This is a genomic window from Dactylosporangium sp. NPDC051484, assembly GCF_040689395.1.
Lineage (GTDB): Bacteria > Actinomycetota > Actinomycetes > Mycobacteriales > Micromonosporaceae > Dactylosporangium.
The window spans coordinates 1-57,671 of record NZ_JBFAZX010000029.1; the positions used below are offsets into that span (position 1 = coordinate 1).

Genomic DNA, 57,671 nt, shown 5'->3' on the forward strand with positions numbered 1-57,671 from the left:
CCGGTGGCGTCACGGAGCTGTTCAAGCTTGTCCGCAACCTGGGCGGGTGAGCCGACGAACTGCGCCGCGCCACCGCACGCCGGCGACCGCGCGGATTAGAGGGACACCGCGGCGCGGCGGAGCCAGAGCTCCAGGCTCACCAGGCTGAAGAGGATCTTATGGTGGTCGTGGCGGCCGGCGCGGTGCTCGTCGACGAGCTCGCGGACCTTGTCCGGGCGCAGCAGCTGGTACAGCTGGGCGCCGGGGTTCAGCAGGGCGCCGGTGATCATGCCGGACGGGGACTCGCGGTACCAGTGGTCGACGACGTCGCTGGCGAAGGCGCGCTTGCGCCGGTGCACGATCTGCGGGGGCAGGTACGCCCGGCAGACCTGCTTGTGCAGCCACTTCCGCGTCCCGAGGCGGATCTTGTACGACGCCGGCAGGCGGCCCGCGTACTCGATGATCTCGTGGTCGAGGTACGGCGTGCGCAGCTCCAGCGAGTGCCACATGGACAGCTTGTCGGCGGTGAGCAGGAGTTCGTCGGGCAGGGAGTGCCGGACCTCGAGGTACTGGAAGCCGGCCAGCTCGCCGGCGCCCGCCAGGCGCGGAAGCTGATCGGCCCAGCAGGACAGGATCGTGTCCCCGGCGCCGGGCGGCAGCACGTCGTCGCGGAACAGCGCGTCGACCGACTCGCCGGGCAGCAGCGAGAACGCGCGCTGGTAGCGGCGGGTCCGGTCGGTCTCGCCGAGGGAGTACAGGCCGCGGCGCACGGTCGCGGCCCGCGGCAGCCGGCGCAGCAGCGAGCCGGAGGCGGCCCGCACAGGGCCGGGCACGGCGCGCCACGCGGCGCCGTAGCGCAGGCCGAGATGGCGGGCGTACCCGCCGAACAGCTCGTCGGGGCCCTGGCCAATGAAGGCGACCTTGACGTCCTCGGCGGCGCGGCGGCACACGTGGTACAGCGCGACGGTCGACGCGGTGGCGATCGGCTCCTCGAGCGCGTCGACCACGGTGGCGAGGTCGGCCTCGAAGCCGGTGCGGTCCAGGCGCACGTGCGTGTGGCGGGCGCCGAAGCGACGGGCGGTGCGCCCCGCCTCGGCGACTTCGTCGTTGGGGTAGCTCTCGCCGTAACCGACGGTGAACGTGCGCCACCGCTCGCCGTGCTCGGCCATCAGCGCCAGCAGCAGCGCCGAGTCCACGCCGCCGGACAGCAGCAGGCCCACGGGCACGTCCGCCATCAGCTGCCGGCGCACGGCGGCGCGATACCGTGCGAGCAGCTGCTCCCGCGCCTCGGCCATGCGCGGCGGCCGGTCGAACGGCACCGGCTCGTAGTCCCAGTAGTCCTGCACGCTGACCCGTCCCGCCTCGGTGAGGTCGGCGACGAGCTTGGTGCCGGCGGCGAGCCGGCGGACCCCGGCGTGCACGGTCAGCGGCGAGGGCGTGTAACGGTAGCGCAGGAAGAGGTTGACGGCCGCCGGGTCGAGGCTCGCCCGGCCGCCCCCGGCGGCGTGCACGGCACGCAGCTCCGAGCCGAACACCAGCTCGTCGCCGTCGAGGCGGTAGTACAGCAGCTTCACGCCGGCCCTGTCGCGGGCCAGCAGCAGCCGCTGCCGCTCGCCGTCCCACACGGCGAGCGCGAAGATGCCGTTGAGGCGGGCGAGCACGTCGTCGCCCCATTCGCGATACCCGTGCAGCACCACCTCGGTGTCGACCTCGGTGTGGAAGCGGTGCCCGAGCCGTTCGAGCTCGCGCCGCACCTCGCGGTGGTTGTAGATCTCGCCGACGACGACGGCGGCGGTGCGCCCGTCGCCGGAGATCAGCGGCTGGTGCCCGCCGCCGAGGTCGACGATCGCGAGCCGGCGGAAACCGAACCCGATCGGCCCGTCGGTGTGGAAGCCCTCATCGTCGGGGCCCCGATGGGCGATGCTGCCCGCCATCGACAGCAGCCGTCCCGGGTCCACCAGTCCGCCACGCAACTTGAGTACGCCAGCGATTCCGCACATCAGTCAGGCCCCCGCCCTGATAGCCGATCATGCCCCACAGCCGCCGCCGCTGCTCACCCCGCAGGTATGCCACGGCGTCGCGGTCCAGCGCCGGCTCCGTGCCCCGCGCGGCGGCGGCGACGTATCCGGCAAGCATCAGCGCGCCGCTGAGCAGGTACGGCGGCTGCACGACGGCCCGGTAGGCGCTCACGGCGAGCTGGAACACCGGGTCGTAGCGCAGGCCGCGGTTGGCCTGCCCGCGCACGAACCACGCCCGCAGCGCGCCCTTGTTCCGCGACAGCACCCGGCCCTGGTGGCGCACGGGCAGCTCGAAGCGGGTCGACACCTCCCAGCCACGCATCCGGGCCATGATCTCGGCGACCGAGTCCTCCCCGCCGAGCCGCACCGGCCGCAGGCCGCCGATGGCCTCGAAGACCTCCCGGCGGAACATCTGCGTCGCGCCGGAGACGCTGTCGGCGCTGATCCGCTGCCGGACGCCGCGCCCGTCGTACTCCTCGACGAGCTGGCCGCCGGCGATGCCGAGCCGTGGCGCACCCGCGAACACGCCCAGGAGCCGCTCGAAGTAGTCGGCGTCGACGGCGATGTCGGCGTCGAGCGTGCCGACGAAGTCGTACTCCAGCCCCTCCAGCCGCGCCAGCCCATCGCGCACGGCGAACACCTTCGAGGCGAAGTCGGCCGGCCGGCTCGCGGTCCGCCGCACGAGGGTGATCCAGTCGGCACCCTCGATGTGGCGGCGCACCACGCCGGCGGTGTCGTCGGCCGAGCCGTCGTCGACGATGACCCAGTGAAGCGGCGGCCACGTCTGGGCGCGCACGCCGGCGATGGTGCGCACGAGCCGCTCGCCCTCGTCGCGCGCCGCGGTGACCAACACGTATCGGGGACGGGAACCGGGGTAGGCAAGCGTGCGCTGCTCAGCCATGCCGCTCCAACGCAAGCACACCCGATCCAAGGTCGCCGAAGGATTTACTCCTGTCGTGGCAGTCTACGAAGCAGACATTGACGGCCACAACTCACCGTTCGGCCCTGTCTTTCCAGCGCGTCGACCAATACCGCCGGGACTAGCACTTCGGCGGCGGGTTGGCCGCCGCGGTGGTCACCGTCGTGGTGGAGGGTTGCGGGGACGACTCCGGGGAGGCCGCCGCGGAGGACTCCACGGTGGACGGTGACGGCGACGCAGCGCCGTAGAGCGGTGTCTGGGTCTGCTGGAAGTCCTTCTGACCCAGCGCCAGGTCGGACACGAGCGCCTGGTGGCCGTACCCGTCGGAGATCCGCAGCGTCACCGGGACACTCAGCGCGCCCGACGGGCCCGTCCACGTGTTGTCCTCGCCGTGGCGCAGGGCGGTGAAGCCCGACGGCGTCTGCAGCTCCACAGTGGACAGCGAGTTGCCGTGGTTGTCCACCACCACGCTCAGCGACGAGCGGGCGGTGCCGCCGCTGAGCTTCACCCGCAGCGGCCCGACCTGGGGGTCGCGGACGGTGGCGTACGTGATGGGGATGATGCCGGCGCTCAGCGCGCCGATGCGGGCGAACGCGCCCTTGCCGAGGTCGACCTTACCGGCCGGGCAGCTCGGGCACATGTCCACGACCTGCACGCGGGTGGTGCCGTTGGGCCCGGTCACGTCGAGGTAGGTGCCGCACGCGCTCCCGCCGGCGTACTCGGCGCGCCCGACCGCCGCGTACGCGCCCTCCGCGGGCGTGCCGAGGTTGCACATGCCGTTGCGACCCGCGGTGTAGTACGACGCGGAGCCGCCGGCCGCGCACGCCGCGTTGCCGCCGACCTGGGTCACGAGCACGACGGCCACCACGGTGGCGACGACGGCGGTGGCGGCGGGCAGGATCCAGCGAAGGTGACGGCGATGCACGTCCGGGATTGTACGGTCTGGTGATCCACACGCCTGGAGTTCCCGTCGCCGTGGCCGGCAACGACGCCGGTGTGATCCACACCACGCGATCGAAGGTCGAATGTTCGGCCCCGAAGTACCGCCCGATGGTCCCCGTGCTGCGCGAACTCGCCGGCCGCCGGACCAGCCCCTGTCCCGCCTCGGGAAGCTGGAGATCTTCCGCCGGCTCGACCTCGCCGAGGAGCGGTTCGCGGCCATGCTTGACGGCCGGTACATATGCGAAGGTATGCATCGTGACGATGGTGGAACTCGCGGTCGGCTGGCTGGCGTCGCACCTGTGGAGCCGCGGCCGGGCCGAGCCGGCCGAGCCGGGGGTCGAGGAGCAGCTGCGCGGGCTGGCCGGGCTGGTCCACGCGAAGCTGGACGACGATCCCGCGCTGCGCAGCCTGGAGCTCGAGGCCGTGGAGTCGCCCACACCGAGCGCCGGCACCCGTCGCCGTGTGGTCCGCGCCCTGGAGGACGCGGTGTGGACCGACCCGCACTTCGGCGAGGCCCTGGCCGCCACGGTGCAGCGCCTGGGCCCGGTCATGCCCCGGCCCGCCGACTGACCGGCGCTCGGCCCCGGCCCTTCCGGGCGCGGACCAGGCGCGCGACGCGGCCCGTCAGGCGGCCGGGCCGATCTCGTGGGACCCCGCGATCGGGCCGGTGCTGACCCGCGTGCCGCCCCGCGCTGGAATGTGGCCGGTCTGCGGTCAGGCGGCTTTGCGGGCGACCCGGGCGCGGAGGCGGTCACGGGTCGCCGGCCAATCGGCGGCGACGATCGAGAACATCGCCGAGTCGCGCAGGCGGCCGTCCTCGCCGGGGGCCCGGGACTGCGACCAGTTGCGAAGGACGCCCTCGAACACGGCGCCGGTCGCGGCGATCGCCGCGCGGGAGCGCTCGTTGCGGGCGTCGGTCTTCAGGTCCACCCACGCGACCTGCCACCGCTGGAAGGCGTGGGTGAACAGCAGCAGCTTCGCCTCGGCGTTGAGGCCCGTGCCCTGCGCGGCGCCGGCCAGCCAGGTGAACCCCACCTCGACCGCGCTCAGCCGCTCGGTGCCCGGCCAGAAGCGCGGATCCCAGTAGGCGGTCGCCCCGACCGCGCGCCCCGTGGCGAGGTCGATCTGCGCATACGGCCACAGGCGTCCGGTCTCCTGCCGCTGGCGCATCCCGGCGAGATAGGCGGGAATCTCGTCGGGCCGGGGCACCCACGTGAAGCCGTACGTCGTGCGATCGCCGGACACGGCCTCGGTCAGGTCGGCCGCGTGGCCGGGCGAGAGTGGCTCCAGCCGCACCAGGGTGCCCTCAAGCACCGGACCCTCAAGACGGAACGTCACGCCAGCACCATACGTGGCGGGCGCGTCCGTTTCCGCCCCGGCGACACCGGCCCGGGGTCAGGTCGTCCCAGCGGCCAGCAGTTCGGCGTTCAGGTCCGCCGGGCATTCCCAGAGGGCGCGGGTGAGGCGGGCGTTGCTGCCGCTCCAGATCATCCGCAGGCGGCAAACACCGTCGCGGGTCTCGACCGCGACCATGGGTTTGGCCTGCTGGTTCAGTCCCTTCAGGCCGAACAGCGCGATCGGTTCGCCCGCCGGGCGCCGCGCCGAGCGCCGCTCGTCCTGCCAGACCCGGTACGCGGCGGCCAGCCGCCACGGTGCGCAGTCGCGCAGCTGCTCGTACAGCGTCTTGACCCAGGTGTCGGTGTACTGCGCGTGCCGGTAGCTGATCGGATAGCCCGCGAGCAGCGCGGCGAGCTCGGCGTCGACGTCGACGCCGCACAGCGTGAGCGCGTCGGCCAGCGCGTGCCGGTCCAGCAGCGCGACGACGGGCCGCGCGTGTTCGGCGTCCGGCACCTGCCACCGCCGCGCCGCGACGGCGTCGCGATGGGCCGTGCTCCACAGCCACGGCAGCCGGTCCCACCGATGGTCCTGGTTCGCGCCGATCAACGCCTCGACGCTGACGGCCAGCTCGTCGCCGTCGGCCCGCACGGCGAGCCACGGCCCGCGCTTGCTCAGGCCGGCCTCGTACCCGGCGAGCGCGACGACGGCATTGCCGACGTAGCGGCCGGAGCGGTCGCGGGGGAAGTGGAAGCAGAGCTGGGCGTGGTCGAGCTCGGCCAGGTGCGCGGCGAGGACCGGGCGCTGGTGCGGCGGCACGGCGGAGTCGTCCACGGCGAGGCGCACCCGGGCGGCGGCCGCCGCCGAATGCCGGGCGCCGACCTGGCGGGCGAGCACGGCCCGCCTGCGGTCCGCGTCGGCGGCGGGCGGGGTGCTGCGCAGCGTGTCCCGATAGCCGTGCCACAGGCGGATCGCGTCGACCACCGCCTCCTCGACCCGGATGAGCAGGCGCGGCGCCCAGACGGCCGGCGGATCGCCAGGGCCGTCGCCCGGCCCCTCCAGCGTCGTGACCTCGAAGACGACGTCGCCGGCGAGGTCGTACTCGAGGTCCACGTCGCGCACCCACGTGTGGCGGTCGGCGGACAGCCCGCCCTCGCCGGGCGGCACGGTCCGGCGCGCGGCCACGGCGGTGACCTGCATCCGGCCGGCGCCGGTCGGCTCGTGCACGACCAGGCCCGTCAGGCCGCCGGGCGCCGAGCCGTAGAGGTCGTAGTACGGCACGAGCGTGTCGAACACGGCCTCGATGCCGACCTCGCGCAGGCGGGCCGAGATGCCGGCCAGCAGTTGCTCGCGAAGCGAGCGGTGCCGGTCGAAGGGCTGGAACATGCGCGCGATCCTGCCACAGCGCCCGTCGCGGTGCTCGCCCCAAGCCGCTACTGCCGCTCGGCGCAGGCCGGCGCGTGCTCGCTCAACCACTGCATCGCCGACGGCAGCGCTTCGGCGTCCTCGTCGGCGCCGCATCCGGAGCACCGTTTCGTGAGGTATCCGGACAGGTTCATCTCGATCCAGGCCTGTGCCCCGCCGGCGGTCGTGAGGACGTCCGACACGATCTCCCGGTACTCTTCCATGCCGCGATCCTCCCGCCGGACCGCGGTCGTTCCCGGCGCCGAAGTGCCGCCATATCCCCACCGGGCGGCACAACCACCCGCACAATCGCCCACATCGGGTGACGTCACCATCCGGTGCGCCCGGCACGCCCGGTGCGCCCGTTCGGACGGGTTGACAGGGGCAATCGCGTCCTTCAAATTATCAGGAAACTTTACAGTTTACCTGGAGGACGTCGTGCATCGTCCCACCCGCCACGCCCTGTTAGCAGGCGCGATGGCCCTGACCACCGCCGCCCTCGGTCTCATATGGGCCGCCACCGCCTCGCCGGCCGGTGCCGCCGTCGTGAACCTCCAGGACGTGGTGCCCGTACCCGTGTCGGTCCAGCCGGCCGCCGGCGTCACCTACACCCTGCCGTCCACAGCCACGATCCAGACCGCGTCCGGTTCCGGGCCCGCCACCGACGCCGGGAACTACCTGGCCGGCGTTCTGCGGCCGTCGACCGGCTACGCGCTGCCCGTCGTCGCGGCGAGCGGCACGCCGACGAGCGGCATCGCGCTGCTACTGTCGGGCGCCGACGCGAGCGTGGGCACCGAGGGATACCAGATCGACGTCACCGCCGCGTCCGTCATCGTCCGGGCGCAGACCCCGGCCGGGCTCTTCCACGGCGTGCAGACGCTGCGTCAGCTGCTCCCGCCGCAGATCGAGGCGAGGACCGTCCAGAGTGGACCGTGGACGCTCGCGGGCGGGCGTATCGTCGACTACCCGCGCTACGGCTACCGCGGCGCGATGCTCGACGTGTCGCGGCACTTCTTCGGCGTGGACGTCGTCAAGCGATACCTCGACGAGATCGCGCAGTACAAGATCAATACCTTGCACCTCCACCTCTCCGACGACCAGGGCTGGCGCATCGTCGTCGACGCGTGGCCGCGGCTGGCGACCGTCGGCGGCAGCACCCAGGTCGGCGGCGGCGCGGGCGGCTACTACACCAAGGCGCAGTACTCCGACATCGTCGCGTACGCGACGGCCCGGCACATCACGATCGTGCCTGAGATCGACATGCCCGGGCACGTCAACGCGGCGCAAGCCTCCTACGCCGAGCTCAACTGCAACAACACGGCCCCGGCGCTGTACACCGGCATCAACGTCGGGTTCAGCTCACTGTGCGTGAACAAGGAGGTCACGTACACGTTCGTGCAGCAGGTGCTCAGCGAGCTGGCCGCCATCACCCCCGGCCCCTACCTGCACATCGGCGGCGACGAGGCGCAGAGCACGACGGCGGCGGACTACCGCACCTTCATCAACCGCATCCAGCCCTACGTCGGCAACGCGGGCAAGACCGTGATGGGCTGGCACCAGATCGGGCAGACCGACCACACCGCGAACCGGGTCGCGCAGTACTGGGGCACCGGCACCTCCGACGCGGACCTCAGCGCGGCCGTGAGCAAGGGCGACAAGATCCTGCTGTCGCCGGCGAACAAGACGTACATCGACATGAAGTACAACAACCAGACCACGCTCGGCCTGAGCTGGGCCGGCCTCATCGAGGTGCAGACCGCCTACGGCTGGGACCCGGGCGCCTACCTGTCCGGCGTGCCGGCGAGCGCGATCATCGGCGTCGAGGCTCCAATGTGGTCGGAGACGCTCACGAAGCTCGCCGACATCGAGTACATGGCGTTCCCGCGGCTGCCCGCCATCGCCGAGCTGGCGTGGTCACCGCAGGCCGCGCGCAACTGGGACACCTTCAAGGTGCGGCTGGGCGCGCAGGGCCCCCGGTGGACGCTGCAGGGCATCAACTTCTACCGCTCCACCCAGGTTCCGTGGGGGACGCTGCCGTCCAACCCCCCGTCGGCGTCGCCCTCAGCCTCGGCATCAGCGTCGCCCTCGGCATCGGCATCGCGCTCGCCCTCGGCGTCGCCGTCCGCCTCCAGCTCCGCCCCGGCCGGTGCCCTCGCCAACGGCGGCTTCGAGAGCGGATCCCTGTCACCGTGGACCGGCGCCAGGTGCTCCGTCGTGGCCAGCCCGGTCCGCTCGGGTACGAAGGCACTCGCCGGATCGGTGACCGCGAGCGACACGGCGCAGTGTGAGCAGACGGTGACGGTCCAGCCGAACCGGACGTACAAACTCAACGCCTACGTGCAGGGCAGCTACGTGTACATCGGGGCGACCGGCACCGGCGTGAACGTGAGCACCTGGACGCCGGGCACCGGCAGCGCGTACGCCCCGCTGAGCGTCACGTTCACCACCGGCGCCTCGACGACGTCCGTCACCGTGTTCGTCCACGGCTGGTACGGACAGCCGTCCTACTACGCCGACGACTTCACGCTGACGGCCAGCTGAGCGACGCCCGCGGACACCGATCGTCGCCGGCGTGCCACCCGATGCGGGAGGCGCGCCGGCGACGCGCCGTCAGCGGGCGATGACCAGGTTGGCCATGTCGACCACCGGCCGGTAGCCCGATTTTCCGCCCGTCGATGGGCACCGACCCGGACGGGCACACGGACTCAGGTCCCGCAGAAGTTGCCGACATCGACCGGCAGCGTGAAGGTACCGCTGCCCCCGCCCGTGGAGATCAGGCCGTTCGGGCCGGCGAGTTCCGAGCCCGCACCCGTCAGTTTGATCTCCATCCAGGCGGTCTGGCCGGCGTCGTGCACCTTCACCGTCCCGTTGAACGGCGCGGAACTGTTCAGCGCGCCGAAGCCCGTGATCGTGCTCGACGTGCCCTTGAGCACCCCGGAGATCGGACCGGTACCGTCGGCCTTGACGTCGGCCTTGGCGCTGCCCGTGTACGTCCATCCGGCCTCTCGAGAGCCGGCCTTGCCAGCCAGCTTGATGTTCCAGATGCCGGCCGGGCCGTCGCACACCGTGCCGGTGAACGTGATTCCGCTGATCGTGGTGTCGATCCGGTAGTCACCGCCATAGTCGGTCACCGGGAAGGCCTTGCCGAACTCGTACCAGCCACCGCGCTCCAGCGCGCTCAGCGCCAGCTTGATGGCGCCAGCCGCCCAGCCGGCCGGGCCGCCGACCACGACGGTCGCGACGATGCCCAGCGCCTCGAACAGGTCTTCCCAGTAGTCGTCCGGCTTGCTGTTGTAGGTACCCGCGAGGTAGAAGGTCTTCTCCACCTTCTTGGCCGTGTCCGGCACCTGTTTGGGCTGCCGGTGGCCGATCACGGTCGCCGCGGCCTGCCCCTTGTCGTTCGTCTTCTCGTAGGCCACCCCGACCGGCGTCGCCTGGTCGATCTTGACCAGGGGCAGCCCGTTGGACGCCGCGCTGAACCCGTCCCCCGGCTTCCACACGACCTCGGCGTTCTTCACCACTCCGCTGCCCTTGAACGAGAAGTCCAGACCGATCACGGAGAGGATGCTCCGGAAGCAGTTGGCGACCTCCCAGCCCTCGGTGTCGAACTTGAGGGTCACCTTCACCACGGCCTTCGCCCCGTCCTGGCTGGCGCTGCGGGTGCGCTCCAGCTTCTCCGGTGACATCTCCATCGTCGGCTTGAAGAACGCGCCGGCGACGATGAGCTTCGCGAAGCCCAGCACGGTCGAGACGACCAGGCCCAACGCCTCCGCGCCGAACTTGGCCAGCCCGGCCTTCGCCGCGGCCTTCGCCGCGGCGTTCACCCCCGCCGCCGATCCCAGATCACCCAGCCGGTCGTAGATGAAGTCGTCGACGCCCTCGGACGGGGTGACGGCGCAGTCGAGCGCCGATTCCCCGGCCAGCCGGTAGCCCCCCTTGCCCGCGGCGTGCCCGGCCGGCTTCGCCGTCGCGCCGCCGCGCGGCGCGGCCTTCACCACGTCCTTCGGGAACGCCGCCTGGATACTGGTGGTCAGGCGCAGCAGCAACAGCGTGGTGGCCACCGGGCTGAGCCGTACCGCTGCCGGGTCGGCGACGTCCTTCGTGAGATCCCGCGGCGTGGCGCCGCGCTTCTCCAGCTCGATGACGAAGGTCGCGATGAAGGCATCGGTCGCGTTCTTGCCGGCCATCGCGGTGCGCAGGTCCGTGAGCAGGCCGTTCATGATCGCCTTCTCGTCGAGCTGCGCCCGCGGGTCCAGCGCACCGATCGCCGCGGCCAGCATCGGGGCCATCAGCAGCCGGCTGTCGCCCCGGACCTGCGCCGAGGCGAGCAGGCCGATCTCACCGGCCTGCAGCGTCTGGCCGATGGCCGGGTTCGCCGGGCCTCGGAAGACCTTGCCGTTGGCGCCGGTGATCGTGATCCCGGCGAGGTTGACCGCGGTGGCCAACGCGGCGGTTCCCCCGGGGCCGCCCTTCATCACCAGGTCGGCGAGGGTGGCGGCGGCGGCAGTGTCGCCGGCGTTGACGGACACCGGTGCGCCGATCCGCTCGGTGTCGATGCCCGTGGTCGCGAATCGTTGGTTGCCGTCGCGCTTCGGCTCGGATGACGGCTTGGCGCCACAGCCGGCCAGGATCATCCCGGCCGTGACGAGCAGCGCCACCGCACGTGTCGCGGGCCGCCACGAAGCCGCCCGGACGGTGGAAACACTTGTCGATGTCATGTCGCTTCTCGCGCCCGGGATGCTCAGCGACCGACCGCGATCTTGCCGACCGTGACGGAACGGTCCTTGTCGAAGGAGAGCGGTGCCACGTTCGCGATGACCAGCACATGCAAGAAGTACGGCTTGCCCTCCGGCAGCACCAGCAGTCCGACTTTGTCAGCCCAGACCGCGTCCTTGCCGACCCCGCTCACGGGGGTGCCGTTGTAGGACTTCTTGGTGCTGTCCCACTCTCTGGCCGGGCGGGCGGTGATGTTGACGCTCGCGCCGTCCGTTCTGGTGTAGGTGCAGCCGCCCAGCAGGGAGCCTTCGGCCTTCTGCGGCGTCGGCTCCAGCCCCGGCTTGCCGAGCACGGTGGCGGCGTCGGCCGGCGTGAACAGGGCGCAGGTGTCCACCGGTGCGGCCGCGGCCGGGCCGCCCCCCGCCTGGGCGGCCGTCGGGGCTGCTGGCGGGGCACTGACCGCTGGTTCGTCCGATCCGCCGCAGCCGGCCAGCGCGAGCGCGCCGACGAGTCCGGCCGTGGACGCGAACGTTCGCACCGTTTTACGCATTGCGTTCTCTTTCCTTCCTGATCGCCCGTAGTCACCCGGCACGGACGCTCAGCGCGGCCGACCCGGTCACGTGGCGGGCCTGCGCGTACGTGACAAACCACACCAGCCAACCGCGGACAGGCACCCGGCGAACAGCGGGAAATCCCCTGTCCCCGCCGGCGGCAGGCTGGCCATAGTTGATCTTCACAACTATGGTCGGCCGATGATGTACGGTCGCGAGCGCGAGTTGGCCCGGCTCGAAGGGGTGGTCCGGGCCGCCCGGACGGGGCGGGCCGAGGTGCTGGTGCTCGCCGGGGAGCCGGGGATCGGCAAGACCGCGCTGCTGGACGTGGTGGCCCGGGAGGCCACCGGGATGCGGGTCCTGCGCACCACCGGCATGCCGACCGACACGCGCATCGGGTTCGTCGGCCTGGCCGATCTGCTGACGCCGATCATCGCTCACCGGGAACAGCTGCCCGCCACCCAGCGCACCGCGATCGAACGTGCCCTCGCCCTGGACCAGGCCGTGCCCGCGGAACCCGTTTCGGACGGCCGGCTCGCCCTTCGGGTCGCCACGCTGGCGCTGCTCGCCGCCGCCGCGGAGCAGCAGCCGACCCTCGTGGTGGTCGACGACGCCCAATGGATGGACCAGGAGACCATCGACGTTCTGGGCTTCGCGGCCCGCCGGCTCGCCGCCGATCCGATCGGCCTGCTGTTCGCCGTGCGCACGACGCTGGACGAACCACCGGCCTCGGGGCTGGCCGGCTTCCCGGTGCTTCACCTGGCCGGGCTCGACCCCCAGGCGAGTACCGAGCTGCTCGCCGCCACCGCACCGCAGCTGAGCGAACCGCTCATCCGGGAGGCGGTACTGAGCACCGCCGCCGGCAACCCGCTGGCGCTGCGGGAGATACCCCAGCTGCTCGGCCCGGACACGCTGAGCGGCGCGGTGCTCGACCGGCCGCTCCCGGTCGGCGAGGCGATCCGGCAGTCGGCGGGTCGGGTGCTCGCCGGGCTGACCGAACGCAGCCGGATGGCCCTCGTCGTCGCCTCGGCCTCGCAGGACGCGCATTGGGCCGATGTCGGCGCCGCGCTGTCGGAACTCGGATTGTCCCGCCACGACCTGGAGCCGGCCGAACACTGCGGCCTGATCCACCTCGACGCCGAGCCGGGGTTTCGCCATCCGCTGGTACGGGCAGCGGTCTACCACGAGGCACCGCCGGCGACCCGCCGCAGCGCGCACCGGGCGCTGGCCGCCGCGGCCGGGCCCCAGGCCGTCGAGACGCGCGCCGGCCACCTGGCCTCCGCCGCCATCGGGCCCGACCCACAGGTGGCCGCGGCGCTGGCGGACGCCGGTTGTGTCGCGCGTACCCGCGGAGCGTGGCAGTCCGCCACGATCGCCTTCCGGCGGGCGGCGCACTTCGCCACCGACCCGGACCTGCGCATCGCCCATCTGCTGGCCGCCGCGCAGACCGCGCTGCTCATCGCGGCGCCGACGGCGGCCCAGCTCGCCACCGAGGTGGCCGCCTCGGCACGGGACCCCCTGACCCGGGCCCGGGCCCAGCGGATTCTGGGCGCCCTGTGGAACATCAGCGGCGACGCCCGCCGCGCGACGACGCTCTTCACGGCCATCGCGGACCGCATCGCCCACCTCGACGCGGAGTTCAGCATGCTGCTGCGCCTGGACGCGAGTGCCTCCGCGCTGCACTGCGGCGACTACGAGCTGGCCGACGCCGTGACCCGCGACGCCGTCGAACGGTCCGGGTCCACCAGCGCTGAGCTGGTGCTGGCCGCCCGCATCGCCCGCGGATGGGCACGGTTCTGCCGGGCCGAGGCCGACCCGGATGAGCCCTTCGGCGTGCCGTTGCCACAGGTACTCGCCCGCATCCCCGACGGCCCGGGAGTGTTGCCGTTCGCCGCGCTCACGTTGCCCTGGCTGGAGTACTACGACCAGGCGCGGGACGTGCTGGAGCGCATCGAGCGCGAGTACGGCGACAGCGTCCCACCCGACCGGATGGCCTTCTCCCGGATCGTCGACGCCGACCTCTGCTTCCGTACCGGCCAGTGGACCACCGGGTTCGCCACGGCCGCGGAGGCCGTCCGGCTGGCGGGCGACCTGGGGCACCGCAACATCCAGGCACGGGCGCTGACGCTGCAGGCACTGTACGAGGCGGCCACCGGACGCGCCGGCGACTGCCGTCAGCACGTGGCGGAGGCGGTCGAGATCGCCCAGTCCGCCCAGCTGCTGCCCGTCGAGGTCTACGGCGCCGCGGCCCTGGGCCTGCTGGCGTCGGGCAGCCGGGACTACGAGAGCGCGCAAGTGCAGTTCGGCTTCGTTCGCGCCGGTCTGGAATCGTGCGGCGCCCGGCACCCCGGCATCATCCCCTGGGCCGCCGACCTGACCGAGGCGCTGTACCGGACCGGCGCCACCGCGTCGGCGGCGCGGTTGCTGGCCGAATACGAGCAGCGGGTCGCCCGTACCCGCTACCGCACCGGAGAGATCGAGATCGCCCGCTGCCGGCTGGTACTCGGCCAGATCGACGACGACCTCGAACACCGCGTCGACAGGCTCGCCTACGGCAGTGCGGTCCCGGCGCCCTTCGAGCAGGCCCGGCTGCTCCTCGCGTACGGCGAGCACCTGCGGCTCAACGGCCGGCGCAGCGCGGCCCGCCGACCGCTGCGCGACGCGGGAATGATCTTCGCTCGGCTCGGCGCCGTACGGTGGGCGGACCGGTCCACCGCCGAGCTGCGTGCCGCCGGCGGCCGCGCCGCACCGCCGAGCAGCTCGCCGATCGGGCGGCTCAGCCCGCAGGAGCTCCAGGTGGCGCGGGAGATCGCGCGCGGCCTGCGCAACCGGGAGGCCGCGACCGCGCTGTTCCTGAGTCCCAAGACGGTCGAGGGCCACCTGAGCAGCATCTACCGCAAACTGGGAATCCGCTCCCGGGCCGAGCTGATCGCCCAGATGGCCGGCGCGGCCCGGGACTGACCGCCCCGGCCGGACGATCAGCGGGGTAGTGGGCTGGTGCCGAGTCCCTTGACGCTGGCGCGGAGGGTGTCGTGCGCACCGGACGGGTCCGGTGCTTCGGTGACGACGCACAGCCCGTTCTCGCGGGACAGCGAACCGGCGCGCAGGTCGGCGCGTTGCTGGAGGTCGGGCAGGCCGAGGTACTTGGCGGCTGCCTGCTGGCAGGCGGAATCCAGGTCGTCGCCGGGCGGCACGACGCCGACGAACTCGGCGGCGTGACTTTCCGTGCATTCGCCGTACAGGAAGTACCCATCCTTGTCGCTGACGAGGCAGGTGACGGCCAGCCGCCGGTCGCCGCGCATGCCGTCCTTCAAGCTGCCGACGCTGCCGACCGTGCGCCCGTCGGTGCCGGCGGTCTCCGCGAGTGCGCAGAGCAGCTCGCCGCTGCTTTGGTCGGTGTTGCGCAGGAGTGCGTAGACGGTGCGGGACTGCTCCCACGGCCCGCCGAGGAACGACTCGGCCTCCTGCCGGCAACGCTGCTCGCCGCCGGCGGTCGTGAGGATGGAGATCGCCTCGAACTCGTGCGGTTGGTCGCAGCCGACCGGCTGCACCCCGCCAGCATCGGGCAGAGCGTCCGCCTTGACGAACGCCGTGTAGCAGCCGAGGGTGCCGGCGGTGGACGTCTCCCGCCACCACAGGAACACCGCGCCGACGACGGCCAGCACCAGGACCGCCACGAGAATCTTCGTCCGCACGGTGCAGGACACTAGCGGCCGGAGCTGTGACGATCAACCGTATTCGATCTCGGTACCGGCGGTAAGCATGCCCGGCCGACGCCACCGTCAACCAGCGGCTGACGGTGGCGGTTCACGGCCTCGTAGCCGGTCACCAGATGCTGCGGGTTGTCGTCGTCTTACTCGAAGCGGGTCGTCGAGATCTCGGTGTTCTTACGCGCCGTGCGGAACGTGCCGGCCACTGCGGCGGCGGCGAGCAGGAGGCTCACGGCGAGGGCGAGGAAGTAGGATCGGTCCGGCCAGCCGACGGTACGGCGTCCCTGGGTGAGGCCGGCGACGACGCACCAGGCGACCAGGAACCCGAGCCCGACGCAGAGGGCGAAGACCGTGGCGAGGGGAAGCGCGGCCTCGGCGAGGATGACGCGCCGTACGGTCGACACGGGCATGCCCATGAGCCGCAGCAGGCCGAGCATCCGCTTGCGGTCGAGAACGGCGGCGGTGGTCGAGACCGCCAGCGAGACCGCGGAGATGACGGTGGCCACCAGGATGCCCAGACCCGCGAGGCCGGCGTAGCGGTTCGCCGTCGTCTCCAGCGCCGATGCCGCCAGCTCGGTTCGCGTCGCCGGCGGCAGCACCGTTCGCAGTCCGCTGCGCAAAACCGCGGTGCGGGCGCGTTCAGTCGAACTCGCCGTGCCGTCGGTGGCGACCAGAAGGATCGCCGGTGTGGTGCCGGGTGGCGCTGCCGCTGAGACGATCGGCGGGCCGCCCTCGAAGTAGTCGCTGGCGACTCGCACATGGCCGGCTCCGGCGGGGACGGGCAGCCCGAGCCACGCGGCGTCAGACGCGGCGAAGACGTATCCCTCCTCGGGGTGGGAGTAGCCGATCACCGCGACCGTGACTCCCGGGGTGCGGGCGACCCGGGACGCTCGCGTCATCGCCGCGTCCGCTTCAGTGGGCCGGATGCCGAGACGGGCGACCACTGTGGATGTTGGGAGCCGGTCGGCGCCGTCGGCACGCGCGGATTCGCCGGTGACGGTGGTGACGGCCGCCGCGAACACCGACACCATGAACACGGCCGCGACCAGGCCGCTGACCGCGCGGAACGTGGCCCGCGGGTGCCGGCGGATCCGGTTCATGGCGATGACCCCGGCCGTGCCCCGGACCCCGCGGGCCGCGAGGTGGGCCACCCAGAACGTCAGCACCGGTCCGGAGGTCACCAGCCCGAGCGAGACCAGCAGAAAGCCCAGGACGAGGAGCACTGCCGTGCCGTGGATCGGCGAGTCGAGCAGGGACTTGAGCGTGACGCCCAGCATCAGCGCCGCACCGGCGACCAGCGGCGCGACGGCAAGGGCTGCGGGACGTCGTTCGGAGCGCTCGCGGCTGACGCCGAGTGGCCCGATCCCGGCATGGGCGGTGCGCCACCACGCGACGGCGGTGGAGACGGCGACGACGCCCGCGACGACGGCGACCACGGTGAAGGGCGCCACGGTCAGGTCCGTACGGAAGAACCGGCCGTCACCCACCTCGATCCTGGCGGCGACCGGGATGAGTAACCAGGCCAGGACGGCGCCGGCGAGGGCGCCGGCGAGGCTGGTCACGCCGGTCTCGACGGCGGCGATGTCAGCGACCCGTCGGGGTGTGGCGCCGATGAGGCGCAGCGCGGCGAAGCGCTCGGCGCGCTGGGCCGCACCGAGGCGCGTGACGATCCCGACCAGTATCAGGACCGGCAGCAGGATGGCGATCGCGCCGATGATCGCGACCGTACGGTAGGCGACGCTCGGATACGCGGCACCACGGAACCCAGCGATGGACCAGACGCCGAATTGGGAATCACCCGACACGCTGCCGCCTCGCGACGGATCCAGGTCGCCGGCCGCCGTCCCCGCCACGACGACCAGCGAGTCGGGGCCCGCCAGCCCCGCGTCGCCGATGATGCCGGCCCTCGTGCCGTAGCGGGCGCCGAGCTCGTCGGCCGGGTGGGCGTCGATGAGGGCGGCCAGCGCCGGAGAGGCGTAATACGTGCCGGCCCGCGGAGCGCGCCCGACCCCGGGTACGGCCACGGTCGAGGCCGGCGACGCGGCGACGTCGACCCGGGTGATCGTCCGTCCCATGAAGTAGTCCGACACGGTCTGCGCCAGCACCGTGTCGTCGCCCGGTGCGGCCGCTGCGGGGTCGCCGACCTCCCGGGCCGACACCCCGGAGCTCAGCGTGGTCCAGGTCGAGCGTTCGGTGCGGGACGCGAGGCCGTCAGACGCGCCCCACAGCAACAGCAGCAGCATGACGCCGACCGCGACACCCCCGGCCATGCCGGCCAGCCTGCTCCGCGCGCCCCGGCCGCCGGCCGTGACCAGCCTCGCCAGCGAGAAGAGGCTCATCCGGCCGGCCCTGCGAACGTGACCCGTCCGTCGCGGACGATCATTTCCCGGTCGGCGTACGCGGCCGTGCGCGGGTCGTGGGTGATAAGCACGACCGTGGTGCCGGTCGCCCGCGCCGCCTCGGTGAGGGCGAGCATCACGTGCTCGGCGGCGAGTGAGTCCAGCGATCCGGTCGGCTCGTCGGCGAACAGGACGGCCGGCTCGGTGACCAGCGCCCGGGCCACAGCGACACGCTGCGCCTGGCCGCCGGACAATTGCGTCGGCAGCTTGCCGGAGTGCTCGGCCAGCCCGAGTCGCTCGAGCCACGCACCGGCCATTCGCAACGCCTCGCGACGCCTGGTGCCCGCCAGCAGCAGGGGAATCGTCACGTTGTCCACAGCGGACAGGTCGGGCAGGAGCTGGCCGTGCTGGAACACGAACCCGAACTCGCCCAGCCGCAACCGCGAGCGGCCCGCCTCGTCAAGGGCGGTCAGGCGGACCTGCTTGTAGTCGACGGTGCCGTGATCGGGGACCAGAACACCGGCGAGCACGTGCAGGAGCGTGGACTTGCCCGAGCCGGACGGCCCGGTGATCGCCACGACCTCCCCGGCGTGCACATCCACGTCGATGCCGCGCAGGGCCTCGGTCAGCCCGAACCTCAGCCACAGCCCGCGCGCACGCAGCAGCGGAACCGGTCCTCCTCCGGCCGCCCGCGACGGCGCGCCCATCACCTCGACCTCGCTCACCTCGCCATCTCCGCCCGCAGCTGAGAGAGGCGCGACGCCGTCAGGTCGATCCAGCGCAGGTCCGCCTCGATGTGGAACAGCGCGTGGTCGCACGCCAGCACGATCGCCAGGCGTGCACCCCGCTTCTCCTTGGTCAGCTCACGCATCCGGGCCATGTGCCGGGCGCGTTGCAGGTCCAGCAGGCGGCCGGCGTCGTCGCCGAGCAGCAGCGCGATGATCGTCTTTGCGAAGAGGTCGCTCTGGAGGGTCTCGGACGGCACCTCGGGAGTGAACATCCACTCCTGGACGCGGCCGCGTCCCGCCGGGGTGATCCCGTACCGCTTGCGGTCCGGCCCGGCCCCCGCCTCCTCGCCGACCATCTCGATCCAGCCGTTGCGGATCATCCGTGTCAGGGTCGAATACACCTGCCCGAACGCCAGCGGCTTCTTCATGCCGAACCAGCGGTCGTAGCTGTTCTTCAGGTCGTAGCCATAGCTCGCACCCGTTCCCAGCAGCCCGAGCAACACAGTGGTGTTGTCCACGGTCCGTGACTATACACGTCATATCTACATGCGATATCTACAGCGGTGCGAAAGAGGCGCCGGAAGGCTGGTCCGACGCCTCGCTGTTATGGGCGGGGTTCGAACCCGCGAGCCACGCATCGGCTCGAGGCGCAAGTGCACTGACCAGCGCCAATGTCGCTCACAGAAACTGCGCGGACCTGGAAGAGCGGTTCGGCGCCGGGATCAGGTGGTGGTGCCCAGCAGCGAGCGGGTGACCGCTTCGGCCTGGGACAGCATCTCGTCCAGCGCCTGGTCGAGGTCCGCGTCGGCGGGGGCGTGTCCGGCGTCGGCGGCGATCAGCACCGCGCGGCGCAGGAGTTCCTTGGCGAACGACGCCGTGACGCCGTCGGTCCGGTCCGCGGCGCCCTCCAGCGCCGCCACGGTGAACGGCAGGTCCCGGGCGTAGAGCCGCATGAGGCGACGGCGGGCGTCGGCGTCGGGCAGCGGGATCTCCACCGCCAGGTCGACGCGGCCAGGGCGCTGGGCGAGTGCCGGTTCCAGCACGTTGATCCGGTTGGTGGTGAGCAGGAACGCGACGTCGGCGTCGTCGCCGAGGCCGTCCAGCGTCTCCAGCACGGTGAAGAGCAGCGGCTGGGGGCCGGCGTGCCGGTCGCGGCTGTCGGCCACCAGGTCGCAGTCCTCCAGCACGACGAGGGCGGGTTGCAGCGCCCGGGCCATCCGGGCGGCCTCCGCGACGTACGCGATCGCCGGGCCGGCCAGCAGCAGCACGGTGAGCTCCGGCAGCGCGCCGAGCAGGTAGCGCACCGTGTGGGTCTTGCCGGTGCCGGGCGGGCCGTAGAGCAGCATCCCGCGCTTGAGGTGCTGGCCGGCCGCGCGCAGCAGCTCACGGTGCTCGGCGATGCCGGCGACGTGGCGGCGGACCCGGTCCAGCACACCGGCCGGGAGGATGATCTCGTCCTGGCCCACCGCCGGTCTGCGGTGGAAGGTGATCTCGCCGACGCCCCGCTCGTAGGAGGACCCGCCCAGCGACAGCACCTGCCCGCGCAGCACCGACCGGTGCAGCATGAGCGCGCGAACGGTCGCGATCAGGCCCGCCGCCACGCCCTCCGCCGGGGTCAGGATCTCCATCCGCGCGGTGAGCTGGCCGAACCTCGGCTCCGCCGAGCGTTGCAGCACCGCGACCGCAGCCCCGTCGTGGGCGAACAGGCGCAGCCCGAAGGTGACCGCCTGGCGGGCGGTGTCCGGGCCGGTGGCGATGCTCGTGTAGTCGACCGCGGCCACGGGGAACTGGCCGTAGCGCCCGGCATGGTCGAGGATCTCGCTCAGCGACTGGTGGCGGCGCTGCTCCCCGCCACCGACCCCGACCAGCCGGTGATGCTCCGCGCGCTGCTGCACCTCGCTCAACGCGATGTCGAGATCGACGAACAGCTGCGCCGGGACGTCCTCGGTGATCACAGGCAGCCGCCGCGGATCGGCGCCCAGGTGCTCGCGCAGCACCGGAAGCAGCGCCTCGCCGTCGTCGTCCCGGCTCTGCCGATGCTCCTGCACGACCTCGTCCAGGAACGCCTGGAAGGCCGCCACGAAGTCCGTCGTACGCTCGTCCACCGAATCCCCCGAAGTCCGTCACGCATCCATCTGTCTATATGCACGGTCCGTATCGTGACGGACCGGCGCCACGGCGGCAGCCGATATCAGTCGCCGAGGCGGGCATGCAGCTTGCGCAGGTGGGCCTCGACCTGGGCGCGGTCGTACCCGCGCAGGACCGGGACCAGGTCGGCGTGCTCCAGGTCGGCCCGGACCTGCGCGCGCTGGGCCGGGTCGCCGCTGAGCAGGGCGTCGGTGGCACGGCGCAGCAGGTTGTCGACGTGGCCCTGGTCGTAGCCGCGCAGCACGAAGGAGAAGTCGGCGCGGTCGCCGCGACGGGCGATGCGGTTGTCGAAGCGGCCGCCGGCGTAGCGCTGCAGGGCCTCGGCGATCTCGTCCTGGCTCTGGCGGACGTCGTCGAGCTTGAGCACGACCCGGTCGCCGGGCTGCAGGACCAGGTGCGGGCCCGAGGTGGCCGGCGGGGTCGGCTCGTCGAGGACGACCTGCTCGATGGCCGCCCACTCGACGAGGCCGTCGCGCGTCGTCACGCCCTGCTCGGAGATCGCGAACTGGAAGGGCCGCAGCTCGTCGCGCACGAGCACGGCGCCCAGGGCCAGGGCCAGGGCGGCGCACACGGCGTAGAACACGGTGGACCCGACGTTGGCGGCTCCCCACGCGCAGACCAGGCCGACCAGGCCGAACACGACGATGAGGAGGGCGAGCCCGAGGGACCGCCGCCTGCGCTGCAGCTCCATGTGTCAATACCTTAGCCGGGTGTACCGGGTGCGGCTACTCGGTGCGCAGCGCCCGGGCGGTGCTGGTACGGGCCGCCCAGCCGGCCGGCAGCAGCGCGCCGGCGAGGGCGATCACCAGGCCGCCGAGGGCGAGCGGGACGAGCAGCGCCACGTCGTACACCCGCAGGATGTGCGGCGGGAACCGCGTCCCGGCCGCGTGGCCCATCCGCGGCAGGACCCAGTCGTGCAGGACGATCCCGGCCGGCACCCCGACCAGGCCGGCCAGCAGGCCGATGCCCGCGACGGAGGTCAGCACCATCGCGACGGTCTGCCGCGGTGCCATGCCCAGCGCCTTGAACACGCCGAGTTCGTGCACGCGTTCGCGGGTGTCGAGCACGACGGTGTTGAGCACGCCGAGGCCGGCGACCGCCACCAGCAGCAGTGTGAGGGTGCCGGCAAGGGTGTCGATCGCCACCACGGTGCCGCTGATCTCGCCGGCGTTGACCTCCGCGTGGCCGCCCTTGTCCTCGATGATCGCGTTGAGGGCGGAGGTGTAGGCCTTGAGGTCGGTGCCGTCGGCGAGGTCGACGTGGTACACGCCGCCGCCCCTGGTGTCCGTGAGGTTCAGGCCCGCCACGGAGCGCACGTCGGTGATGACCCGCCGCCCGTCGGAGCTGAGGTCGAGGACCTCGCCGACGATCCGGACGGTCGCGGTGCGCCCCTCGCTGCGCAGCGTGAGCGTGTCGCCGATCTTCACGCCGGCCGCGTCGAGGAAGGCGCTGGGCACGACCGCCTCGCCCGGCCCGGCGAACCAGCGGCCCGCGATGATCTCGTACGTGCCCCAGGAGGCGTCGCCGTCGAACGTGACGACCTCTGTCATGCCGGTGATGCCGGCGACGGTTACCTCGCCGACGCGGCTGACGAAGTACCGCGCGGTGCCGGGCTGGGCCTTGACCGCCGCCTCGACCGCGGCCGGGTCCGGCGTCGGCGGGGCCGGCGCGCCCGGCCGGCTGATGCGCGCCTCCTGAACGCCTGCTAGGTAGATCATGACGTCGCCGGCGTCGCGGCGGTTCAGCGCGCTCTGCACGCCGCCGACCGACAGGGCCAGGCCGGTGCCGAACGTGACGCCGAGCGCGCCGAGCGCCACCGCGGCCGCGATGGTCGCCGAGCGGCCGGGCCGGGTGAACGGGTTGGCCAGGCCCAGGCTCATCGGGCGGGGCAGCGGCAGCCGGCCGAGCAGGTGCCGCGCGGCGCCGGCCCGCGACGCACCATGGCCGGCGGACGGGGTGCGGCCGACGGCGAGCGCGGCGACGGTGCGCAGCCGGCCGGCCCGCAGCGCGGGGACGAACGCGGTGGCCGCGACGGCGGCGAGCGCGGCGAGGGGCACGACGGCCGACACCCACCAGTCGAGGGTGGCGGCGCCGGTGCCGAACGCGTCGCCCTCCTCCCGCAGGACCGGGATCGCGGCCAGGTTGCCCAGCGGGATGCCGATCAGGGCACCGATCGTGGCCGGGATGAGGGCCTGGCCGACATAGGCGCGGGCGACCTGCGCCGGGGTGTACCCGAGCGCCTTGAGGATGCCGATGCGCCGGGTGGCGGAGCTGACCGCGCCGCTGACCACGATGCCGATGATGAGCACCGACATGGCCAGGCCGAGCGCGCCGAAGGCGACGACGAACGGCGCGAACGTGGCCGCGACGTGCTCGGCGTCGGTCTTGACCCGCAGGTAGGACGCGGCGCCCAGCAGGGCGCCCGGCGGTATCGCCGCCTCGATGACGGCCCGGCCGGCGTTGACGTCGGCGTCGGTGGCGGCGTTGGTGAAGCGGTACAGCATCTGGAAGCCGCCGCCGCCCGGCGCGGTGAGCGCCGCGACGGTGGCCGGGGACGCCCAGATCTGGCCGGTACGGCCGACGGAGCGGGCGTGGCCGACGACCTTCAGCTTCGGCGCGCCCGGCGCGCCGGGAAACGCGAACTCGTCGCCGATCTCGAAGGGGAAGTCGTCGGCGGCCCAGACCATCTCCCCCGGCCCGGTGGCCCACCGCCCGGCGGTCAGCTCCAGCCGGTCGACGTCGCCGCCCGGGCCGGGCCGCCCGACGATCGTCACCGGCGGCAGGTCGATGCCGGCCGGCGGGCCGGACGGGTGGGCGGTGGCGGTGCGCGGGCGCAGGTCGACGGTCGGGAACGGCCCGGCGGCGGCGGTCACCCCGGCGGCGTGCGCGGTGGCGGACAGCTGTTCGGCGGTCACCTTGCCTGCGTCGAACTGCGCGGCCAGGTGCGCGCCGTGCTGACGGGAGAACGCCCGCGCGAACGGCTCCGAGGAGGCGACGAGCAGCCCGACGGCGAGGACGGACGCGGTCACGGCGAGCAGGGTGGTCAGGGTCATCACGACGGTCTGCACCCGGCGCCGCCCGACGCCCGAGCGGACCACCCGCCCCAGACCCCCCGTCACGCGGACACCGCCGTGCTCGGCGCGAGGCGACCGTCGACCAGGCAGATGGTGCGGGTCGCGCACGCCTCGGCCAGGGCCAGGTCGTGGGTCACCAGCAGCAGCGTCTGGCCGTCGCGGTTGAGGTCGGTGAGCAGCCTGCGGACCTCCTGCCCGGACGCGGTGTCCAGCGCCCCGGTGGGCTCGTCGGCCAGCAGCAGCGGCGGCCGGTTCATCAGCGCCCGGGCGACCGCGACCCGCTGCCGCTCGCCGCCGGAGAGCCGGCCGGGCAACGCCTTGCCGTGGCGCGCGACCCCGAGGTACGACAGCAGCTCGTCGGCCCGTCGCAGGGCGTTGCGCCGCGGTACCCCGCACAGCTGCGCCGGCAGCAGCACGTTGTCGAGCACCGTGAGGTCGTCGAGCAGGTTGAAGAACTGGAAGACCATGCCGATGCGGCGGCGCCGGTACCGGGCGCAGGCCGCCTCGCCGAGCCGGTCGACCCGCACCCCGTCGACGGTCACGGTGCCGCTGGTCGGCCGGTCCAGCCCGGCGACGAGGTTGAGCAGCGTCGACTTGCCGCTGCCGGACGGGCCGAGGACGGCCAGCGCCTCACCGGCGCGCACCCGCAGGGTGAGGCCGTCCAGCGCCGCGGTCCCGCCGTCGTAGCGCTTGGTCACGTCGTCGAATTCGATCAGTACGCCTGTTTCTGTCATGGTTGTGGACGCTAGGCGCGCGGCGCGGCGCGGGACGTCGGCCGCGGTGGCGGTTTCGCGTCGCCCGCGCTGCGGAGGCCCGGCGGCGTCATCATTGCGATGTACGCACCGATCGGGACGCGCCGCCGCGGGCCCGTCGGCCAGACTGTGCGGGTGAGGGTTCGGGAGGCGATCGCGCGTGGCTGGCGGGCCGCGGTGGCCTGGCTGCGGGTGGAGACGCCGAGCCAGCCCCGGCTGACCGCGTGGGCGTGGGCGGCGGACATCATCCTGGCGCTGCTGCTGGCGGCGGGCGCGATCAACGCCACGACCGAGCCGCACTACGCGGGCGGCGACGTGCCACTGCGCATCCAGTTCAGCGTGCAACGCCCCGAACCGCCGATCCAGGGGGCTCCCCCGGCGCCGGTCCCGTTCGACCCGTACGACCCGGCGGACCCGTACGGATTCCAGCGGCTCGCGCCGCGTGACGACGAGCAGGGCCCGGCCCGCCCGCTGCTCGTCGTCGCCGCGCTCACCGCGCTGCCGCTGGCCACCCGCCGCCGGTACCCCCTGGCGTCGTTCCTGGTCATCGCGGTGTGCGCGATGCGGATCTACCGCCTCGACACCGATCCGACCTGGACCGTGGTCGCCTCCGTCGTGGCCGCCTACAGCGCGCCGATGTACAGCCGGTACCGCAACCTGGCCCTCGCCAGCGTCGTCCTCGCCGCCGCGCTCGTGGTCGGCTTCAACCGCGACAACCTGCCCGGCCTGCCGTCCGGCCTGGTGACGTTCCTGCTGCTGTCGTCGGTCGGCCTGGCCGCCAACGCGATCCACACCTGGCGGCAGCGGGCCCGCACCCTGCAGCGGGAGCAGGAGGCCGCGACCCGCCTGGCGGTGGACCGCGAGCGGGCCCGGCTGGCCCGCGAGCTGCACGACGTGGTCACGCACAACGTGAGCGTGATGGTCGTGCAGGCCGGCGCGGCCCGCAAGGTGATGGACACCTCGCCGGACATGGCGAAGGAGGCCCTGCTGGCGGTGGAGGCCGGCGGCCGGGCCGCGATGACCGAGCTGCGGCAGGCGATCGGCCTGCTCACGCTCGACAACGACGGCACCGACCTGGCGCCGCAGCCGGGCCTGGACCAGCTGCCGGACCTCGTCGCGCGGGTGCGCGAGACCGGTGTACCCGTCGAGCTGACGGTGCCGCCCGGCCGCTCGGCGGGGACGGTGCCGCCGGGTGTGGGCCTGGCCGCCTACCGGGTGGTGCAGGAGGCGCTGACCAACGCGGTGAAGCACGCCGCCGGGTCGAGCGTGCGGGTCACCGTGTCGGCCGCCGGTGGCGTGCTGCGGGTCGAGGTCCTCGACGACGGCGGCGCCACGGCGGGCGGGCACGGCAGCGGGCGCGGGTTGATCGGGCTGCGGGAGCGGCTCGCGGTGTACGGCGGCACGCTCACCGCCGGCCCGCGCCCGACGGGTGGCTTCCGCGTGGTCGCGCAGATCCCGCTGACCGAGAACACCGAGAGGGATGACACGTGACCGCACTGCTGCGGGTCGTGATCGCCGATGACCAGACGCTGGTGCGCACCGGGTTCCGGATGATCCTCACCGCCGACGGGATCGAGGTCGTCGCCGAGGCCGCCAACGGCGTCGAGGCCGTCGAGGCGGTGCGGCGCACGCTGCCCGACGTCGTGCTCATGGACGTGCGCATGCCGGAGATGGACGGCCTCGAGGCGACCCGCCGCATCCTGACCGGCCCCGCCGACGCCGCCGGCACCGCGCCACGGGTCGTCATCCTCACGACCTTCGACCTGGACCGGTACGTGTACGCGGCGCTGTCGGCCGGGGCCAGCGGCTTCCTGCTCAAGGACGTCAGCCCCGAGCAGCTCGTGGCGGCCGTGCGGCTGGTGCGGGCCGGCGACGCGCTGCTGGCGCCGGCGATCACGCGGCGGCTCATCGAGCGGTACGCCTCCCGGGACGCCCGGACGGCCACGCTGCACCGGGACCTCTCGACGCTGACGCCGCGGGAGGTGGAGGTGCTGACGTTGCTCGCGCGCGGCCTGAGCAACGCCGAACTGGCCGAGAGCCTGCACCTCAGTGACGCGACGGTGAAGACCCACGTGGCGCGGATCCTCTCCAAGCTGCGGCTGCGCGACCGGGCGCAGGCGATCGTCGTGGCCTACGAAACGGGCCTGGTCACGCCGGGCTCGGCGGGCCCGTAGCGCCGCGGCGGGCCAGGGGGCCCGGCCGTCCCGCTCGGCGGCGGCCGGCGGCGCGAGCAGCCGGCGGCCGCAGGGCAGGTGGCGCCCGGCTACTGCGCCGCGATCTGGATGAGGTTGCCGCAGGTGTCGTCGAAGACGGCGGTGGTGACCGGCCCCATCGCGGTCGGCGGCTGGGTGAACACGACGCCGGCCGCGACGAGCCGCTCGTACTCCTTGTGCACGTCGTCGACCGCGAACGACGTCCACGGGATGCCGTCGGCGACGAGCGCCTCCCTGAACGGCCTCACGGCCGGATGGCCGGCCGGCTCGAACACGAGCTCGACCCCGTCGGGCTGCTCGGGCGACACGACGGTCAGCCAGCTCACGCCCGCACCGAGCGGGATGTCGGTCTTCTTCACGAACCCGAGCACCTCCGTGTAGAAGCGCAGGGCCTTGGCCTGGTCGTCGACGAACACACTCGCCAAGTTGATCTTCATCGGGGCTCCTTCGGGCGCCAGCGGTCGACGATGGCCTCCAGCGGGCCGGCGTCGATGTGGTGGAACTTGTATCGCCCCTCGCGCCGGGTCCGCAGCAGACCGGCCGCCTCAAGGATCTCCAGGTGCTGTGAGATCGCCTGCCGGGACGAGGTGATCGCGTGCTTCATGGCCAGCCGGCCGCACAGCTCGAACAACGTCTGACCGTCACGCTCGGTCAGCTCGTCGAGGATCGTGCGCCGGGTCGCGTCGGCGAGCGCCCGGAAGACGTCACCGTCCGCCACGCGGTACAGCATATGCAAGTAATGGCTTGCCTATCAAGCCCGGCCACCGCCGGCGTCAGCGTTGCGCCGGCGCCTGGCGCGGAAGGGCCGGCTGCTCGCCGGCCCGGATCGGGATGGTGGCGAGCAGGGACGTGCCGCCGTCCGGCGGGCTCGTCACGACCATGTGCCCGCCCAGGGTCTCGACGCGGTCCCAGAGACCGGTGAGTCCGCAACCCCGGGCCGGGTCGGCGCCGCCGACGCCGTCGTCGCGGATGGCGAGCCGGAACGTGTCGGGCCGCATGGTGACCTCGACCCGCACCACCGACGCGCCCGAGTGCCTGGCCGCGTTCGTCAGCGATTCCGACACGACGTAGTACGCGGCGATCTCGACCGGCGCCGGCGGGCGGCCGGCGGAACCGTCGACGTGCAGTTCGACCGGAATCGCGGATCGGCGGGCGAGCATCTTAATCGCCGGCACCAGGCCACCGGTGCCGAGGACCGCCGGATGGATGCCCCGCGCCAGTTCCCGCAGGTCCGTGGCGACCTCGGTGAGGCTCGTCGCCGCGCGCGCCATCTGCGCCCGCAGCTGCTCGGGCGGCATCTCGGTCTCCTCGGCCGCGCGCAGTTCCAGGCTGATCGCGATGAGGTGCTGCTGCGCGCCGTCGTGCAGGTCACGTTCGATGCGCTGGCGTGTCTCGTCGGCGGCGGTGGCGATGCGGGCGCGGGACGCGATGAGCTGGGTACGGTTGTCGGCGTTGGCGATGGCGGTGGCGGTGAGGTCGGTGAAGTCCGTGATGCGCGCCTCCGCGTCCTGCGGCAGGGGTTCGGGCCGGGCGGAGGTGACGATGATGGTGCCCCACAGCCGGCCCTCGACGAGGATCGGCACCGCGACCGCCGAGTCGATGCCCAGCGCGCGCCTGCGCGTGCTGCCGGGGTCGGCGCCGCAGCGCGAGTCGGCCCGCACGGCGCGGCCCGTGCGCCGCACGAGCTCGGCGACGCTGCCGGTCTCGAGCTTGCCGTTCTCGTACGGCGCCGTGGCCGGCCCGCGGCTGCCGGCGAGCGCCATCAGGCCGGGCTGGTTGGTCGAGACGATCGTGACCGTGTCGTCGGCCTCGTAGTGCAGCAAGGTCGTGTGGCGGTCGTCCAGGAGCCGGCTGACTTCCGCGGTGACCGCGTGGAAGACCTCGGCCGGGCTGACGGCACGCGCGACGAGGGTCGCCACCCGCCGCAGTGCGGCCTGCTGGGTCGCGAGCGCCTGGAGTTCCTCCCCTCGCGCGGCGAGCGTGCTGAGCATCGCGGCGCGCTCGCGTGCGGCGTACAGCAGCGATGCCAGCGGCGGGACCACGCGCTGCCGCAGGCGGTCCACCTGCCGGTGCGGCAGACCGGCGGGCACGCGCAGCTCTCCCAGCAGGGTGCTGTCGTGCTCGAGGGGAAACACGGTCTGCCCGGCATCCGCGTGAGCGGCCTGGCCGGCGCCGCCCCCGCCGGGGACCACCGGCTTGGCCTCGATCGCCGCCATGGGCAGGTCGAACGCGCTGCTGATCTGCTGGGCCACCGCGGGCAGGACCGAGTCGACGTCGTTGTTGTCGTCGAGCAGCAGGCGGGCCATGTCGGCGGTGAGATCGGACTCCTGCAGCCGTGCGGCCCGCATGCGGGACTGGTCCGCCAGCGCCCCGGCCACCGCCGCCACGGCGATGAAGACCACGATCGACGTCACGTCCCGCACGTCGGAGTCGACGAGGTTGCCGATGGGATGGACGTAGAAGAGGACGAACATGCCGACGCTCGCCAGCGCCGTGGCCACCCCGAGCCACCACCCCCAGACGATCGAGACCACCACGACGCCGAGAAGGTAGATCACGCTCGGCGTGGTCTCCTTCGTGAACGCGTGCAACGGGTAGCTGAGCAGAGTCTCCAGCGCCAGGAACAGCAGAGCGACCGAGATCCCCAACCATTTGGACGGGGGCGTCGGCCGCACCAGGATCGATAACGGACTCACGCGCATGTCGCCACTTTAGTCCGGTTATGTACCACCCCGGGCCACACCGCCGTCACCCATCGGCGACGGCCGACTCCTACGTGCGCCCATCCTCCAGGGCGCCTTGGATCGTCTGCGCCGACAGCTCCGCCTTGTCCACGAAGGCGACGGCGGGACTGTCCTGGAGCAGATCCATCATCTCGTCCTTGTCGTGGCTGGAGATCAGGATGACCTGGACCGCCCACCGGCGGGCCTGGACGCTCGCCTCGATGCGTTCGGCCAGCGCGAACCCGCTCTCCGCACCCAGGTAGACGTCCACGAGGACGACATCCGGCCGGAGGGAGTCCACCCCGGCCATGGCCTGGGCGCCGTCCTGCGCCACTCCCACGACGATGATCCCTTGACTGGTCAAAGCGCGCTCGGCCGCCGCGAGAAACGCGGTCGAGTCGTCCACTATGAGACACCGGATGCCCATCGAACCCAGCCTCCCGGCCGAACCGGCAAGAGGCTCCCGCAAACACCAGACGAAACCTCCGGCCAACCGTAACGCGTGCGCAACGACGGACGCATTCCCGCCCGGCGGCGCAGCACGCCACCCACCGCCGGCGCTTGGTGTCACATCTGGGTGGGGCCGCCTGACGCTGGGTCGGCCGCCTTGGTCAGATGTCGCTCGTCGAGCCCGGCAATGCCATGTTTCCCGCGCCGGGCGGTCCTAATCCGCGTCATCGGGCGAGGCCCGCGGTGGACCGGCGGTCGCGATAGGCTGGCGCGATAAAGTGGGCAGGGGCGTCGTGTCTTGACGCGAGGTGGATGGGCGGTCGCTGATGCGGGCGCGCCTGATGGCGCTGATCCTGAGCCCGAAGCCGCCACCGTTTGCGCTCGGGCTGCTGGTCGCCGCGGTGCTCATCACCGTGGAGACGGTGCTGCTGTTCGCCCTGCGGCCGGGGACGCCGGAGGGCGCCCGAAGCGTGGTGTACCTGTGCGGGGTGCTGATCATCTCCAGCCTGTGGGGCCCCGGCCTCGGCATCCTCACCTCCGTGCTCAGCGCCCTCGCCTTCAACTACTTCCACATTCGCCCCTACTGGACGTTCGAGCTCGTTCCGCGGCGGGATCTGCTCAGCGTCACGGTCTTCATCGGGGCCGGGCTGCTGACCAGCTTCCTCGCGGACCTGGCCCGGGCCCGCGCCGCGGAGGCGACACAGCGGCAGCAGGAGGCCGACCTCGCCGCCGAGCTGGCCCGCTTGATGCTGCGCGCCGGTGACCTGCGCTCGGTCCTGGCTCCGGCGGCCCGGCGCATCGCGGAGGTGTTCGCGCTGCGGTCCGCGGCTATCGAGCTCGGGGCGGTCACCGAGGACGACGGGCGGGCCGCGTTGCCGCTGTGGGATCACCAGACCCGGCTGGGCACCCTGCTGGTCCCGGCCGCGCTCCCCGAAGGCACACTCGAGCGCCTGCGGCAACGGCTGGTTCCGTCGCTGGAGTCGCTGCTGCGCGCGGCAGTCGACCGTGAGGCGATCACCGACTCGCTGCGGGCCAGCCGTGAGGAGGCCACCTCGCTGATGGAGGAACAGTCGGCGTTGCGCCGGGTGGCCACCCTGGTCGCGCAGGGTTCCCCGCCGACCGAGGTGTTCGGTGCGGTGGCCGAGGAACTGCGTCAGATCTGCGGCCTGCGCAACACCGCGCTCATCCGGTACGAACAGGACGGCACGGGCACGCTCGTCTCGGGCCGCTACGAGCCCGGCGCCATCGAGATACCGCCCGGGACACGCCTCCTGCTCGACGGGGACTGTCTCTCGGGGATCATCAAGCGCACCGGAAGCTCGGCCCGCGTGAGCTACGTCAACGCCGCAGGCCCCACCGCCGCGATGGTCCGCGAGATGGGCATCCGTTCCGGGATCGCCGCCCCGGTCATGGTCGAGGGTCGCCTCTGGGGCGCCAGCCTCGTCACGACCAGGTCGCCCGCGCCGATATCGCAGGACGCCATGGCGCGCCTGGTCGACTTCACCAAGCTGCTCGCGACGGCGATCGCCAACGCCGACAGCCGGGCCCAGCTGACCGCCTCCCGCGCCCGCATCGTCGCCGCCGCGGACAACACCCGCCGCCAGCTCGAGCGTGACCTGCACGACGGCACGCAGCAACGGCTCATCTCGCTCGCCCTCCACCTGCGCTGGGTGGAGGCGTCGGTGGTGCCACCCGGCCACGACACGATCAGGAGGGAGCTGGCACTCGCCGCGAACGGCCTGACCGACGCCTGCAACGACCTGCGGGAGATCTCCCGGGGCCTGCATCCGGCGATCCTGTCCAAGGGCGGGCTGGGCCCGGCGCTGAAGGCGCTCGCCCGCCGCAGCCCGATTCCGGTCGAGCTCACCGTGCACATCGACCAGCGGCTGCCCGAGCGGGTCGAGGTCACCACGTACTACATCGTGTCCGAGGCGCTCACGAACGCCGCCAAGCACGCCCAGGCGACGATGGTGCGCGTCGACGCCGAGGCCCGGGACGCGGTCCTCGGGCTGCGCATCCACGACGACGGCGTCGGGGGAGCCGACACCGGCAGCGGTACCGGACTGATCGGCCTGCAGGACCGCACCGAGGCGCTCGGCGGCAGGCTGGAGGTCGTGAGCCCGATCGGCGACGGCACGACGCTCAGGGTCAGGATTCCGATCGACGCGATGGACCCGGGCGACGCGGCCTGAGCGACCACCCGGTTTCGCCGGGCGCTTCGCGGGGTATGCCGCCCTGACCCGGCCGCGGGCGCGGCGCCTGCCGCGCTGACGCCCGTCCCCGGCTCGCGCCGGCCCGGCGGACGTCAGCGCTGCGGTGATGGGGTCGAGTCACTCAGCGTGGCCAGCGCGGCCGGGATGGCATCGGCGACCCGGTCGAGGTCCGGCACGGCGCGATGGTCGGCGTGCAGTCCGATGTGGACGGAATCCCGGTACGTCGAAACCGCGATGGCGAGCTCCTGTCCGTGGGCCAGCGGCGCGATGGGGTACACGTGCTGCAGCGGGCCCCCGGCGAGCGCCATCGGTCGTGAGGGGATCGGCACGCTGGTGATCGTCGTGTCGAACAGCAACGGGCCGGCACGGCGCAGCAGCGGGATGGTGAGGTGCTGCGCCACGGCCGGAAGCCGGTCGGCCAGCACCGGAAACGCTCCTGGGCCGCGGGCGAATCCGGCGGCCTTGTTGCGGTCCATCGCCGCGCGGATGTCGTGCAGGACGCTGAGCGGGCCATCGCGGTGGACCGGCAGGTCACACAGGTATCCGGACAGGACGTTGCGCCGGCGCGGCTCCGCGTGGCGGCTGCGCTGGCTGACGGGAATGAACGCCCGGACGTTCAGGGCCTGCGGCGAGCGGCCGTTGGCCAGCGCCCAGCGTTGCAGGGCGCCGGTGATGACGGCGAGCAGGACGTCGTGCTCGGTGCCGCCGTGCCGTTTGCGTACCTGCCTGACGTCATGGGCGTCGAGCCGGGCGATGACGAGCCGGCGCGCCGTGGCCGGCTGGTCCGTCGGCGCCGCGGGGTCGCGGGGCCGGCCGTCGCCCTTGGTGAGCAGCGACGGCAGTGCGCCCAGGCGCGTGTGGGACAGCACCGAGGCGGCGATGCTCACGCTGTTGGATGCCAGTCCGAGCGCGCGGGGAAGGTGCATGGCGTCCTGCGCCAGCCCGGTGAGGGCGCGCGCCGTCCGGGTCGCCCGCTCGGCGGCCGGCAGCGCGATCGGCGGGATGAACGGCACCAGGAAGGACGGGACCGCCTGGTCCTGCTCGGGCTGGCCGGGCTGGCGGTCGGCGAACCCGTCGAGAAGACGAAGACCGAGCTCGACCGTACGAAGGCCGTCGGCCATGGCGTGATGCAGCTTGATCAACACGGCGAACCGGCCGTCGGGCAGCCCGGTCAGCAGGTGCAGTTGCCACAGGGGCCGGTTCAGGTCGAGGGGCTCGGCCATCAGCTCGCCGGCCAGCGCCGTCATCGCGTCCGGGTCCGGATCGCGCTCGTCCGGGTGCAGCTCGTGCAGGTGCAGATGCCGGGCCAGGTCGAACCCCTTGTCGGGGGTCCACGCCGCACCGCCGGGCGGCAGCCACGTGGTGCGGATGCGCTGGCGCAGCGCCGGTATCCGCATGAGGCGCTCGGCGAGCACCGCGACGAGTTCGGCGGCCGCGATCGGTTCCCGTGGAGCGAACACCGCGAGTGCGCCCAGATGCATCGGCGCGCCCGGCGATTCCAGGCGCAGGAATGCCGTATCAAGGCAGGTCAAACGCTCGTCATGCACCGACAGCCTCTCTCCTGACGATGTTGGCCGCGGCGCCCCCGCGTCTCGCAGGCATGACGCACGCGGTACCAATGTCGCAACTCGTCGCGTCCCGTCCGGCGCGGGCGCCCGAACCTCACCCGGCACCGGCCTCGAATCACCCAGGGCGAACGATGACAACACCGAGCCGCCGGCCGGGCCACGCCCGCCGTCCGTACCCTCGTGCCGCCCTCGTATCCGTGCCCGGCGTGGGTAGTGGCGTGAACACTGTCCGCCGCGACCGTCGAAGTGTGTTCGCCCGATTACGCCCTGTTCGCGGGTTATGTCACATCTTCCCGCCGGTCGCCGCACGGCCCCAGAACGGCGCGGGTAGGGTCGCTGGCGGCGATCGGCTCGCGGAGGGAGTGGCGGAATGTGGCGGACGGCGGCGCGACGCATCGGTGGGACGGTGCTCACTCCCGGTGCGCCCGACTCGTCACACGTGTCCCAGGCACGGGTGCGTCCCGAATTCCGCAAGACCATGGTCTTCGTGGCGATCGCGCTGGCCGCGCTGATCACCGGCCACGAGATCGGCGGCGTGCACGCCCCCTCGACCCGGGTCCGGCTCATCGCCTACGGCTGCGCGGCACTCGTCGCCGCCTTCGGCGTGGCCGCGAGTCGTACGACCGCGCGGGAGGTGCAACGCATCGCGGTGGCGCGGGCCGGTGACGTCGCCGGCACACCGCTGCGGCTGGTGGTGCTGCTCGGCGGATACCTGATCACCGCGATCACGGTGTGCGACCTGGTCGGCCTCCAGCTCAGGCAGCTGCTGGTCGGCGGCGCGATCACCGGCATCATCCTCGGCCTGGCCGCCCAGCCGGTGCTGAGCAACCTGTTCGCCGGGCTCGTGCTGCTGTTCGCCCGGCCGTATGTGCCGGGCCAGCAGGTCCGCGTGATGTCCGGCGCGATCAACGGTCCGCACGTCGGCGTCATCGTCTCGGCCGGCCTGCTATACACCAAGCTGGAAACCGCCGACGGGCCGCTGAACATCCCGAATGCGTCCCTGCTCGCCGCGGCGGTCGGCCCGTCGCTCACCCAGCCGGAGCCGGCCGAGCAGGACACCTTCGCGGCGGCGCCCTCCGAGGACGGCGCCGCCCTGGCCACGGTCATCGCGGCCGCCGAGTCCGGCTTGAACGCCGGCGAGCAGAACGGCCGCGTCGGCGAGCGCAAGTAGACCGCCGGCGGCCGGGGACGAGGCGAGGGACCGGCAGATGATCAGTGGTCCTGCGGCTGGGCACGAGGTGCTGCCGCACACGGCCGACCTGATGCTCACGGCGTGGGCGCCGACGGCCGAGGAGTGCATCGAGGAGGCGGTACGCGCGCTCGTCGCCTGCTTCGCCGACGTGCGCGCGGCCTGCCCCTCCCGGCCGGTCGGATTCGCCTGCGCCCCGGCGCCCGGGGACGAGCTGCTGGTGCGGGTGCTGGAGGAGGTCGTCTACCTGCTCGACACCCAGGACGTGGTGCCGGTCCGCGTGGCCCTGGCCCGGACGGCGCAGGGTGGCCTGGTCGGTGACTTCGACGTCGCCGCACGCGAGGACGTCTCGCTGGCAGGCCCGCTGCCGAAGGCCGTCACCCGGCACGCGCTGCACTTCGCGCGGCACGGCACGCTGTGGCGCTGCCGGGTCGTCATCGACGTGTGACCCGCAGGCCGCCATAACCCGCGACCGGCTCAGCCTTTCACGACGCCGACCGGCACGAGCCGGGCCACCGGGTCGGCGAGCCGGGCCTGCCGGCAGGTGCGGACCACCTCGTCCACGTCCTTGTACGCCTCGGGTGCCTCCTCGGCCAGCCCCCGGTCGCTGGCGCCGCGGACCAGGACACCGGCGGCGGCCAGCTCGCGACGGACCGCCTCGACGGGGGCCTGCCGGACCGCGGCGTGGCGGCTGAGGGTGCGCCCCGCGCCGTGGCACGCGGAGTGCAACGCCTGCCCGTCGGCAACGCCGACGAGCACGTACGAGGCGGTGCCCATCGAGCCGGGCACCAGCACCGGCTGCCCGACCGGCCGGATCGGGCCGGACAGGTCGGGGTGCCCGGGCGGGAAGGCCCGGGTGGCGCCCTTGCGGTGCACGCACAGGCGGCGGGCCACCCCGTCGACGGTGTGCGTCTCCAGCTTGGCGAGGTTGTGCGACACGTCGTACAGCAGCCGCAGTTCGCCCAGGCCGGCGTCGCGGAAGCAGCGCCGGGCGGCGTGGGTGAGCAGTTGCCGGTTGGCCCGGCCGTAGTTGGCGGCGGCGGCCATCGCGGCCAGGTAGGCCGTGCCCTCCGGCGACGTCACCGGTGCGCAGGCCAGCTGCGGGTCCGGCACGTGGATGCCGTACCGGCCCATCGCGGTCAGCATGACGCGCACGTGGTCGGAGCAGATCTGGTGGCCCAGGCCCCGTGATCCACAGTGGATCATCAGGCAGAGCAGACCCGGCCGCAGCCCGAGCGCGCCGGCCACCCGCTCGTCGAAGACGCTGTCGACGGCCTGGACCTCCAGGAAATGGTTGCCCGAGCCGAGGCTGCCCAGCTGGCCGCGGCCCCGCTCCAGCGCACGCGCGCTCACCGCGCCGGGGTCGGCGTCGCTGACCGCACCACCGTCCTCGCAGAAGGTCAGATCCTCGGGGACTCCGAATCCTCGCTCGACCGCGTAGGCCGAGCCGCCGAGCAGGATCGCGTCGAGCTCGGCCGGTTGGGCGGCGGGCAGCACGCCGCCGCGGCCCATGCCCCGCGGTGTCGCGGCCCCGAGCAGGTCCATCAGCCGTCCCGCGTGCGGTGCCGCCTCGGCACGGGTCACGGTCGAGGTGAGCAGCCGCACGCCGCACGAGATGTCGAAGCCCACGCCGCCCGGGGAGATCACCCCGCCCAGCGCCGGGTCGGTGGCCGCCACGCCACCGATCGGGAACCCGTATCCCCAGTGGACGTCCGGCATGGCGTATGACGCCTCGACGATGCCGGGCAGGGTCGCCACGTCCGCCACCTGCCGCAGAGCCTGATCCCCCGGCGCGTCCGGCAGCAGGCCCGCGGTGGCGAAGACCACCCCGGGCACCCGCATCGCCCCGGCCGGCTCGATGCGCCAGCGGCAGACCCCGTCCGCCACGACAGTGACCATGAGGCGCTCCTCGACACTTCCCCGCCCCGCGTACCCTCGCTACCCCGGCCACCGCCGGCAAAACCCCGGGCCTACCCGAATCGGGTGTCGCCGCCGTGCGCCTCGTCGTCGAACATGCCGTGGGCACCGCGGTCCGTGTCGGCGTCCCGCATCGCCTCGTTCTACGACAACGGTTCGGCGAACACCACGCTGTGGCTGTGGCAGGGCACCGGCAGCGGGTTCACCGCACCGGCGGCGGCGTGGACGTCGGTGACCAACGGCTACGACTCGACGAAGACGAAGCCGGTGGCCGGAGACTTCAACGGTGACGGCCGGGCCGACATCGCCTCGTTCTACGACGACCCCGACCGCACCGCCAGCCTGTGGACCTGGCAAGGCGCCGCACCCACCGGGTTCGCCGCGCCGGCCTCGGTCTGGCAGTCCGCACCCGACAACTGGAAGCTGAACCTCGCCAGTCCGCTCTAGCCGATCGCGTTCCGTGGCCCTGCAGTGGCGCGCCCACTGCAGGGCCACGGGCGTGGCGACACCTGGCACACCGCGGGCCGTAGCCTGCTCACCACCGGCCCGACGAAGCGGAAGCGTACCCCGGTGACGTGGTCGATCTCGCTACAGTGAAACCCGCCCGCCGTACCACGACGGCGCGCCCACCCGACCGCAACCCTGGAGCCAGCCCGTGACCTCGCCAGATGCGCCCGACCAGACCAGCGCCGGCGCGCGCATCGACGCCGACCCGTCACCCACCACCCCCACCACGCCGGCCGGCCCCCGCCAGGGCCGCCGTGACCGCGAACGCCACCCGGACCCGGCCTGGGCCCGGCTGTGCATCGCCGTCGGCGTCGTCCTGACCCTCCTCGCCGGCGCCGCTCTCGTCGGCAAGGAGGCGCTGTTCTCCTACGCCACCCGCAGCGTCACGCAGGAGAACCTGCTCGGCGGCTCCGGCAAGCAGGCCCAGCAGCGCGGCCACGTCGACATCACCGGCGCCAAGAACATCCTCCTGATCGGCATCGACGCCCGGCCCGACCAGGACCCGGCCGAACTCGTCCGCGCCGACTCGATCCTCATCCTGCACATCCCGGCCGCGCACAACGCCGCGTTCCTCATCTCCATCCCCCGCGACACCTGGGTGAAAATCCCGCCGTACGACAACGGTGCCAAGCGCTACCGCGGCGGCCACGACAAGATCAACGGCGCCTACGCGTTCGGCGGCGACGGGCTCACCGGCGCCGCCCAGCGCAGCCACGCCGTGCAACTGCTCGCCACGACCATCAAGAACCTGTGGGGCCTCACCTTCGACAGCGCCGCCATCGTCGACTTCACCGGCTTCCAGCAGGTCGTCGAGGTCCTCGGCGGCGTCGACATGTACGTCGATCAGGAGACCATCTCCGTCCACGTCGGCCACGACGCCAACGGCGAGACGAAAGTCCCCTACCGGCAGTACACCCGCTCCGACGGCGGCCAGGGCCTCTCCCCGATCCCCGGCGTCACCCCGGTCGTCTACCACGTCGGCTACCAGCATCTCGAACCCTGGCAGGCCCTCGACTTCGTCCGCCAGCGGGAGCTGCTGCCCAACAGCGACTACGACCGGCAACGCCACCAGCAGCAGTTCCTCAAAGCCCTGTTCAAGAAGATGCTCAGCCGCGACGTGCTCACCAACCCCGTGCAGCTCAACCAGGTCCTGCAGGTCGTAGGTAAGGCCATGACCATCGACAGCGGCGGCATCGACCTGGACGACTGGCTGTATGCCATGCGCGGCATCAGCGACAACGATCTGTTCAGCATCAAGTCCAACAACGGCACCTTCAACCAGGCCCCCGAGAACCGCAACGCCGAAGCCCTCGACCAGAGCACCGTCGACCTGCTCGACGCCGTGCGTACCGAGCAGGTCCCCGCCTTCGTCGCCGCCCACCCGCATCTCATCGCCGCCGGCTGACCGGAACCCGCCCAGGGGTCATTCCGGGTGGTTGACGGTGCCTGACCCGATCAGGAACGGGCTGGTGACCCCGGCGTAGCCGAGGTGCAGGATCATTCCGCTGGCGGCGTGTTCGAGGTTGTGGCAGTGATCCATCCACACGCCGGGATTGTCGGCCCGAAACGCCACCCGATACGTCTCGCCGGGGCCGACGTCGAGGGTGTCGGCCCACCACGGGCTGCCGCTGGTGGCCCGGCCGTCGCGGGACAGCACCAGCATGTGGTGGCCGTGCAGATGCATCGGGTGGTGCTGGCCGGTGCGGTTGACGTAGGTCACCTCGACCAGGTCGCCCTCGGACACCATGAGCATCGGCACGTCCGGGAACGTGGCGTCGTTCAAGGTGTACCGCACCGACGGGCGGCCGTCGTAGAAGCCGAGCCGCTCGTCGAGGCGCAGGGTGAAGCGCCGGTCGAATCGGCTGCCCGTCCCGAACGGGGTCCCGGCCGGGCTGCCGTAGCGGGCCGGGTCCAGCACCGCCGGCACGGCGGTGCCGCGGTCCGGGCCCGCGTCACCGTGCGGGCTGTAGACGATGCCCGGCCCGTCCGCGCGCAGGGTCACCGGCCCGTCGGGCATGGTGAACACGAGGTCGTAGCGGCTGCCGCCACCGACGAGGATCCGCACCCCGGGCAGCACGCCCGGTTCGTGCACGTCGGCGCCGTCGATCGCCGCGACGCGCACCGGGGCGCCGGTCAGGGTGAACGTGGCCGGGTCGCCGTCGGTGTTGACCAGCCGTAGCCGCACCTGCCGCCCGGCCGGCACCGGCCGGCGCTGCACACCGGAGGCCAGCCCGAGCGTCGCCACGCCGTCCTCGCCGCCCCAGGTGTGGCGCAGCGCCGTCTCGTCGAGCGTGTCGTCGTGCGACGGCGCGTCCCCCGGCATGACGACCAGGGCGCCGAACAGGCCGCGGCGGACCTGGACCGAGGACATCTCATGCGAGTGGTACCAGTACGTGCCCGCCCGCAGGGCACGGAACCGGTACACGAAGCTGGCCCCCGGCGCGACCGCGTCCTGGGTCACCCCCGCCACCCCGTCCATGGCGTTGGGCACGTCGACCCCGTGCCAGTGCACCGTCACCCCAACCCCGGGCAGCCGGTTGACCAGCGTCACCTCCACCAGCTCGCCCTGCCGGACCACCAGTTGCGGGCCGGGCGTATCGCCGTTGAACGTCCACGCCGTCACCGGCATGCCGGAGTCCAGCAGCAACGTGGTCTCCTGCGCCGTCAGCGTGAACCGGCGCACCGGCCCGTCCCCGCCATTCGCGGTACCTGTGGGGTCTGTGCCGGTCAGGTCGGTCACGCTGATCCCGCCATGGTGCTGATGCCCCGCCGCGCTGCCGCCGCCGGTGTCCACCGCACCCAAGGCACCGCCGGTCATGCTGCTGCGCGCAGGCAGCACGCTCGCCACGGACAGGCCCACCGCCACCGCGGCGACCAGCGCCACACCAACCGCTGCGCGCGCCGCGCCGCGCCACCGTCCGGCACGCGCGTCCGCCTGATCGTGCCGGAGCCTCCGGTACACCCATCCCAGCGCCGGCACCCCGAGGACGGCGAGGCCGGCCACAACGGCGGTGCCCGCACCCGCCAGCAGCGCCACGGCCGTGACGAACACGACACCGACCGCGCCGGCCACCGCGGCCACGCGTGCCGGGCGACCACGATCCCGCACCGGCGCCTCGCCCGGCGGCTTGCGGGCCGGGCGCAACCACACCAGGTACACCGTGGCCGCCACCACCAGCGCCGGGACCACGAACACCAGACGGGGCCCGGCGAACTCCCATCCCCACGCCAGCAGTAGCACCCCGGCGACCAGCCGCAGCGCCGCCCCGCCGAGCAGCAGCATGAACGCCACCACCGACGTGCGCGACGGCCGCGCCGCCGGGTCCTGCGGGCCGCACCCGGTCCACCACGCCGCCACTGCCACGGGCAGCTGCAGCAGCGCGGTCACCATGTCGGTGTAGTGCACCCACATAAACACGCCATCGCCTCCCACGGAGCATGATGCCGTGGAAGGCGACCGTGCGTCGAGGCAGCGTGGAAACGTGCTGCTCGGACGGCGGTTCCCGCCGGGCCTTGCTCGTCCGGCGGGAACCGCGGCCTTACGTAGGCGATGCTCAGGCGTTGGACTTCGGCAGGCCGGGCGGGTTCACCAGCGAGGTGTCCACCGCTTCGGTGTCGAGGTTGTACGCGGCCAGCCAAGCCTTGTACTGACCGTTCTTGATCAGGTAGTTGATCGCTTCCGCCAGCGCCTTGACCAGGCCGTTGTCCTTCTTCGTGGTGGCCGCGATCAAGCCCTGCAAGGACTCGCCGGCGCCGGAGTAGACACCGGCGTTGCGCACGGCGTCGGGGGTGCCCTGCGTCTGGCTGGTCTGGTAGGCGTTACCGGGGTTCGGACCGAAGTACGCGTCGATCTGCCCCGAGACGATGGCCTTGAAGGTGGTGGGTGTGTCGGCGAAGTACTTGATCTCCAGGGTCTTGCCCTCGGCCTTCAGCTTCTCCTGCCACGCGACCAGGATCTTCTCCTGGTTGGTGCCGGCGCTGACGGCGACCTTGAGACCGGCCAGGTTCTTGTAGTTCTTGTCGAAGTTCCAGTTGTTGCCGGCCTTCACCGCGAAGCCCAGGTTGTCCTGGCGGTAGGTCGCGAAGTCGTACTTCTCCTTGCGCTGTTCGGTGTCGGTGATGTTCGAGAAGCCGACCTCGTTCTTGCCGGAGTCGATGCCGACGAACAGGTTCTCCCAGGTGTTGTTGGTGAACTCGGGCTTGAGGCCGAGCACCGCGGCGACGAGGCGGGCGAGGTCGGGCTCCGCACCGGTGATGGTCTTGTCGTCGTCGCCGACGAAGGCCAGCGGCGGGAAGCCGGTCGGCAACGCGCCGATCCCGATGGTCAGCTTGCCGTCGGCCTTGATCGCGTCAGGAACCAGATCGGCGATGCTCTGCTGCTTCTCGACCTTCAGTTCGGTCGGCTTGGCGATGCCCTTGGCCTGCTGGCCGACGGTCACCGTGCCGACGCTGGCATCGGCCTCCGCCTTGGTCTCGTCGCTGCCCCCGCAGGCGGCGAGCCCTCCGGCGAGCACCACGGCGAGTGCTGCGGTCGCGAATGTTCGGCCAGTTGGTCTGACGGTGATCACGTTTCTCCTTCGGTAGTGGCCCGAGCGGCGTGCGGCCTTCGGGGTGGAGCGCGGGGACGCCTCAGAGCACCTTCGAGAGGAACTCCCGGGTGCGGGGCTGCTGCGGGTTGTCGAGCACCTGGGACGGAGGTCCCTGTTCGACGATCACGCCGCCGTCGATGAACACGGCGGTGTCGGCGACCTCGCGGGCGAAGCCGATCTCATGGGTGACGATCACCAGGGTCGTGCCGCTGTCGGCGAGTTGCCGGATCACCGAGAGCACCTCCCCGACCAGTTCGGGGTCGAGCGCGGAGGTCGGCTCGTCGAACAACACCAGGCTGGGGTCCAGGGCCAGGGCGCGGGCGATCGCGACGCGCTGCTGCTGGCCGCCGGAGAGCTGGCGAGGGTAGGCGTCGCCGCGGTCGCCGAGGCCGACCTTGGCCAGCAGTTCGATCGCCCGGGCGTGCGCGGCCGGCTTGCCGAGCCGCTTGTGGGCGATCAGCGGCTCGGCGACGTTGTCCCGGGCGGTGAGGTTGGGGAACAGGTTGAAGCTCTGCGCGACGAAGCCGATGCGGGTTCGCTGACGCCTGACCGCCCGCTGGGACAGCTCGTGCAGCCGGCTGCCGCGGACCTCGACGCCGATGAGTTCGCCGTGCACGGCGACGTAACCGAGGTCGGGCCGCTCCAGGTGGTTGATGGTGCGCAACAGCGTCGACTTGCCCGAACCCGACGGGCCGAGGATCGCGACGACCTCGCCGGGCAGGACGGTCAGGTCGATGCCCTTGAGCACCTCCCGCAGGCCGAAGGACTTGTGCGCGTTGCGGATCTCCAGCGCCACCGTCGTGTCGAGGGTCGTCGTCATCAGAAACCCCTCCGGGTCAGGCGTACGCCGACGAAACGGCCCCACGAGTCGACGGTGAAGCGCCGCAGCCGCTGGACCGGGGTGAGTGGCAGGGCGTGGACACTGCCGCGGGCGAAGTAGCGCTCGACGTAGAACTGCACGACCGACAGCACCGCGGTGAGCAGCAGATACCAGGCCGCGCCGACGATCAGGATCGGCACCAGCGACTCAGGGTGGCGCGCCTCCAGCACGAACACCGCGCCGAACAGGTCGAGCAGCGAGACGTAGTAGACCAGCGAGCTGGCCTTGATCAGGCCGATGAGCTGGTTGCCGTACGCCGGGACGATCGAGCGCAGCGCTTGTGGCAGTACGACACGGCGCAGTTGCCGGGCCTTGGACAGCCCGAGCGCGTTCGCGGCCTCGATCTGGCCGTGCTCGACCGACAGGATGCCGCCGCGGATCACCTCGGCCGCGTAGGCGGCCTCGTTCAGGCTCAGCGCGATGACGCCGATGGCCAGCGGCGTGAGGGTGCTGAGCCTGACTTCGGCGAAGACCGGTCCCCAGGGGACGCCGACGCCGAGGCGCGGGTAGAAGTACGAGAAGTTGAAGGTGATGATCAGCAGCAGCGGCAGCGGCAGCGCGCGGAAGAACCACACGTATGCCCACGCCAGGCCGGCGATCAGCGGGTTGGTCGACAACCGCCCGAGCGCGACGATCACTCCGAGGACGAGCCCGAACACCGCGCTCAGGCCGACGACCTGCAGCGTGACCACGACGCCGTCGAGGATCGACTGACGGGTGAAGAACGGCCAGAACTTGTGCCACTCGTAGTGGGTGTTGGTGAAGATGCCGGAGATGAACTGGGCGAGCACGACCAGCACGACCGCGCTGACGATCCAGCGCCACGGGCGCAGCCGCGGCGTGACCCGGCGCTGCGCGACCTGCGGGTCGAACCGGCTGACGCGGCCGCCGGGCGGTGCGATGACGGGCGACGGTTTCAAGGTTACGGGCTCGCTCATGCGAGTGGCTCCATCGGATGTGGCGGCAAGCCCGCGCCGCCGGGGCACGAGCACGTGAGGATGCCTCGCTCGACATCCGCTTACCGGGCAACCTAGGGAGGATCGCAGTTAGTTGTCAATCCCTATCGGAAAACTAGCATTTGCACTATCCTGAATGCCGCCAGCCCATCGATCAGCTTACGCACTTGACAACGCCATGCGACGGACACGGAAGGCCCGGATGAGCGCGTACGACGTCGGCATCGTCGGCGCCGGGGTGCACGGCGTGAGCGCCGCGTACCATCTGGCCCGGCGCGGCGTGTCCACGATCGTGTTCGACCGCGGCCGGCGAGCCGGCGGCCCGACCGGGCAGGCCAGCGGGGTCGTCCGCGCCTACTACACCAACCGGTTCCTGGCCGAGGTCGCCCGCGACAGCACCGCCGTCCTGGCCGACTTCGACGCGCGGGTGGGCGGCGAGAGCGGCTACGTGCGAACAGGCGGGTTGTATCTGCACGGCGCCGACGACGCCGCGGACGTGCGGGTCACCGCCGCCGGTCTCGCGGCCGCCGGCATCGGCCATCGGGTCCTGGCGCCGGCCGACCTCGCGGCGAGCTTCGCGGACCTGAACCTCGACGGGACCGCGATCGGGGTGTGGGAGGAGCGGGCCGGCTACGCCGATCCGCACCGGACCGCGCTCGGATACGCGGCCCGGGCCGTCGAGCTCGGCGCGACGCTGCTGGAGCACGCCGCGGTCCGGGAGTTCTCCGAGGGCGGGCACGCGGTGCGCGTCGTGCTCGGTGACGGCACCCGGCACGAGGTCGGCCGCCTGCTGGTGGCCGCCGGGCCGTGGACGGGCCCGCTGCTGGCGCAGGTGGGCGTCGCGCTGCCGCTGACGGCCGAGCGGCACGTCGTGGCCGGCCTCGTCCACCCGCCGCAGGACGTGCCGCGGGCGGTGCCGCACGTCCTGATCGACGTCCAGCACGGGTACTACTCCCGGCCCGCCGGTGCTGGCCGGTTCCTGCTCGGCCCGCTCGCACCCACCACCGCGACCGATCCGGACGACTTCGCCGCCGAGATCACGAGCGCCGAGTTCGCGTGGCTGGCCACCCGCGCGGCGCGGCGGGCACCGGTCCGCGGCCGTGCCGTGGCGGATCGCAGCTGGGCATCGCTGTACGACGTCAGCCCGGACTGGCAGCCGGTCACGGGGCAGGTGAGCGAGCGCGTGTATGTCGACGCCGGGACGAGCGGGCACGGGTTCAAGCTCGCCCCGGTGTGGGGCGATCACGTGGCCCGGCTGCTCATCGGCGACGCCGACGCGCGGCTCGGGCAGTTCTCCCCCGGCCGTTTCACGGCCGGGACCGGCCTGGCCAGCGGCTTCGGCAGCGCACGAATCCTGGGCTGAGGCGATGACGACACGGCAACAGCGCACGCCGCCCGTGACCGCCGGCACCGGCCGACCGCTGTGATGACGTGAAGCACGCCCGGCCCGTCCATGGCATGGACCGGCCGGGCGTGCTCGCGTCTACGGCCGGGGTCGCAGTCCGAGGTGCTCGCGCAGCGTGGTGCCGGTGTACTCGGTGCGGTACACGCCGCGCTCCTGCAGGGCCGGGACGAGCAGGTTCACGATGTCGTCGAGGCCGTGCGGCACCAGGTACGGCGAGACGTTGAACCCGTCGAGCGCGCCGTGCCGCACGAAGTGGGCGAACTTGTCGGCGAGGGACTGCGGGGTGCCGACGTGGCCGCGGGAGCGCTGGCCGAGCTGGACGACGGTCTCGCGCAGCGACCACCCGTTGGCGTCGGCGGCCTCGCGCCACCGGCGGATCGTGTCCTGGGCGTCGGCGATCCGGTTGGCACCGAACGCGCCGCTGTCGTCCTGCGGGCGCGGGTCGTCCTTGGGCAGCGGACCGTCCGGGTCGTACCCGGACAGGTCGAGGTTCCACAGCAGCCCCGCCTGAGCCAGGGCGGTGGCCGGGGTGATCTGCTCGCGCCGGACCCAGGCGGCCTTCTCCTCGGCCTCGGCGGGGGTGCTGCCGATGACGATCGACGTGCCGGGCAGGATGCGCAGGTCGTCCTCCGGGCGTCCCGCCGTGCGCAGCCGGGCCCGCAGGTCGTCGGCGAACGCGAGGGCGTCGTCGAAGTCGGTGCCGTGGGCGGAGAAGATGACGTCGGCGTTGCGGGCGGCGAAGTCACGGCCCGCGCTGGAGTCGCCGGCCTGGAAGATGACCGGGTGGCCCTGGCGGCTGCGGGGCAGGCTGGGCGTGACGTCGACGGTGAACTGCTCGCTGCGGATGCGCACCGGGTCGGGCCAGCCGTCCCAGATCGCGCGGGCGGCGTTGAGGAACTGCTCGGCGCGCTTGTACCGGTCGGCGTGGTCGAGATACCCGCCGCGCCGGAAGTTCTCGCCCGTCCACGCGTTGTCGGTGGTGACCACGTTCCAGCCGGCCCGGCCGTCGCAGAGCAGGTCGAGGCCGGACAGCCGGCGGGCCAGGTCGACGGGCTCGTTGAACGTGGTGTTGGTGGTGGAGACCAGGCCGATGCGGTCGGTGAGCGCGGCGAGGGCCGACAGCTGGGTGATCGCGTCGGGCCGGCCCGCCACGTCCAGGTCGTGGATGCGGCCGTCGACCTCGCGCAGGCGCAGCCCCTCGCCGAGGAAGAACGCGTCGAAGAGGCCGCGCTCGGCGGTCTGGGCGACCCGGCGGTACGACTCCGGGGAGATCTGCGACCCGCTCGCCGGGTCCGACCAGATGGTCCAGTGGTTCACGCCCTGGAAGAACACCCCGAAGTGCAGCTGGGCGTCCGGGCGGGGCACGTCGGCGGGATCGGTGCGGGTCATGCGGCTACTCCCGGATGCGCGTAGCGGTTGTGCGGGCGGGGCAGGCCGAGCGTCTGGCGCAACGAGACGCCCGGCACCGGGCGGCTGGCAAGACGGTTTTTGATCAGGGCGGGGACGACGAACTGCGACAGCACGGCCAGGTCCTCGTCGAGCACCAGAGGCCGCAGCCGCACGCCGTCGACTCCACCGCGCGCGTCGAGGTCGGCGAGCAGCGCCACGAGACCCTCCGGGCTTCCGGTGTACCGCAGGTGCCCTCCGCCCGCCCACGACGCGTACTCGTCGAGTTCGGCGACCCGGTCGGCGCCGTCGGCCGTGGCGGTGTCGAGGGCGACCTCGATCTCGGCGAAGGTCCGCGGCGTCGTGGTGGCGACGGCGGCTCGGTGTACGGCATCGAGGTCCGCACCACCGACGAGCGCGATGTCGACCTCGGCGTCGGGGACGAGCCCGTGCGGGGCCAGCACGACGAGCTGCCCCTGCGGCGGGCGGGGCACGATGGCGGGACCCTTCACCGTGTACCCGGCGGCGGCGTAGTCGATGTAGTGCAGCCGATCCCGGTCGAGGTAGCGGCTCGTGGCGACGTCGCGGATGACGGCGTCGTCCTCCCAGGAGTCCCACAGGGCACGCACGACGCGTACCGAGTCCAGGGCCTCCTGCCCGGGATCGGCGGCCGGGCGCCCCCACGCCGCGGCCGCCTCGGGCTGCGGGCTCGCCGCGACGACCCAGCCGGCCCGGCCCGCGGCGATGTGATCGACCGACGCCAGCTGCGAGGAGACGTGGAACGGCTCGGTGTACGTCGTGGACACCACCGGGGCCACCGACAGCACGCTGGTCGAGGCGGCGATGAAGGCCGCCCGCTCCACGGCGCCGATGCGGCCGGCCCCTCCCCCGCCGCCGGGCGGCAGCAGGTCGTCGTCGATCGTGACGAGCGTGAACCCGGCCCGCTCGGCGATCTCGGCGACGTGACGGACCCGGCGCGGGCTGAGCAGTTCCGAGGGCGGGTGGGCGGCGCGCCGCCAGGCGGCGGGATGGGCGCCCTCCCCGTCGATCTCAACGGCGAGTACAAGGGACATGAGCGAAACGCCTTTCTGCGCTCGGCACGCACGGCTTCCCTACGTGCCGCCGATGGCCACGATCATCGTCACGGGTCGGCGACCGGCGGGAAGAACAAGCCGTTGCTGGCGCTGAGGCCGCCATCGCTGACCAGGACCTCGCCGGTGATGTACGACGCCGCCGGCGAGGCCAGGAACCAGATGACCTCCGCCTGCTCCCGCGGCTCGGCCCAGCGCCCCAGCGGGATGCGCCGGGTCAGGTCGCCAGCGAGGACGGGGTCCTCGCGCACCGCGGCGGTCCGGGCGGTCAGCGTGAGGCCCGGCGCGATCGCGTTGATGCGGATGCCCTGGTGGGCGTAGTCCAGCGCCGCCGACCGCACGAGGTTGACGGCGGCGGCCTTGGTGGTGTTGTACGCCCACGTGCGCGGATCGCCGCGCAGCGCGGCGATCGATGCGGTCACGACCACGGCACCGCCACCGGCCGCACGCAGAGCGGGAGCCGCCGCCCGGATGCCGAGTGCCGCACCACGCACGTTGACGGCGTGAATCGCGTCGAGCGCCGCGATCGCACCCTCGTCCTCCAGCGGCGGCGCACCACCGGCGCCGGCGTTGAGCACCGCGACGTCGAGCCGCCCGAACCGGCTCAGCGCCAGGGCCACCATCTCCTGGTTGGCCCGCTCCCGCGCCACGTCGCCGAGCAGTGTGACGACACCGTCCACGCCGGACAGTCCGGCCAGCCGCACCGGATCACTGTCGACGGCCACGACACCGAATCCACGGGCCGCGAACAGCTCCGCGGCCGCGCGGCCGATGCCGCTGGCGGCTGCCGTCACCACCACCGCCTTGCGCGGTGCGGACACCCGACCTCCTCGATTGATGTCCGACTAAGCCTATCTGCTTAGTAGAGTTACGTCCACCCATCCCCTGCCGGTCCATGCCATCACGGCGTGAAGGTCCCGGTCATGGTGTCTCGTCGATCATGCGGCGCACGCGCGCCACCCGGTCCGGCGCGGGCACGACGGGACAGGTGGCGCAGAAGCCGCCGTCGCCCGTCTTGAACATCAAGCAGCAGCTGTTGCGGTGGTGTGTCTGCCAGCGGTGCCCGCCGACCGGCAGGCTGTTCACACAGCACAGCCCTCTGGTGGCGGGGTGGTGCTCCAGCAGCGACTCGGTCTCGGCGACGAACCGGGCCGGGTCCGGCTGGGTCCAGGAGATGGCACGCATCGCCGTGGCGATCCCGCTGGCCACGTTGCCCCAGAGCGTGCGGCGGCCGACCCTGGTGATGCGGTGCCAGGCGTCGACCGCGTGGGCGAGGTTGTCCTCGACCATCCGCCGCATCAGCCAGGCGAGGGTGTCATCCGCGCCTGGCCGGTCCTGTGCGGGCGCGGTGGTGAACGCGGCGTCGGTGAGACGGCCACCTGTCAGGTGAACCCACGTGTTGGCGGCGGCCGCGTCGATGCCTCGGCCGTCCAGCCAGTACCGGGCGAGGACCGGCCCGGTGACCTGGTTCACGTACTGGCAGAACAGCAGCGACGCCGCGGCGACGGTGTGTTCGGTATGCCGGGCCCGGCGATGCTCGGCGACGAACTGCGTCAGGTGGGGCCCGAACAACGCGCTCGCGGGATGCCAGCCATCTGTCTCGGGCAGGCCGCGCGGGGCGATGAAGCGGGCGCCGAGTGGCGGGCGGTTCATGCCGGACCGTACCTGAGAACGGGTGTGTCGGCGACCAACGCCTTGCTGTGTGGATGGGTGGGTGCGGTGAGCAGGTCGGCCGTCGCCGCCTCCTCGACGATCCGGCCGCGCTCGAGGACGATGACCCGGGCGCAGAGCGCGGCGACCGCGACGAGGTCGTGGGAGATGAACAGGTAACTGAGCCCGTCGGCCCGATGCAGCTCGGCGAGCAGGTCGCGGATCTGCGCCTGCACCGGCAGGTCCAGCGCCGAGAGCGGCTCGTCGAGCACGAGCAGCTTCGGCCGGGGCGTCAGCGCCCGGGCGATGCAGGCACGCTGGCACTGGCCGGTGCTCAGCTCGTGCGGATAACGGTGCCGCAGCGCGGGATCGAGTCCGACGAGTTCGAACGTCTCCAGGACGGACCGGCTGCCGGGGAAGTTCCGCGCGGGCTCGGCGACGCTGCGCCCGACGGTCCACCTGGGATCGAGCGCGGCTCGGGGATCCTGCGGGACGAGTTGGACGTCGCGGCGCCACCGGCGCTCCCGGCCGGTGCGCCACAGTGAGCGGCGGATCGGCAGGTCGTTCCAGGAGACGCCGCCGGATGTGGGCCGTTCCTGGCCCAGGACGCAACGGCCGATGGTGCTCTTGCCGGCACCCGAGGCACCGACGAGGCCGACGGTCTCGCCGGGGGCGATGCCGAACGTGACATCGTCGAGCGCCGTCCTGCGACCGTACACTTTGGACAGACCGTCAACGCGCAGCATCGATCAGCTTCCTGGTATAAGGGTGAGCGGGCGCGGCGAACACCTCTTCGGTCGGTCCCTGCTCGGCCAGCCGGCCGTCGTGCAGGATCGCGACCCGATCGGCGACCTGCGAGACCAGCCGCAGGTCGTGGGAGATGAACAGCATGGAAATGCCGAGCGTGCGCCGCAGCGTGGCCAGCTCGTCGAGGATCCGCGCCTGGGTGCTGACGTCGAGGGCGGTGGTGGGTTCGTCGCAGATGAGCAGCCGCGGCCGGTTGATGATCGCGATCGCGATGCAGACCCGCTGCCGCATGCCCCCGGAGAGCTGGTGCGGATACGCCCGCATGAGGTCGCGATCCAGGCGAACGAGATCCAGCGCGGCCAGGGCGCGTCGCCTGGCCTCGGCCCTGGAGACGCTGGCATGGGCGCGGACGGTCTCGGTGAGCTGCCTGCCGATCGTGAGGACGGGGTTGAGCGCGGTGAGCGGGTCTTGCGTGACGAGACTGACGTGCCGGCCGCGGACCTGCCGCCAGTCGGTGTCGCGCCAGCCGTCCGTGGGCGCACCGAGCAGTTCCAGCGAGCCGGTGACCGACATCGGCGGGCGGAGCAGGCCGAGCAGCGCCGCGGCCAGGGTGGACTTGCCGGACCCGCTCTCACCGACGAGCCCGAGGCACTCCCCCGCCCGCAGTTCGAGCGTCACACCGTCAAGGATGCGGACATCGCCGGCCCGCACGCTGAGCCGGTCGAGGCGGGCGAGGACGGCCGCGTCCGGCGCGAGCGTGACGACGCGGGGAGCACGGCCGCGGCGGGCGCCGCGCGGCGACAGGCGTGGGTTTCGCGGTTCGAGCGCGTCGCGGACCGCGTCGCCGAGGTAGGTGACCGCCACGACAACGAGCACGATCGCCGCGCCAGGCGCGAGGAACATCCACGGCGCGTCCTGCACGAACCCACGCGCCTCGTTGAGCATGGCGCCCCACTCCGGCTGCGGAGGGCGCACCCCGAGGCCGAGGAACGACAGCCCGGCGACGGCGATGATGACCTCGCCGACGTCCACCATGGCGAGGATGCACACCGGCCCGGCGAGCCCGCCGAGCACGTGCGTGCCGACGATCCTCCACTGTGGACTGCCGGCTGTCCTGGCGGCGGCGACGTACGGCTCGTCGCGCAGCTGCAGCGCGTAGCCGCGTACCACGCGCGCGTAGCCGGGCCACGACACGACGCTCACCGCGAGCAGCAGGCCGGCGAGACCGGCGTCGAGCAGCGCGGCGACCGCGATCGCGAGAACCAGCCTGGGGAAGGCGAGCAGTACGTCGATCACCCGGGTGACCACCAGGTCGAACCAGCCGCCGAGGTAGCCGGCCGCCGCGCCGGCGAGCGTGCCGGCCACCACCGTGACCGCCACGGTGACGGCGGCTGTGGCCAGGGAGGCCCGCCCGCCGTACAGCACGCGGGCAAGCAGGTCGCGCCCGAAGTTGTCGGTGCCGAACGGGTGCGCGGCCGACGGTGGCAGCGTCGCGTCGAGGTAGTTCACGGCCGTCGGGTCGGCGCCGGTCAGCCACGGTGCGGCCGCGACCGCCGCCACCACGACCGCGAGGACGACCAGCAGGACACCGGCGAGCCGGTCCCGGCGCGGGATCGCGAGCAGTCGGTGCAGCGTCCTCATCCAGCTCCCTCCACCCGCACCCGAGGGTCGATCAGCCGGTAGCCGAGGTCGACGGCGAGGTTGATCAGGACGTACGCCAGGGCCATGGCGATGGCGAACGCCTGGATGACCGGGTAGTCACGCCCGGTGATGGAGTCCACGACGTACCGGCCGACACCCGGCCACGAGAACACGGTCTCCACCACCACGGCGCCGCCGAGCAGGCCTGACACGATGAGTCCGGCGTTGGTGCACACCGGCAGCAGCGCGTTGCGCAGCGCGTGCCGCAGCACGATCACCCGCCAGTGCAGCCCTTTGGCCTCGGCGGTCGCCACGTACGGCTGGGACAGCGCGTCGAGCAGGCTCGCCCGCAGTAACCGGGACACCCCGGCGGCCAGGCCGAGGCCCAGTGTGACGGCCGGCAGGACCAGGTGCGCCGGTGTGCCCCGCCCGTACGTCGGGAACCAGCCGAGGCCGACGGAGAACCCGTACATGAGCAGCAGCCCGAGCAGGAATCCCGGTACCGACACACCCAGCAGGGTCACCAGGCGGGCGACACGGTCGGCGACCCGGCCGTGCCACACCGCCCCGGCGATCCCGGCCGGTACCGCCACCACGACCATGACGACGAGTGCGGCACCGGCCAGTTCGAGCGTCGCCGGCAGCCGCATCCACAGCTCGTCGAGGACCGGGGCGCCGCTGCGCAGCGACGTACCGAGGTTCCCGGTGAGGATGCTGGTCAGCCAGCCCACGTACTGCACCGGGTACGGCTCGTCCAGGCCGAGGTCACGGCGCAGCGTGGCGAGGTCCTCCTGCAGGCGGCTGATGTCGGCGCCGGGCTCCACCATGGACAGCAGGATCGCGTGGCTCGGGTCACCGGGGATGAGCCGGATCATCGTGAACACCACGATCGAGATGCCCAGCAGTACCGGCACCGTCGCGGCAAGCCGCACGGCGACGTAGCGAAGCATCGGGCCGGTTACCGCGCCAGCCACATGCCAGGCAGGATCCGCCGCGACAGGTTCGGCTCCACGCCGCGCACCCGGGGCGCGTAGGCCGCACCCCACTGCGTCGAGGCGTACAGGTAGACCAGCGCGACATCGTCGAGCAGGATTCGCTGCGCCTGCTTGGCCAGTTCGGCCTGCTTCGCCGGGTCGAACTCGGTGCCGAGCTGGTCGATGAGCGCGTCGGCCTGCGGGTTGCTGTAGCCGCCGTAGTTGGACACGACGCCGGTGCGGTAGAACGAGCGCAGCTGTCCGGCGATGTCGCCGGTGGCCGAGCCGCACGAGCAGTACGTGGCGATCTCGAAGTTGCCGTCGAGCATCATCTGGTTGGAGGCGGTGGTCTCGACCGGGGCCAGCTCGGTGGAGATACCGACCTTCTTCCACTGGCTCTGCAAGGCGATCGCCAGGGGCTGGAACACGGTGTACGTCAGGATCTTGAAGTGCAGCCGGGTGCCGTCCTTCGCCCGTACCCCGTCCGGGCCGGGCGACCAGCCGGCGGCGTCGAGGATCGCCGCGGCCTTGGCGGCGTCGGTGGTCGTGCCGGAGTCCACGGCGTAGGGCAGCCCGGCGGGAAAGTGCCCGGTCGCCGCCTTGGCGTAGCCGTGGTTGAGCCCGTCCACCAGTTCCTTGCGGTCTGCCGCGAGATCGAGGGCCTGCCGGACCGCCTTGTCCCGCAACGCGGGGACCTTCGTCGTGTTCAGCCAGATGTTGCGGGTGGTCGGCGCCGGCGAGTACACGCTGAATTTCGTGCCGGACTTCTCGTACTGCAGGCGCTGATCGATCTCGACGTTGAACTCGGCGTCGGCGTCACCGGAGCGCAGCGCGAGCATCCGGGCCTGCGGGTCGGAGCCGAGCCGCGCCTCGATTCGCTTGAGCTTGATGCCGCCTTCGGGCTTGCCCCAGTAGTCCGGGTTCGCCTCGGCGACCAGCGTCTCCCCCGGCACGAACTGGACCGGCTTCATGAACCCGGTCAGGTCGGGGTCGCGGTTGAACTCGTCGCCGCGCCGGTCCGCCTCAGCGGCATTGTGAATGCCGTACGTGGTGAGCCGGAACGCCAGCCCGGGGTCGGGAGTCTTCGTCGTGATCCGCAGTGTGGTGGCGTCGGCCGCGGCGAACTCCATCGCGCCGAGGATCGACTTGGCGCGCGGGTTCTTCGCCTTGTGCCGCTCCAGGGACGCCTTGACCGCGGCGGCGTCGACCGGCGCCCCGCTCCAGAACCTCAGACCACTGTGGAGTGTGAACTCCCACACGGTGGGCTCGACGGTTCGCCATGACGTGGCCAGACCTGGCCGCAGGGTGGCGTCGTCGTTCTGCACGACCAGGGACTCGGCCAGGCCGTTCTCGAGGATCCGCTGCGCGTCGATGTGGACCGGATCGAGCGACCTCGGCATGTTGACCGTCAGGAACTTCAACGTCTGTTCGGCGGCGGGCTCGTCGGACGTCGCGACCGGATTGGCGCTGCCGCAACCGGCGAGCGCAAGGGACAGCACGGCGACCAGCGCCGCCGCCCGGAAAATGGACAGCATGCGGAACATCAGCCTTCCAGCACCTCGTGGACAGGGTGTACACGTGCGTGCCGTGGCCGGTCTCCTGGCTGACGGGAGGTGCGTCCCCGGCCGGCCTTCCCAGGCAGAACTGCCCAGTGACCCCACAAGGGTGGATGCCGGAGACTCCCGATCACAGTGGCGAGGGCCGCGCCGGCGTTCCACCGGACTTCCCGAGCACCACGACTCCGGCAGACTACGCAGAGGCCAACCGCACCGACAAGATCCGAATGAGGCATGCCACACTTGCCTGCGCCCGGCAGGTTATGGCCCCCACCGCCGCACCCTTGCCGGCTCCCGCCAGCAGGACCGGCACGTCATCCTGACACCTGTGGATGGAATTCGTGTTGCCGCCGGTCGCGTCGCCCCGTACGGTCTTGGCTCATGTTCTCGCCCAGTGACGTCTAGCCGTCAGGCTTCGACACGGATCCCCCATGGACAACCTCACGTCGACGCCGCCTCGATCCCTGTGGCGTCAGCACGACTTCCGGCTGCTGCTGGGAGGACGACTGGTCTCACAGCTGGGCGACTCGCTGCAGTTCCTCGCGCTGCCTCTGCTGGTCATCACGCTGACCGGGTCCTCGACGCAGGCGGGTGTCCTGCTCGGCCTGCAAACCGTGGTCTACCTCGTCTTCGGACTGCTGGCGGGCGCGCTGGCCGACCGCTGGGATCGCAAGGCCACGATGATCTGGTGCGAGATCGGGCGTGGCGTGCTGACCGCCACCATTGCCGTAGCCGCGGCGTTCGGCATGCTCGGCATGCCGCAGCTCTATGCCGTCGCGGTGCTGAACGGCGTGCTCAGCACCATGTTCGGGGCGGCGAACAGTTCGGCGTTGCCGAACATCGTCAGCAACCGCGACCTACCCGGCGCGCTGGGCGCGGCCGGGGCGATGTCCAACACGCTTCGCATCGTCGGCGGCTCCGTGGCGGGCATCGCCTTCGCCGTGAGCCGGATGCTCCCGTTCGCGTTCAACGCCGCTTCGTTCCTGGCGTCGGCCGTGTCCTTACGCGGCATCCGCGCCGACTTCCAGCAGGCACGGGCCACGACGCCGGCTTCGCCGCGCGCACTCGTGATCGACATCGGTCGCGGGCTGGCCTGGCTGTGGCGCAGACCGGTGATCCGGACGCTGGCGCTGCTCGATGCCGCAGACAGCCTGCGGTACGGCGCCGGCTACTTGCTGATCATCATGCTGGCCAGGCAACTGGACGCGAACCCCACCCAGGTCGGCATGGTGTTCACCGGCGCGGGCGCCGGCGCCCTGCTCGGCAGCCTGCTGGCACCCGCGCTCACCCGCCGGTTTCCGCTCGGGGCCCTGTCCGTCACGATGCTGTGGGTCGAGGCGACGGCCTTTCCGTTCTACGCGGTGGCGCGGACGTGGTGGCTGCTGCTGGTCGTGGCGTTCGTGGAGTCGGTGGTCTCGCCCGTCTACATGGTCGCCCTCGACTCCTATCGGCTCGCCGTCACCCCCGACGCCCTGCGCGGCCGAGTCACCAGCGCGATCGACACGCTCACCACCGGAGGCGCAGCGATGGGCACCATGGCCAGCGGCGCCTTGATCGCGCTGCTGGGAGCACCGGCACTGACCATCGTCCTGGCCGGATGGCTGACACTTCTCGCGCTCGTGGCGACACTGAGTACAACCGTCCGCACGGCTTCGGCGACATCCTGAGTGATGGTCCCGCACGGCCGACACGAGTCACGGACAACCGACCACATCCGGTGGGGTCGCCGACCACATCCGGTGGGGTGGCCGACCCGGCCGGTGGGGTGGCCGACCCGGGCGGTGGGGTGGCCGACCCGGCCGGTGGGGTGGCCGCAGTCGGGTCGACCGCGCGGTCGCCGCAGCCGGGGTCGGTGATCACTGGCGGCGTTGGCAGGCGGCCCACCCGCCGAGCACCGCGCCGGCGGTGAAGTCGCGGGCCGAGCAGGTCCGGCGCGGGTGGGGCGGCCGGGTCCGGGATCGTGGTGCGCTTGCGGCGCCGCTGGTGCCGGCCGACCACCCCACGTTCACGCATGATCCGTTCGACGCGTTCGCGCTTGACCCGCACACCCTGCTCGCGCAGCTCGACGGCGACACGCGGGAAACCATCGGTGCCGCCGGACGCCGCGTGCAACGTGGCGATCCGCTCGGCCAAGGCGTCCTCGGCGGCCACACGCCGCCGCCGGTCCGCCTCACTGGCCAGCCACCGGCAGATCATCGATCCATCTCCCTGGCGAAATATGCGGCTGCCCAACGCAGGATCTCCTTTCTCGGCCCGCAGTTCGGCCACCTCCCGACGCAACCGGCGATCTGGATGATTGATGCCTTGAAGATTCAGTGGTCGTAGGCGATGAGGGACCGTTTGCTGGGCCGCCGAGAGTTCGGTTGCGCCAGATGACGCCGGCCAGGGCGCGGCCGCCGTGGGCTTCGACGTCGAGTTGGCCGTTGAGGGTGTCGAAGACGATGCCGCGTGTTCCTCCGCGATCCGCCGGACCCGGTCCGACACGACCATGCCGGTCGGGGCGATCGTGGTCATGCCGAGCCGGCGCTGCGCTATCCACCCGTTGGACGGCAGCCGAACGCCCGCCACGTCCACGCCGCAGGCATGCCCAGCCAGAGCTTCGGCCGTCCAATGCCGATCGAGGAGCCGGCCGGTCATGTCCCGCACGATTACGCAGAGCCAGCCGACCCGCTCTGCGACACCGGCAGCGTTGAACAACCGGCCGGTGGCCTCCTCGACAAGGCGGAAGGTGATACAGGTCGCGGTCGCGTCACCGCTACCGTGCATCGAGACATTCGGGAATTGGCGCCGGTGGTCCATGGGGACAGTGGTTGCTTGTTCTCGCCTTGTGGAGCATTCGGCGGAAATGCCGATCGGCCGTGCGCGGCATTGCCGAAAGGCGGCTGCGCTGCACCGGGGGCCGTATATTGCCGCCTATCATTCGGTGCGTTGCCGGGCCGGCGGGCCGGCGCAGCTGTGGCGTGGACGCGCGACGACGCTTCGGGACGGGACCGGGCCGCCCGTCGCCGCCCACCTGGCGCGGCGCGGGAGCGCAGTCGTCTGCCACGGTGCTGCTCGCGGGACGTCGCGCCTGGCCAGGTCGTGCCTGGTCAGGCAGCGTGACTGGCGGAGGCGGCGAGGGCGGCACCGGCTCCTGCACCGATCCGTCCCGCTGGTCGCTGACCGTCGGCTGGGTGTCACCGCGCAGGCGGCGCAGCTTCTCGGCGTGCCGTCTGACCAGGCCCCATTCCCGATGCCGAGCATGCTCCCGGCGGAACTGCTCATTCGCCGGACAATAACGACGTGACCTGGTCCTGTCACGCATGGCAGCCAATTCCGTCTTCGAAAACAATTGCAACTGCCCCATACATGTGATTATCCCAGAACCCGACCGAAACCACCGCCCCGAATAGCAGTCCATA

46 protein-coding genes, 1 pseudogene and 1 riboswitch are annotated in these 57,671 nt (G+C 72.4%); of the genes and pseudogenes, 12 read left to right on the forward strand and 35 right to left on the reverse strand.

The annotated features are described in order from the left end of the window. Positions 1-95 precede the first annotated feature (95 nt). From asnB to AB0367_RS31610, 3 genes are all read right to left on the reverse strand, one after another. Positions 96-1,937 (reverse strand): asparagine synthase (glutamine-hydrolyzing), encoded by a 1,842-nt coding sequence (gene asnB / locus AB0367_RS31600; protein WP_366230132.1) that lies wholly within the window; start codon positions 1,935-1,937, stop codon positions 96-98. Further along, complete coding sequence (locus tag AB0367_RS31605; RefSeq protein ID WP_366230133.1) at positions 1,876-2,898, reverse strand: glycosyltransferase family A protein; 1,023 nt, start codon at positions 2,896-2,898, stop codon at positions 1,876-1,878. The genes asnB and AB0367_RS31605 overlap by 62 nt, the downstream gene beginning before the upstream one ends. 139 nt (positions 2,899-3,037) lie before the next feature. After that, positions 3,038-3,841 (reverse strand): expansin EXLX1 family cellulose-binding protein, encoded by an 804-nt coding sequence (locus tag AB0367_RS31610; protein ID WP_366230134.1) that lies wholly within the window; start codon positions 3,839-3,841, stop codon positions 3,038-3,040. A 272-nt stretch (positions 3,842-4,113) separates the two neighbouring features. On the opposite strand from AB0367_RS31610, the gene AB0367_RS31615 reads away from it, so the two are divergent. Continuing rightward, positions 4,114-4,428: a hypothetical protein gene (locus tag AB0367_RS31615; protein ID WP_366230135.1), complete on the forward strand. Its 315-nt coding sequence runs from the start codon at positions 4,114-4,116 to the stop codon at positions 4,426-4,428. Between the two features lie 144 nt (positions 4,429-4,572). Here AB0367_RS31615 and AB0367_RS31620 read toward each other — a convergent pair whose 3' ends face one another. From AB0367_RS31620 to AB0367_RS31630, 3 genes are read right to left on the reverse strand one after another with little or no spacing between them, the layout of a single operon-like run. After that, positions 4,573-5,196, reverse strand: a complete 624-nt coding sequence (locus AB0367_RS31620; RefSeq protein ID WP_366230136.1) for a GNAT family protein — start codon at positions 5,194-5,196, stop codon at positions 4,573-4,575. 57 nt (positions 5,197-5,253) lie between these two features. Next, a complete protein-coding gene (locus tag AB0367_RS31625; RefSeq protein ID WP_366230137.1) occupies positions 5,254-6,579 on the reverse strand; it encodes a hypothetical protein in 1,326 nt (441 codons plus the stop codon). A 47-nt stretch (positions 6,580-6,626) separates the two neighbouring features. Then, positions 6,627-6,821, reverse strand: a complete 195-nt coding sequence (locus tag AB0367_RS31630; protein ID WP_366230138.1) for a hypothetical protein — start codon at positions 6,819-6,821, stop codon at positions 6,627-6,629. A gap of 253 nt (positions 6,822-7,074) precedes the next feature. Here AB0367_RS31630 and AB0367_RS31635 point away from each other — a divergent pair, with 253 nt between their 5' ends. Next, positions 7,075-9,138, forward strand: coding sequence for a family 20 glycosylhydrolase (locus tag AB0367_RS31635; RefSeq protein WP_366230139.1), 2,064 nt, complete (start codon positions 7,075-7,077; stop codon positions 9,136-9,138). 164 nt (positions 9,139-9,302) lie between these two features. Here the strand turns inward: AB0367_RS31635 and AB0367_RS31640 are convergent, their stop codons facing one another. Together AB0367_RS31640 and AB0367_RS31645 are read right to left on the reverse strand one after the other, a co-directional pair. Further along, positions 9,303-11,315 (reverse strand): hypothetical protein, encoded by a 2,013-nt coding sequence (locus tag AB0367_RS31640; protein ID WP_366230140.1) that lies wholly within the window; start codon positions 11,313-11,315, stop codon positions 9,303-9,305. A 23-nt stretch (positions 11,316-11,338) separates the two neighbouring features. Further along, positions 11,339-11,863 carry a DUF3558 family protein gene (locus AB0367_RS31645; protein ID WP_366230141.1) on the reverse strand — a complete coding sequence of 175 codons (525 nt, stop codon included), beginning with the start codon at positions 11,861-11,863 and terminating at the stop codon, positions 11,339-11,341. Between the two features lie 202 nt (positions 11,864-12,065). On the opposite strand from AB0367_RS31645, the gene AB0367_RS31650 reads away from it, so the two are divergent. Beyond that, positions 12,066-14,825 carry a LuxR family transcriptional regulator gene (locus AB0367_RS31650; RefSeq protein ID WP_366230142.1) on the forward strand — a complete coding sequence of 920 codons (2,760 nt, stop codon included), beginning with the start codon at positions 12,066-12,068 and terminating at the stop codon, positions 14,823-14,825. A gap of 17 nt (positions 14,826-14,842) precedes the next feature. Here the strand turns inward: AB0367_RS31650 and AB0367_RS31655 are convergent, their stop codons facing one another. The 8 genes from AB0367_RS31655 to AB0367_RS31690 form a co-directional block, all read right to left on the reverse strand. Next, positions 14,843-15,559 carry a septum formation family protein gene (locus tag AB0367_RS31655; RefSeq protein ID WP_366230143.1) on the reverse strand — a complete coding sequence of 239 codons (717 nt, stop codon included), beginning with the start codon at positions 15,557-15,559 and terminating at the stop codon, positions 14,843-14,845. A gap of 158 nt (positions 15,560-15,717) precedes the next feature. Continuing rightward, positions 15,718-17,913: an FtsX-like permease family protein gene (locus AB0367_RS31660; RefSeq protein WP_366230144.1), complete on the reverse strand. Its 2,196-nt coding sequence runs from the start codon at positions 17,911-17,913 to the stop codon at positions 15,718-15,720. Beyond that, positions 17,910-18,638, reverse strand: coding sequence for an ABC transporter ATP-binding protein (locus tag AB0367_RS31665; protein WP_366230145.1), 729 nt, complete (start codon positions 18,636-18,638; stop codon positions 17,910-17,912). The genes AB0367_RS31660 and AB0367_RS31665 overlap by 4 nt, the downstream gene beginning before the upstream one ends. Beyond that, a complete protein-coding gene (locus tag AB0367_RS31670) occupies positions 18,635-19,159 on the reverse strand; it encodes a PadR family transcriptional regulator (protein ID WP_366230146.1) in 525 nt (174 codons plus the stop codon). The genes AB0367_RS31665 and AB0367_RS31670 overlap by 4 nt, the downstream gene beginning before the upstream one ends. A 204-nt stretch (positions 19,160-19,363) precedes the next feature. Next, entirely contained in the window at positions 19,364-20,746 is a 1,383-nt protein-coding gene (locus tag AB0367_RS31675; protein ID WP_366230147.1) for an ATP-binding protein, read from the reverse strand. Positions 20,747-20,832: 86 nt separating this feature from the next. Then, entirely contained in the window at positions 20,833-21,480 is a 648-nt protein-coding gene (locus tag AB0367_RS31680; RefSeq protein ID WP_366230148.1) for a hypothetical protein, read from the reverse strand. 34 nt (positions 21,481-21,514) lie between these two features. Further along, positions 21,515-23,908 carry an FtsX-like permease family protein gene (locus tag AB0367_RS31685; protein ID WP_366230149.1) on the reverse strand — a complete coding sequence of 798 codons (2,394 nt, stop codon included), beginning with the start codon at positions 23,906-23,908 and terminating at the stop codon, positions 21,515-21,517. Next, a complete protein-coding gene (locus tag AB0367_RS31690) occupies positions 23,905-24,597 on the reverse strand; it encodes an ABC transporter ATP-binding protein (RefSeq protein WP_366230150.1) in 693 nt (230 codons plus the stop codon). The genes AB0367_RS31685 and AB0367_RS31690 overlap by 4 nt, the downstream gene beginning before the upstream one ends. Positions 24,598-24,750: 153 nt before the next feature. Between AB0367_RS31690 and AB0367_RS31695 the strand changes: the two genes are divergently transcribed. Together AB0367_RS31695 and AB0367_RS31700 are read left to right on the forward strand one after the other, a co-directional pair. Continuing rightward, the gene (locus tag AB0367_RS31695; RefSeq protein ID WP_366230151.1) at positions 24,751-26,106 is read left to right on the forward strand and encodes a sensor histidine kinase; all 1,356 of its coding nucleotides are present in this window, start codon (positions 24,751-24,753) and stop codon (positions 26,104-26,106) included. Beyond that, positions 26,103-26,789 (forward strand): response regulator transcription factor, encoded by a 687-nt coding sequence (locus tag AB0367_RS31700; RefSeq protein ID WP_366230152.1) that lies wholly within the window; start codon positions 26,103-26,105, stop codon positions 26,787-26,789. Before AB0367_RS31695 ends, AB0367_RS31700 begins: the two co-directional genes overlap by 4 nt. Positions 26,790-26,878: 89 nt before the next feature. Here AB0367_RS31700 and AB0367_RS31705 read toward each other — a convergent pair whose 3' ends face one another. The 4 genes from AB0367_RS31705 to AB0367_RS31720 all read right to left on the reverse strand — a co-directional run bounded on the left by AB0367_RS31705 (position 26,879) and on the right by AB0367_RS31720 (position 29,957). Beyond that, positions 26,879-27,265, reverse strand: coding sequence for a VOC family protein (locus AB0367_RS31705; RefSeq protein ID WP_366230153.1), 387 nt, complete (start codon positions 27,263-27,265; stop codon positions 26,879-26,881). Beyond that, entirely contained in the window at positions 27,262-27,546 is a 285-nt protein-coding gene (locus tag AB0367_RS31710; RefSeq protein WP_366230154.1) for a metalloregulator ArsR/SmtB family transcription factor, read from the reverse strand. Before AB0367_RS31710 ends, AB0367_RS31705 begins: the two co-directional genes overlap by 4 nt. Before the next feature lie 55 nt (positions 27,547-27,601). Further along, positions 27,602-29,530: a DUF4118 domain-containing protein gene (locus AB0367_RS31715; RefSeq protein ID WP_366230155.1), complete on the reverse strand. Its 1,929-nt coding sequence runs from the start codon at positions 29,528-29,530 to the stop codon at positions 27,602-27,604. Between the two features lie 70 nt (positions 29,531-29,600). Further along, complete coding sequence (locus AB0367_RS31720; RefSeq protein WP_366230156.1) at positions 29,601-29,957, reverse strand: response regulator; 357 nt, start codon at positions 29,955-29,957, stop codon at positions 29,601-29,603. Between the two features lie 370 nt (positions 29,958-30,327). Here AB0367_RS31720 and AB0367_RS31725 point away from each other — a divergent pair, with 370 nt between their 5' ends. Then, the gene (locus AB0367_RS31725; RefSeq protein WP_366230157.1) at positions 30,328-32,193 is read left to right on the forward strand and encodes a DUF4118 domain-containing protein; all 1,866 of its coding nucleotides are present in this window, start codon (positions 30,328-30,330) and stop codon (positions 32,191-32,193) included. A gap of 113 nt (positions 32,194-32,306) precedes the next feature. Here the strand turns inward: AB0367_RS31725 and AB0367_RS31730 are convergent, their stop codons facing one another. After that, positions 32,307-33,761 (reverse strand): wax ester/triacylglycerol synthase family O-acyltransferase, encoded by a 1,455-nt coding sequence (locus AB0367_RS31730; RefSeq protein ID WP_366230158.1) that lies wholly within the window; start codon positions 33,759-33,761, stop codon positions 32,307-32,309. A 427-nt stretch (positions 33,762-34,188) separates the two neighbouring features. On the opposite strand from AB0367_RS31730, the gene AB0367_RS31735 reads away from it, so the two are divergent. After that, on the forward strand, positions 34,189-34,953 hold the full coding sequence (locus AB0367_RS31735; protein ID WP_366230159.1) for a mechanosensitive ion channel family protein: 765 nt from the start codon (positions 34,189-34,191) through the stop codon (positions 34,951-34,953). Between the two features lie 37 nt (positions 34,954-34,990). Then, the gene (locus AB0367_RS31740; protein ID WP_366230160.1) at positions 34,991-35,419 is read left to right on the forward strand and encodes an archease; all 429 of its coding nucleotides are present in this window, start codon (positions 34,991-34,993) and stop codon (positions 35,417-35,419) included. 29 nt (positions 35,420-35,448) lie between these two features. Here AB0367_RS31740 and AB0367_RS31745 read toward each other — a convergent pair whose 3' ends face one another. Beyond that, the gene (locus tag AB0367_RS31745) at positions 35,449-36,870 is read right to left on the reverse strand and encodes an RtcB family protein (RefSeq protein ID WP_366230161.1); all 1,422 of its coding nucleotides are present in this window, start codon (positions 36,868-36,870) and stop codon (positions 35,449-35,451) included. Positions 36,871-36,984: 114 nt separating this feature from the next. On the opposite strand from AB0367_RS31745, the gene AB0367_RS31750 reads away from it, so the two are divergent. Then, positions 36,985-37,335: a VCBS repeat-containing protein gene (locus AB0367_RS31750; protein WP_366230162.1), complete on the forward strand. Its 351-nt coding sequence runs from the start codon at positions 36,985-36,987 to the stop codon at positions 37,333-37,335. 208 nt (positions 37,336-37,543) lie between these two features. Next, positions 37,544-38,800: an LCP family protein gene (locus AB0367_RS31755; protein WP_366230163.1), complete on the forward strand. Its 1,257-nt coding sequence runs from the start codon at positions 37,544-37,546 to the stop codon at positions 38,798-38,800. A gap of 18 nt (positions 38,801-38,818) precedes the next feature. On the opposite strand, the gene AB0367_RS31760 is transcribed toward AB0367_RS31755, so the two are convergent. The 4 genes from AB0367_RS31760 to AB0367_RS31775 form a co-directional block, all read right to left on the reverse strand. Beyond that, positions 38,819-40,807, reverse strand: a complete 1,989-nt coding sequence (locus AB0367_RS31760; RefSeq protein ID WP_366230205.1) for a multicopper oxidase family protein — start codon at positions 40,805-40,807, stop codon at positions 38,819-38,821. Between the two features lie 142 nt (positions 40,808-40,949). Continuing rightward, complete coding sequence (locus tag AB0367_RS31765; protein WP_366230164.1) at positions 40,950-41,963, reverse strand: ABC transporter substrate-binding protein; 1,014 nt, start codon at positions 41,961-41,963, stop codon at positions 40,950-40,952. Positions 41,964-42,024: 61 nt separating this feature from the next. Beyond that, on the reverse strand, positions 42,025-42,804 hold the full coding sequence (locus AB0367_RS31770) for an amino acid ABC transporter ATP-binding protein (RefSeq protein ID WP_366230165.1): 780 nt from the start codon (positions 42,802-42,804) through the stop codon (positions 42,025-42,027). Continuing rightward, complete coding sequence (locus AB0367_RS31775; RefSeq protein ID WP_366230166.1) at positions 42,804-43,802, reverse strand: amino acid ABC transporter permease; 999 nt, start codon at positions 43,800-43,802, stop codon at positions 42,804-42,806. The genes AB0367_RS31770 and AB0367_RS31775 overlap by 1 nt, the downstream gene beginning before the upstream one ends. Before the next feature lie 220 nt (positions 43,803-44,022). Here AB0367_RS31775 and AB0367_RS31780 point away from each other — a divergent pair, with 220 nt between their 5' ends. Beyond that, positions 44,023-45,183 (forward strand): FAD-dependent oxidoreductase, encoded by a 1,161-nt coding sequence (locus AB0367_RS31780; RefSeq protein WP_366230167.1) that lies wholly within the window; start codon positions 44,023-44,025, stop codon positions 45,181-45,183. Between the two features lie 120 nt (positions 45,184-45,303). Here the strand turns inward: AB0367_RS31780 and AB0367_RS31785 are convergent, their stop codons facing one another. From AB0367_RS31785 to AB0367_RS31820, 8 genes are all read right to left on the reverse strand, one after another. Further along, positions 45,304-46,614 (reverse strand): LLM class flavin-dependent oxidoreductase, encoded by a 1,311-nt coding sequence (locus AB0367_RS31785; protein ID WP_366230168.1) that lies wholly within the window; start codon positions 46,612-46,614, stop codon positions 45,304-45,306. After that, positions 46,611-47,684, reverse strand: coding sequence for an LLM class flavin-dependent oxidoreductase (locus AB0367_RS31790; protein ID WP_366230169.1), 1,074 nt, complete (start codon positions 47,682-47,684; stop codon positions 46,611-46,613). The genes AB0367_RS31785 and AB0367_RS31790 overlap by 4 nt, the downstream gene beginning before the upstream one ends. Before the next feature lie 68 nt (positions 47,685-47,752). Beyond that, positions 47,753-48,523: an SDR family oxidoreductase gene (locus AB0367_RS31795; protein WP_366230170.1), complete on the reverse strand. Its 771-nt coding sequence runs from the start codon at positions 48,521-48,523 to the stop codon at positions 47,753-47,755. 100 nt (positions 48,524-48,623) lie between these two features. Next, positions 48,624-49,355 carry an IucA/IucC family C-terminal-domain containing protein gene (locus tag AB0367_RS31800; protein WP_366230171.1) on the reverse strand — a complete coding sequence of 244 codons (732 nt, stop codon included), beginning with the start codon at positions 49,353-49,355 and terminating at the stop codon, positions 48,624-48,626. Further along, a complete protein-coding gene (locus tag AB0367_RS31805; RefSeq protein ID WP_366230172.1) occupies positions 49,352-50,098 on the reverse strand; it encodes an ABC transporter ATP-binding protein in 747 nt (248 codons plus the stop codon). Before AB0367_RS31805 ends, AB0367_RS31800 begins: the two co-directional genes overlap by 4 nt. Further along, a complete protein-coding gene (locus AB0367_RS31810; protein ID WP_366230173.1) occupies positions 50,085-51,740 on the reverse strand; it encodes a dipeptide/oligopeptide/nickel ABC transporter permease/ATP-binding protein in 1,656 nt (551 codons plus the stop codon). The genes AB0367_RS31805 and AB0367_RS31810 overlap by 14 nt, the downstream gene beginning before the upstream one ends. After that, the gene (nikB, locus tag AB0367_RS31815) at positions 51,737-52,690 is read right to left on the reverse strand and encodes a nickel ABC transporter permease (protein ID WP_366230174.1); all 954 of its coding nucleotides are present in this window, start codon (positions 52,688-52,690) and stop codon (positions 51,737-51,739) included. The genes AB0367_RS31810 and nikB overlap by 4 nt, the downstream gene beginning before the upstream one ends. An 8-nt stretch (positions 52,691-52,698) precedes the next feature. Next, entirely contained in the window at positions 52,699-54,258 is a 1,560-nt protein-coding gene (locus AB0367_RS31820; RefSeq protein WP_366230175.1) for an ABC transporter substrate-binding protein, read from the reverse strand. A 27-nt stretch (positions 54,259-54,285) separates the two neighbouring features. Then, positions 54,286-54,467: riboswitch (cobalamin riboswitch) on the reverse strand. Positions 54,468-54,701: 234 nt separating this feature from the next. Between AB0367_RS31820 and AB0367_RS31825 the strand changes: the two genes are divergently transcribed. After that, positions 54,702-55,937, forward strand: coding sequence for an MFS transporter (locus AB0367_RS31825; RefSeq protein WP_366230176.1), 1,236 nt, complete (start codon positions 54,702-54,704; stop codon positions 55,935-55,937). Between the two features lie 364 nt (positions 55,938-56,301). On the opposite strand, the pseudogene AB0367_RS31830 reads toward AB0367_RS31825, so the two are convergent. Continuing rightward, positions 56,302-57,069, reverse strand: a pseudogene (locus AB0367_RS31830) (hypothetical protein); the annotation flags it as partial. Positions 57,070-57,671: the final 602 nt, after the last annotated feature.

Coding starts and splice junctions, on each gene's coding strand:
- AB0367_RS31705 (WP_366230153.1), bottom strand. CDS start 27,265: ATGAAGATCAACTTGGCGAGTGTGTTCGTCGACGACCAGGCCAAGGCC.
- AB0367_RS31750 (WP_366230162.1), top strand. CDS start 36,985: ATGCCGTGGGCACCGCGGTCCGTGTCGGCGTCCCGCATCGCCTCGTTC.
- AB0367_RS31825 (WP_366230176.1), top strand. CDS start 54,702: ATGGACAACCTCACGTCGACGCCGCCTCGATCCCTGTGGCGTCAGCAC.
- AB0367_RS31740 (WP_366230160.1), top strand. CDS start 34,991: ATGATCAGTGGTCCTGCGGCTGGGCACGAGGTGCTGCCGCACACGGCC.
- AB0367_RS31725 (WP_366230157.1), top strand. CDS start 30,328: ATGCGGGCGCGCCTGATGGCGCTGATCCTGAGCCCGAAGCCGCCACCG.
- AB0367_RS31780 (WP_366230167.1), top strand. CDS start 44,023: ATGAGCGCGTACGACGTCGGCATCGTCGGCGCCGGGGTGCACGGCGTG.
- AB0367_RS31660 (WP_366230144.1), bottom strand. CDS start 17,913: ATGAGCCTCTTCTCGCTGGCGAGGCTGGTCACGGCCGGCGGCCGGGGC.
- AB0367_RS31630 (WP_366230138.1), bottom strand. CDS start 6,821: ATGGAAGAGTACCGGGAGATCGTGTCGGACGTCCTCACGACCGCCGGC.
- AB0367_RS31770 (WP_366230165.1), bottom strand. CDS start 42,804: ATGACGACGACCCTCGACACGACGGTGGCGCTGGAGATCCGCAACGCG.
- AB0367_RS31810 (WP_366230173.1), bottom strand. CDS start 51,740: ATGAGGACGCTGCACCGACTGCTCGCGATCCCGCGCCGGGACCGGCTC.
- AB0367_RS31625 (WP_366230137.1), bottom strand. CDS start 6,579: ATGTTCCAGCCCTTCGACCGGCACCGCTCGCTTCGCGAGCAACTGCTG.
- AB0367_RS31760 (WP_366230205.1), bottom strand. CDS start 40,807: ATGTGGGTGCACTACACCGACATGGTGACCGCGCTGCTGCAGCTGCCC.
- AB0367_RS31820 (WP_366230175.1), bottom strand. CDS start 54,258: ATGTTCCGCATGCTGTCCATTTTCCGGGCGGCGGCGCTGGTCGCCGTG.
- nikB (WP_366230174.1), bottom strand. CDS start 52,690: ATGCTTCGCTACGTCGCCGTGCGGCTTGCCGCGACGGTGCCGGTACTG.
- AB0367_RS31690 (WP_366230150.1), bottom strand. CDS start 24,597: ATGACAGAAACAGGCGTACTGATCGAATTCGACGACGTGACCAAGCGC.
- AB0367_RS31775 (WP_366230166.1), bottom strand. CDS start 43,802: ATGAGCGAGCCCGTAACCTTGAAACCGTCGCCCGTCATCGCACCGCCC.
- AB0367_RS31680 (WP_366230148.1), bottom strand. CDS start 21,480: ATGGAGCTGCAGCGCAGGCGGCGGTCCCTCGGGCTCGCCCTCCTCATC.
- AB0367_RS31785 (WP_366230168.1), bottom strand. CDS start 46,614: ATGACCCGCACCGATCCCGCCGACGTGCCCCGCCCGGACGCCCAGCTG.
- AB0367_RS31805 (WP_366230172.1), bottom strand. CDS start 50,098: ATGCTGCGCGTTGACGGTCTGTCCAAAGTGTACGGTCGCAGGACGGCG.
- AB0367_RS31790 (WP_366230169.1), bottom strand. CDS start 47,684: ATGTCCCTTGTACTCGCCGTTGAGATCGACGGGGAGGGCGCCCATCCC.
- AB0367_RS31640 (WP_366230140.1), bottom strand. CDS start 11,315: ATGACATCGACAAGTGTTTCCACCGTCCGGGCGGCTTCGTGGCGGCCC.
- AB0367_RS31650 (WP_366230142.1), top strand. CDS start 12,066: ATGATGTACGGTCGCGAGCGCGAGTTGGCCCGGCTCGAAGGGGTGGTC.
- AB0367_RS31635 (WP_366230139.1), top strand. CDS start 7,075: ATGGCCCTGACCACCGCCGCCCTCGGTCTCATATGGGCCGCCACCGCC.
- AB0367_RS31645 (WP_366230141.1), bottom strand. CDS start 11,863: ATGCGTAAAACGGTGCGAACGTTCGCGTCCACGGCCGGACTCGTCGGC.
- AB0367_RS31745 (WP_366230161.1), bottom strand. CDS start 36,870: ATGGTCACTGTCGTGGCGGACGGGGTCTGCCGCTGGCGCATCGAGCCG.
- AB0367_RS31715 (WP_366230155.1), bottom strand. CDS start 29,530: ATGCGCGTGAGTCCGTTATCGATCCTGGTGCGGCCGACGCCCCCGTCC.
- AB0367_RS31605 (WP_366230133.1), bottom strand. CDS start 2,898: ATGGCTGAGCAGCGCACGCTTGCCTACCCCGGTTCCCGTCCCCGATAC.
- AB0367_RS31800 (WP_366230171.1), bottom strand. CDS start 49,355: ATGAACCGCCCGCCACTCGGCGCCCGCTTCATCGCCCCGCGCGGCCTG.